The following is a 56357-nucleotide window of genomic DNA, read 5'->3' as shown; positions in this document are numbered from 1 at the left end:
GGGCCAGGGCGTACATTTTTTCTTCCAGTTGACGAATACGTTTGCTGATTTCGCTCGGCGAGCGCAATTCGTTTTCGTACTTGGCGTTTTCTTCGGCGGCCTTGGCCATGCCTTTGCGCTTCTTGCTGCGTGAACCCGGTACCACCGCGCCTTCCATGATGTCGGCGACGTCCTTGAATACGCCTTTAGGGGTGATGCCGTTGGCCAGGTTGAACGCGATCTGTTTGTCGCGACGGCGTTCGGTTTCGCCAATCGCCCGTTCCATCGACCCGGTGATGCGGTCGGCGTATAGAATCGCCCGGCCATTGAGGTTACGGGCTGCGCGGCCAATGGTCTGGATCAACGAACGCTCTGAGCGCAGGAAGCCTTCCTTGTCGGCGTCGAGAATCGCCACCAGCGACACTTCAGGCATGTCCAGGCCTTCACGCAGCAAGTTGATACCCACCAGTACATCAAACACCCCGAGGCGCAGGTCGCGGATGATCTCGACCCGCTCCACGGTGTCGATGTCCGAGTGCAGGTAACGCACACGCACGCCGTGATCGGCCAGGTAATCGGTGAGGTCTTCGGACATGCGTTTGGTCAAGGTAGTCACCAGCACCCGCTCTTCCAGCGCCACGCGCTTGGAGATCTCGGAGAGCAGGTCATCAACCTGAGTCAGTGCCGGGCGAATCTCGATTTGCGGGTCGACCAGGCCGGTCGGCCGCACCACTTGCTCAATGGTCCGGCCTGCATGCTCGGCCTCGTAGTTGCCGGGGGTGGCCGAGACGAAAATCGTTTGCGGGCTGATGCGCTCCCATTCATCAAAGCGCATCGGACGGTTGTCCAGCGCCGACGGCAAGCGGAAGCCGTACTCCACCAGGGTTTCCTTGCGTGAACGGTCGCCTTTATACATGGCCCCGACTTGCGGCACGCTGACGTGTGACTCGTCGATCACCAGCAGCGCGTCGGCCGGCAAGTAATCAAACAGGGTGGGCGGCGGGGCACCGGACTCCCGACCCGAGAGGTAGCGCGAGTAGTTTTCGATGCCGTTGCAATAACCCAGCTCCATGATCATTTCCAGATCGAAGCGGGTGCGCTGTTCCAGACGCTGCGCTTCTACCAGCTTGTTGTTGGCGCGCAAGTAATCGAGGCGTTCTTTGAGTTCTTCCTTGATCCCTTCTACCGCGTCGAGCAAGGTTTCGCGCGGGGTTACATAGTGGCTTTTAGGGTAGAAGGTAAAACGCGGCATCTTGCGGATGACTTCGCCGGTCAACGGGTCAAACGCGCTGATGCTTTCGACTTCGTCATCGAACAGCTCAATGCGAATCGCCTCAAGGTCAGATTCGGCCGGGTAGATGTCGATCACATCGCCGCGCACCCGGAAGGTGGCGCGGGCAAAATCCATGTCGTTGCGGGTGTATTGCAGATCAGCCAGGCGGCGTAACAGTTCGCGTTGATCGAGTTTGTCGCCGCGATCGACGTGCAGCACCATCTTTAAATAGGTTTCCGGGCTGCCCAAGCCGTAGATGCACGAGACCGTGGTCACGATAATTGCGTCTTTGCGCTCCAGCAGTGCCTTGGTCGCCGACAGCCGCATCTGCTCGATGTGGTCATTGATCGAGGCGTCTTTCTCGATAAACGTATCGGAGGAGGGGACATAGGCTTCGGGCTGGTAGTAGTCGTAGTACGAGACAAAGTACTCCACCGCGTTATTCGGGAAGAACGACTTGAACTCGCCGTACAACTGCGCGGCCAAGGTTTTGTTCGGCGCCAACACCAGGGTCGGCCGATTTACATGGGCGATCACGTTGGCAATGCTGAAGGTCTTGCCCGAACCGGTTACCCCGAGCAGGGTCTGGTGCGACAGACCGGCCTCAATGCCTTCGATCATCTGGCGAATGGCTTCGGGCTGGTCGCCTGCAGGCTGAAAGCGGGTAACAAGTTGGAAATCAGACATAACGGACCTCTGGATTCGCTTCTTTAGCGGTATGGACCCTGTAAAAGCGAGAAAGACTGCATACGACGCATGCCGCAGGACAATCAGGATACGGCTAAATATGGAGGTCGTGACCGACTGTTTCAAGGCGCAATGCTGGCACGGTCATTTAGACGAGTATTGCAATTAGACCAGTGGGCCGAAAATAAACGCAAATACTTACCCAAAACCGGGAATCGCCTGTTGCCCCAATCGCGATCAGCTTTATACTTGCTCCCCGTTTGTGCACCGCTCTAGTGCAATCGGCTGGAGCGTTGTCACCCCCTCCATTCTCCATTCAGAGCCGCCGTAATAATGAGCCTGTTCTCCGCTGTCGAAATGGCACCACGCGATCCAATCCTGGGCCTCAACGAAGCATTTAACGCCGATACTCGTACCAGCAAAGTCAATCTGGGGGTCGGTGTTTACTGCAACGAGGAGGGACGAATTCCACTCTTGCGTGCCGTTGTCGAAGCCGAAACGATCCGGGTTGCTCAACATGCGTCGCGCGGCTACCTGCCGATCGATGGCATTGCAGCCTATGACCAAGCGGTGCAGAAGCTGCTGTTCGGCGCAGAGTCGCCACTGCTGGCGGCTGGCCGTGTGATCACCACCCAAGCCGTTGGCGGTACAGGTGCGCTGAAAATTGGTGCTGACTTCCTCAAGCAACTGCAGCCCAATGCTGTGGTCGCGATCAGCGATCCAAGCTGGGAAAACCACCGCGCGCTGTTCGAAACCGCTGGTTTCCCGGTGCACAACTATCGCTACTACGACGCCGCCACCCATGACGTAAACCGTGTCGGCATGCTCGAAGACCTCAACGCCTTGCCAGCCGGTTCGATCGTTGTCCTGCACGCTTGCTGCCATAACCCGACCGGCGTCGACTTGACCCCGGCTGACTGGCAGAACGTGCTGGACGTGGTTAAAGCCAAAGGCCTGATTCCGTTCCTCGACATGGCTTACCAGGGCTTTGGCGACGGCATTGCTGAAGACGCCGCTGCTGTACGCCTGTTCGCCGAATCGGGCCTGAACTTCTTCGTTTCCAGCTCGTTCTCCAAATCGTTCTCGATTTACGGCGAGCGCGTCGGTGCACTGTCGATCGTCACCGATTCCAAGGAAGAGAGCGCGCGCGTTCTGTCCCAGGTCAAACGTGTCATCCGCACCAACTACTCCAACCCGCCGACCCACGGCGCAACCATTGTTGCCGCGGTGCTCAACAGCCCAGAGCTGCGTGCCCAGTGGGAAGAAGAACTTGCCGAAATGCGCCTGCGCATTCGCGGCATGCGTTTGCAGATGGTTGAGTTGCTGGCGAAAAAAGCCCCAGGTCACGATTTCAGCTTTGTTGCGCGTCAGCGTGGCATGTTCTCGTACTCGGGTCTGACCGTTGAACAAGTGGCGCGCCTGCGTACCGAGTTCGGCATCTACGCGCTCGACACCGGTCGAATCTGTGTCGCTTCACTGAATCAGAGCAATATTGAAGCGGTAACCGATGCCATTGTTCAGGTCATCTGAATAATGCTGTGAGAAGTCATCGAAAGTGTTGACTTCTCTTTTTATATCAGTAAGATAGACGCCATTCCGCGATAGCTCAGTTGGTAGAGCAAATGACTGTTAATCATTGGGTCCCTGGTTCGAGTCCAGGTCGTGGAGCCAGACACAGTTTCAGAGAAGGTTTACAGCCCCTTTGAAGCTTTAGAAAAAACCGCCTTCGGGCGGTTTTTTCGTTTCTGCGATCTCTGTCGGATGCCGCACCGCCATTTCTGGAGTTGCTGCGTGCTTGGCACAAGAACAGATCCCAATCGCAGGTGCGGGCTAGCCGTCGATTCCTTGCGTCAGGGTCTGAAGTTCTCCCCGCGAATCCATCCAGTCAAGGAACGTGCTCACGGGCACCCGATGAATGTGTTCAACCCATTGCACGCCATCAAGGCTGTACTGCTCGATGTAGCGACTGAGCACGATGTGATCCCGGTCATCTGACAGGCGCAGGCTGGTTTCGCTGCAATGCAGGGTACTGTTGTCAGGTTTTATCAGGCGCTGCTCCAGGAGCAGGGGCGCGTTTTCGGCAGGCATGGCACACATTCTTGGCGACGGGGGGCAGATGCTCGCACTTGCGTTTTGCTTGTGTATGTCTGCTTTATTGCGAAGTTGAAATATATGACGGACCGCGCCGAATAGTTTTAGATATGAATTCTTACAGAACTTAAGTGACACGCCGGTGAGCAGCTTGTTGATCGTAGACGATGACCTTGAGGTCCTTGCGCTACTGAAGAAATTTTTTGAACAACACGGGTATTCGGTGGAAGTCGCTGTCGATGGCGCGGCACTGTGGGCGGCGATAACACTCCAGCCCCCGGATTTGATCATTCTCGACCTGATGCTGCCGGGAGAAAACGGTCTGGCTCTGTGCCAGCGTCTGCGCCAGCAATACCCAACGCCGGTGATCATGCTGACCGCCATGGGCGAGTTGAGTGATCGGGTTGTTGGCCTGGAAATGGGCGCTGACGATTATCTGAGCAAACCTTTCGATGCCCGTGAGCTTTTGGCTCGGGTGCGGGCGGTGCTGCGTCGCGCGGGAGAGAGCCGGCCGTTGACCGCAGAAGTGCCGCGGCCATTGCTGAAGTTTGCGGGTTGGCAACTGGACCTGACTCGCCGCGAGTTGCGTTCGCCGGATCAGGTGATGATTCCGTTGTCAGCCGGGGAGTTCGACTTGCTGCTGGTTTTTCTCGAGCACCCGCAGCGCATTCTGACGCGGGAGGTCTTGCTGGACTTGGCGCGTGGCCCTGCCCATGAGGCGTTTGATCGCAGCATCGACGTGCAGGTCAGCCGTCTGCGCCGCAAGCTGGAGTTCGACAGCAAAGGGGTCGAGATGATTCGCACCGTGCGCAATGTGGGCTACCTGTTTACGCCCGGCGTGGTCCGCCAGTGAAGGGCTGGTTTGCAGGTGGGTGCCTGCGTTCGCGTGACACGATCACGCGCTGGATTGCCCTGACCACTCTGGCTGCGATGCTCACAGCACTGGGCTTCAATGCCTTGTTTACGAAGTTGGCGGGCGTCTGGGCATACCCCCCTTTAAGCGAAATCGGCTTGCTGGATAAAACGGCGTTAACCACCAAATTGATCGAAGCCTCGCCCAGAGAAATGCGCGAACATTTGGCGGCTGTGGCCAGTGACAGCAACTCGAACATCACTTGGCACGCCACCTATGAGGAAATGCACTTACCGTCGATTCCTGACGATGCCCAGCGCACGGCCACCCTTCAGGCGCAGCGTCTGTTAAACAAATCCGAGCAGCAACTTGAGGTCTTCCAGCCCAGCGACTGGCCCCAGGGAAATGGCCATTACGCATTAGTGGTGCAATTGACCGATGGCTCCTGGCTGATGTTCAGCGCTGTGTCACGCAGTTGGGGGCTGAGCGAATGGCCGCGCACGCTGATCTTGATCGTTCTGGTGCTGTTGTCCACCATGCTGGTCGCGCTGGTTGCCACTCGTCATCTGGCCCGGCCTTTGCGGCACTTTGCCGAGGGCGCCCGGCGTTTCGGTGTCGACTTTAGAGCGCCCCCCATTGAACTGGTAGGTCCTCGAGAAATCCGTCAGGCGATCCTTGCCTTTAACGCCATGCAGGCGCAATTGCAGCACTTCATCAAAGACCGAACGCAGATGCTCGCGGCCATCTCCCATGACTTGCGCACCCCGTTGACGCGTATGCGCCTGCGCGGTGAGTTCATTGACGATCCCGAGCAGCAGCAGCGGCTGTTTCGCGATGTCGACGAGATGCAGGCCATGATCAATTCCAGCCTTGAGTTCTTTCGTGATGACGCCCGGCTTGAACCAGCCACGGCATTCGATTTGGCTGAACTGCTGCAGACCCTGATCGACGATTTTCGCGACCAATCCATCGACATCGCCTACAGCGGCCCGCCTAATCTGGTTTATTTCGGCCGTCCGATGGGGCTCAAGCGTGTCATCAGCAACTTGCTGGAGAACGCGGTGAAGTATGCCTGTGAGCCGGCCATAGAACTGAGCCGAGATGCTCAAAAGGTGACCATTCTGGTGCGTGATCAGGGGCCGGGTATTCCCCCTGAAAGCTACGAGCAGGTGTTTGTTCCGTTCTATCGGCTTGAAGGCTCACGCAACAAAAATACGGGTGGAGTCGGGCTGGGATTGTCAGCTGCCAGAGCGATTGTGCTGGAACAAGGTGGCGCACTGACACTGAGTAATCGCAAAAGCGGGGGCTTGGAAGTGAGGGTCGTATTACCGGTATTGAAAGGAGAAAACAGGGGGTAACACGTATCTCCTGTGTGAGTGGGCTTGCCGGCAGGTGCTTGCCAGCCCCAATGACTGACGGTGGCAGAGGCCGCGATCGGGATGAGAAACTGCCCAAGGAAACCCCCACTGTTGCCCATCGACAGAGCCGTGCCTGAGCGTTGTGCGCCTGCCAACGGTGCCAGTTCGGCGTACGCCACGCCGTGCCGGATCGACACCACAATACCCGTCAGAATCACGGCGATGGGCAGCGCAAGGCTGGCCAGAGCAGACTTTTATCAGCGGGGTATTTGGGGGGGCTATCGAACTCCCGAACCACAATGTGATTTAAAAGCCATCGAACAATAACCTTAATCTGTGTTCGCAGTATTTTAAGTGGGTTGATCAGGCATTGGACGGCCGCTTATGTATTCGTGGGCAACACCTGTCATTGGCCGATATAACAGTGGGCATTCATCTGTACCGTTATTTCTCTCTGGATATAAGTCGCCCTGACTTACCGCCTGTTTAAGCCTGGTATGAACGTCTGCAACTACGGGCGGTGTTTCGCGAACGTGTCATGATGCCTTTTGACGAACTTTGAGGGCGTCTTGAGTATTAAACGATCCGCGGGTGAACCCCGCAATCGGGCTAATCCGCTCTCATGAGCTTTAGTTGTTCACCCTGACATGTAGGCTCTGGCACTACTGCCGCTGTCATGTCTGCATTTATGTGTGCCGCAGAATCACAGGAGGTGTGAATCCACGTCACAGCCAATTGATAGACGCTGTGGGGGCACAAGAGTATGTTTTACACATCACGTCTCTGACGTAATCAGTCATTGCACTTTCGGTATTCAAGTTGCCTATAAAGCCTGGCGTGACCGTTCATGGTCAAAGTGGTCGGCTGTGTTCGACAGGCTGAATACAACTAGAGCGTTCGATGCCCAGCCTACCTGGGAAAAATTAACAGCAGAGCAACGCAGTGACGCCCTGGACCTTATAGATACAGAGATTTTGGCGCGTCGCGAAGAGTGGGGGCATTTGCGCTCGCGGGAGGAAGGCAAAACCCTGGCCGAAGGTGTGGGTGAAGTGGCTCGCGCTGGGCGGGTTTTCAAATATTACGGCTCGCGGGAGCAGGGCAGCAATGCCCGCGAATTTTATACAGGCGTTAAAACCGCCTACACCTTGGCCTGATTTTATGACTGATATAACGCAAATAAGCGGCACCACACGGGTGTACGCCATCATTGCCGACCCGATTCACCATGTGCAGACACCGCAGGCGATGAATAAGCTTTTCTCAACGCTTGGGCAGGACCGTGTGCTGGTGCCTTTTCATGTGTCGCCTGCTGACCTTGCCGTCGTGGTTACGGGGTTGCGTGGTATTCAGAGCCTCGATGGGTTTATTGTCACAGTGCCGCATAAAACCGCCATTTTAGAACTTTGCGACACCGTCTCTGATGCTGCTCGGCTGGTCGGTGCGGCCAACGTTGTCACCCGCTCAAGCGATGGCAAATTGCACGGCGAAATTCTCGATGGCGACGGATTTGTGACCGGGCTGCGCCAGGCGGGTATCGAGCTGGAAGGGCGTGCGGTGTATCTGGCCGGGGCTGGCGGTGCTGCAAATGCCATTGCTTTTGCCCTGGCAGCCTCCGGCATTGGCTGGCTGACGATTGCCAATCGCAGTCAAGACAAAGCCCAGGCACTGGTTGATCGGTTGTCACGGGCGTTTCCTGATCTGGAGGTCTCGGTCGGCACTTCGGACCCCTCGGGTTATGACTTGGTTGTCAATGGCACGTCTCTGGGACTGAAAGAGGGTGATGCACTTCCCTGCGACGTGACACGGTTGTCTGCCGAGCAGGTCGTGGCAGAAATCATCATGCAGCCCGTCATAACCCCCTTGCTGGCGGCCGCGCAAAAAGTTGGCTGCCGGACACACGAAGGACTGCCTATGTTGCTCTGCCAGATTGAATTGATGGCAGCGGCGATGGCCTCTAAAAAGAACGAGTCGAGACATGAGTGCGTTTGATTACATTATTGTCGGCGGTGGCACCGCGGGCTGTATTCTTGCCAATCGTTTGACCGCCTCCGGCAAGTACCGGGTATTGATGCTTGAAGCGGGTGGCGAACCCAAAGGTTTCTGGATCCCGATTCCGGCAGGCTTCAGCAAGCTATTGGTCGACAAGCGCTACAACTGGCGTTTCAAGACCCAAGCCGAAGAGAACACCCGTGGCCGTGAAATTGCAGTGCCGCGTGGCAAAGGGCTGGGCGGTTCGACCCTGATCAACGGCATGATCTACGTGCGCGGTCAGCCGGGTGATTACGACGCTTGGGAACACAGCGGTGCCAAAGGGTGGAATTTCGCCACGCTCAAACCGTATTTCAAGAAGATCGAAAATTACCCGCAAGGCGATCACCGCCGGGGTCATGATGGCCCGATGCACCTTGAGCAAGTCAAAGAGCGCTACCCCATCTGCGATGCGTTTATGCTCGCGGCCAAGCAGGATGGTCAGCCGTTCAATGGCGATTACAACAACGATGATGAGCAAACCGGTTTCGGTTATTACCAGGTTGCTCAACGTTTTGGGCGACGCTGGAGCGTAGTCGACGGCTATCTGAATCCTGCGCGGCGTCGGCCCAATCTGACGATCGAGACCCATGCGCATGTGCTGCGTCTGGAGCTCAAGGGCGCTCGTTGCACGGGGATTACCTACCGCCAGCACGGCAAGGAAATTACCGTAAACGCCACTCAAAATGTGATCTTGTGCGCGGGTGCGATTCAATCGCCGCAGATTCTCGAGTTGTCGGGTATTGGTCGTCCCGACGTACTTGAAAAAGTAGGCATCACCGTCAAGCATCGTTTGGACGGGGTAGGTGAGAACTACATCGACCATTTTGCGACGCGCATGAACTGGAAGTTGAAAAACACCATCACGCTCAATGAAATGGCGCGCGGTTGGCGTTTGGGCATGGCGGCGGTCGAGTATTTCACCAAACGCACCGGCATTCTGACCCTGGGCACCGGGTTGGTGCATGGCTTTGTGAAAACTCAGCCGAGCCTGCCCACCCCTGACGTGCAGTATTTTGTCGTGCATGCCAGCTATGCCAACGCAGCAGAGCGGATTCTCGACAAACATCCCGGGTTTACCATCGGGGTCAGCCAGTTGCGGCCCACATCCACCGGGAGCATCCATATCCAGTCTGCCGACCCGGCGGTCATGCCGGCGATCAGGCCTAACTTTCTGAGCGTGGAACAAGACCGGACCAGCTTGATCGAAGGCATGAAAATCGCCCGTCGGATCATGCAACAGCCCGCCATGCGTGCCTTTGTAGAGATGGAAACCGGCCCAGGGATCGACGTGCAAACTGACGAACAATGGCGTGAGTTTGCTCAGACCAATGGGCAAACCATCTATCACCCGATTGCGACCTGCCGCATGGGTGAAGACGCTGGCGCGGTGGTTGACTCCTCGCTTCGGGTGCGTGGATTGACGGGTTTGAGAGTCGTGGATGCGTCGGTCATACCCTCGATGATCTCCGGCAACATCCAATGTGCAGTCATGGCGGTGGCAGAACGGGGTGCCGACTTGATTCTGGGCGATGCTTCGTTGCTGTGACGCAGTAGTCGCTGAGGACCGCTGCGGTGTATCAGGTACACCGCAGCGCCCGGATTTACGAGGACTGCGTCCTCGATCGCAGCCTCGCTTCGCTCATCAGCGGGTACAGCGTGTGCCTCCCATCAGGCATTGGCAAAAGTGCCGCTCAGCGCATCCGCCGCCTGCTCAAAAGCGGTCTTTATTTCCTCGATCACCCGGTTGTTGTGCTCAAAGGAAATATACAGCCGACCATAAGGCGACGGCATGATCAGCACACCCGCTTCGCGCAATGCCAGATGCAGCGCCTGGGTGAAGGCTGGATTGGCAATCTTCTCGGCTTGCTCGTAGGTCATCGGCGCTACAGCGCCTAACCAGATACCAAACACATTGCCATAACCGCTGGTGGTCACGATCAGGTCGTGGGCTTTGAAAATCGCCTCAATCGCTTCACGCAAGGTATTGCCACGTGAAATCAAGTGCTCGTAGTCGCTGTTATCCAGCTGCGACAACGTGCTGGTCACCGCCGCGCAAGCCATCGGGTTACCGCTGAATGTCCCGCCGCGAATCACTCGGCCTTCTTCAAAGCCCGCCAGGATGTGAGGCTTGGCGACGACCGCAGACACCGGAACACCATTGCCGATGGCTTTGCCCACGCTGGCAATGTCCGGGTTCAGGCCTTCGCGCAACCCCGCCAGCCCTGGATACAGGCGAAAGCCCATCAGCACTTCGTCACAGATCACCAGAGCGCCATGCTGGTGGGCGATGGCTTGCACGTGCTTGAGGTAGCCGGGCAGGGCCATGATGCAGCCCGCATTAGCAAGCATGGGTTCCAGCACCACCGCGGCAATGTCGTTGTCTTCGGCGAACAGCCGCTCGACATCGTCGAAGTCGTTGAAACGCAGCAGGGTCGTGCGCTCAGTCGACGGGCGCTGGCCGTCCTGGAAAGTCGCTTCTTTGGAAGTGACGTTGCCATAGCTCACATCATCGAACCAGCCATCGAAGCCCGCCGCCATTTTCGCAATCTTGCCGCGGCCGGTATACGCGCGGGCAGCGCGGCAGGCGAGGTGAACCGCCTCGCTGCCCGAGTTGGTGAAGATCACCTTGGACAGCTCGCCGGTGTGCTTGGCCAGGTCAGTTGCAGCGCCATGCTCGCGAACATGCGCCCAGGACGGCGCAGCACTGTCGCTCAAGGCCTGGCTGACGGCGGCGTTGACCGCGTCATTGGAGTGGCCTAGCAACACTGCCCCAAAGCCCAGCGCGGTATCGATGTATCGACGTCCTTTGTCATCCCACAAGTAGGCGCCCTTGCCGTTGCGAATAAACAGTTTTTCACCTTTTAGATCAGGCAGGATGCGGGCAGCACTGGAAACATCACCCACTAGGTTAGGCATAAAAACCTCTGAATTGTGACAGTAGTTAACCGTCCCGGGCTTTTAAGCCCAGGAGGGTTTCACGGCGTTGGTTAGCGAGCCAGAAAAGGCGGCGGTTGTTTTCTTAGTGTTGTTTTATTTTCAGTTTTTCGTTACGACGTCGAAGTACTTCAAGGGTCAAGAGCATCAAGACCGATAGGATGACCATGATGGTGGCGACCGCAGCGATATTGGGGCTGATGTTTTCCCGAATGCCCGAGAACATTTGCAGTGGCAGGGTTCGCTGTGAGGGGCTGGACAGAAACAGTGTGACCACCACTTCATCAAACGACGTGGCAAAGGCAAACAAACCGCCTGAGATCACGCCGGGCGCAATCAGTGGCAAGACCACCTTGAAAAACACTGTCAGCGGCGGTGCGCCCAAGCTGGCGGCAGCTCGGCTCAAGTCGGTGTTAAAACCCTGCAAGGTCGCGTTGACCGTAATGACCACGAATGGAACCCCAAGCATTGCATGGGCCAGTACCAGGCCCATGTAGCTGTTAAGCAATTGCAGCTTGGCAAAGAAGAAGTACAGGCCCACTGCGACGATCACCAGCGGCACGATCATCGGCGAGATCAGAAAGGCCATGATCACGCCCTTGAAACGGAAGTTGCCCCGGCTCAAGCCCACCGAAGCCAGGGTGCCGAAGATCATCGCCAGGGCAGTAGCCGCTGGGGCAATGAGGAAGCTGTTTTTGAAGGCCTGACGCCATTCTTCGGACGACATCAGTTCTTCGTACCAACGCAAGGAGAAACCGTCCATTGGGTAGGTGAGGAACGATGACGAATTGAATGACAGGGGAATAATCACCAGTACTGGAATGATCAAAAACAGCAATACCAGCAATGAGACTGTGACCAATCCAAATCGGGCGAGTTTTTCGGCCGTAGAAGCATAAGGCTGCATCATCGTCATGACCTCGCCTGGTTTGGATTGGTGAGTTTGCCGTACACCCCATACAGCAGCAGGGTGGCAATCAGCAGCAGGCTGCCGAGTGCCGAGGCCATGCCCCAGTTAACGGTTTTGTTGGTGTAGAAGGCGACGAAGTAGCTGACCATTTGATCGGCCGCACCGCCGACGAGCGCCGGAGTCACGTAGTAACCAATGGCGAGAATAAATGTCAGCAGCGCGCCTGCGGCCAGGCCGGCGAAGGTTTGCGGAACGTACACCCGCCAGAACGCAACGAAAGGGTGGGCGCCGAGTGATATGGCCGCCCGCACGTAGTTTGTCGGGATGCTTTTCATCACGCTGTAAAGCGGCAGGATCATGAACGGCAATAACACATGGGTCATCGCGATGATCACGCCCGTACGGTTGAAGACCAGTTGCACCGGCGCATCAATAACGCCCAGAAACAGGAGGGAACGGTTGATCAGGCCATCAGACTGCAACAGCACGACCCAGGCGGCGGTGCGCACAATCAGCGACGTCCAGAAAGGCAGCAGCACGCAGATCATCAGCAGGTTGCTTTTGCCTTCTGGCAATGTGGCCAGCCAGTAAGCGACCGGGAACCCCAGCAGCAGGCAGAGAATCGTGACCACGCCCCCGATGTAGAAGGTGCGGGCGAAAATATCGACATAGATCGACTGATTGGGGTCGGCCTTGACGATGCTGCCAGTGGCGGAGTCGATCCGGTGGTCGAGCGCGGCCAACAGGAAGTACGGGGTGAAGGTTGACGATGCCTGCTTCAACGCTTTCCAGTAGTTAAGCTCACCCCAGGCGCTGTCGACAGCAATCAACGCGTCACGTTTGGAGACCGTGCTGCTGTCCGGAAGGTTGCGCAGGGTTTTGTTGATGACGGTCCTATACGCGGGGATTTCATAGCTCAAACGCTTGGAAAGCGCACCGATCTGACCCTTTTCTTTGGCATTGGCCAAGTCGGTGACCAATGCCGCGTAAGCCAGTTCGCCCGGCAACGTTTTGCCTTTCCAGGTTGCCAGCGCTTGTGTGGTAGCCGGCAGTGCCGTGTTGACATCGGGGTTGTCGACGCTGCGCGTCAGCAGGGTGCCGATGGGGAAGGCAAAGCACACCAGTACAAACAGAAACAGCGGTGCGATCAGCATCAATGATTTGAACTTATAGGCACGCTCGGATTTTCTGAGCCTGGACCTCAGGTCGAGCGTGTGCAGATGGGCTGTGCCGGGGCGGATGACTGCGGACTGACTCATAATCGACGACTCAGTGTGTGGTCACATCCAGCGCACGAATGTGCTCTGGTGCCCAGGAAAGGGAGATCGAACTGCCGACAGTCCAGCGAGTGTTCATTTGCGATGCAGGCAGCTTGATCATGAAGTCCGCTTGTCCGGCTATTTCAGTGATCATGCGAACGTGGTCGCCCAAGTAAATGTATTCCTGAATTCGAGCGGTCAACGGGGTGCTGCCCGCGGGGCCGACAATCACGCGTTCCGGTCGGATGCACAGCGCCACTTGATCGCCCGGCTGAGCCTCGACCACCGAGATGGCACGGATCAGACTGCCGTCAGCCAGACGGGCCACGGCGTGATGCTCGTCGCGGTAAACGAACGTACCGATCAGGGTGTTGTTTTCACCGATGAACTGCGCCACGAAGCTTTTATTCGGTGCCTCGTAGATAGCGGTCGGGGTGTCGATCTGCTGAATGACGCCGTCATTAAAGACGGCCACGCGATCAGACATGGTCAGCGCTTCGCTTTGGTCGTGTGTCACATAGACCACCGTCAGGCCGAGTTGCTGGTGCAGGTGTTTGATTTCCAGCTGCATGTGCTCGCGCAGTTGCTTGTCGAGCGCGCCGAGGGGTTCGTCCATCAGTACCAGCTTGGGTTCAAACACGAGCGCGCGTGCCAGTGCGACACGTTGCTGCTGGCCACCCGAGAGTTGCGCAGGGTAGCGTTTTGCGAAATCGGTTAGTTTCACCATGTCCAGGGCGCGGCGTACTTTTTCTTTTCTGTCGACGCTGTTCATTTTGCGGACAGAGAGAGGGAAGGCCAGGTTTTGCTCAATGGTCATGTGCGGAAACAGCGCATAGTTTTGAAACACCATCCCGATATCGCGCTTGTGCGGCGGGAGGTTGTGCAGCGGTTTGTCTTTGAGATAAATCTCGCCGTGAGTCGGCGTTTCGAACCCGGCCAGCATCATCAGGCTGGTGGTTTTGCCCGAGCCGGATGGGCCGAGCAGGGTTACAAATTCTCCCTCTTTGATATCAAGGTTCAAATCTTTAACAACGGGACGCAAACCGTCGTAGGTTTTCTGGATATTTTTAAAGCTGACCAAGTGTTTCACGGGGTAATCCTCACTCGAGAGCAGGCACACATCCTCTTCGCGACTCGTCTGCATCGGCATGCACAATGAACAAGCCATGGTTAATCGCTAAAGTCGCGTGACCTGCCACCTGGAACCAGGTGGCAGGGTGACCAAAAGAAGAGGTGGGGATTTACTTTTGAGCGACCCAGGCGTTGAAGCGTTCGGTCAGAGGCTCAATGTTTTCAACCCAGAACTCGACATCGATCGGGATCGATTGCGCCAGGTTTTCCGGTGTGGTTGGCAGCGTGTGTTTCAGGTCTTGCGGTACAAAGTCGTTCGCCTTTTTGTTGGTCAGGCCGTAGGCGATGTACTTGGGCAGCTTGGCTTGTTCTTCAGGTTTGCTGGAGAAGGCGATGAAATCCATGGCGGCAGCCTTGTTCTCGCTGCCTTTGAGCACGGCCCACGAGTCGATCGCTGATACGCTACCGTTCCACAGGAACTTGAAGTTTTTGCCTTCGTTGTTGTTGAAGCCGGTGATACGTCCGTTGTACGAAGAGCTCAACGCGATGTCACCGGATGACAGCATTTGCAGCGGTTGTGCACCCGCTTCCCACCACACGATGCTTGACTTGATGGTGTCCAGCTTTTTGAACGCACGGTCAACGCCTTCAGAAGTGCGCAATACGTTGTAAACCTCGGAAGGTTTTACGCCGTCGGCAATCAGAGCGAACTCAAGCGCGTATTTAGGGCCTTTGCGCAGGCCGCGTTTGCCAGGGATTTTTTCCAGGTCAAAGAAGTCGGCCCAAGAGGTCGGGGCGGTCTTGAGCTTGTCGCCGTCCCAGGACAGGCCGGTATTCCAGACGATGTTGCCGACGCCGCACTCGTTCACGGCTTCTGGAATGAAATCAGACTTGTTGCCAACCTTGGTCCAGTCTATCTTTTCAAACAGGCCTTGTTCACAGCCGAGCGCGAGGTCTTCAGCTTCAACTTCGACGACGTCCCAGTTAGGGTTGCCGGCTTTGACCTTGGTATCGAGAACACCTACACCGCCGTCCCAGGTCTGATCAAGAACCTTTTGGCCAGTTTGCTGACCGAAGGGTGCGAAAAACAGCTCGCGCTGAGCGTCCTGAAAATTTCCTCCCCAGGAAACAATCGTAAGATCACGGGCGCTCGCAGTTTGGGAAACTGCAAGTCCAATGAGGGCAAGTCCATATGCTGCAACAGCGTGGCGTGATTTATGCATTTTTTAGCCTTTACGCAGATGTTGTTTTATTGGGCGGTAAAAATTTTTACCACTCGTGAGTTGGCTAGGCAAGCTTTATTTCTGGCCTGGCCGACAAAACCCACAATTGCTCAGTTAACGGCAATTGATTGTTTTTTTTGCCTTAAATTTGATAAGACAGGTACAAATTAATCTCATCGGTGTTTTTTTAGCTAGAGTGTTGAACGCTTTCTCCATGGATGAGCCTTTTTGAAACCGTGATACTTTGCTTCACTTGGCGTGTGTTGAAAGGGTGTGGAACCACCCAGCCTGGTGCGTTTGAGTTGTCTTTTACCGCAGAAAAGAACTCGGCAGTTCAAGGTTCGAATTAACTTTTGGCCCACTCGGGTGCCGTTTATCCAAGGAATCAAACGTGATAGAAACATCGGCGACAGACCGAAGCCCACATGTTCAAGAGGCGCCGGCTGAAAGCTTGTCAGAAGCTGTGGAGACGGCTTCAGTAGGTGCAAGGCTCAAGGCTTTACGACAAAGCCGTGGGCTCTCGATTCGAGGGTTGGCTGAGCAGGCCGGAGTGCCGCATGCCACGCTTTCAATTATCGAACGGGACAAATCCAGCCCGTCGGTCAGTGTCTTGAAACGCTTGCTTCGGCCCTTGAACGTCACCCTCAGCGTGTTTTTTTCAGACTCTGCTGTTGTCGACCGCGCAGTATTTTATAAAGCCAGTGATCTGGTCGAGCTGGCTGATGGCAAAAAGCTATCATATCGTCAGGTCGGTGCAAATCTGCAAAACAGTTCGATGATGATTCTTCATGAGCGTTACGAGCCAGGCGCGGATACTGGGGAAGAAGGCGAGGAGCTGTATTCTCATGATGCCGAAGAGGGGGGAATCATCATCGAAGGTCGACTGGAAATGACCGTAGGTGACGAGATTCGAGTGCTGGAAGTGGGCGATGCCTATTACTTTGACAGCCGACTCCCACACCGAATGCGCAATCCGTTTGACGAAGTGTGCATTGTGGTGAGCGCGGTTTCACCCCCTACGTTCTGAGTCCGCGTGCCGAACACTGTGATCTTTGAGGCGCAAAGAATCGCAGCCTTCGGCAACGCCCAACGCTCAATCCCACGGATTTTCCAGCAGCTTGTTTTCCAGAAAATCCCGGAATACCCGAATGCGCGGGCTCAAGTGTTTTCGATTGGTGTAGATCAGGTAGATGGGCTCCTTGGACGCTATGTCGAAGCTTTGCAGCAGCGGTACCAGCCTGCCTTTCTTGAGATCTGCACCGATGTGGAACTGAGCGAGTTTGACGATTCCGCCGCCGCCCAAGGCAATGTCTCGCTGTAAATCCCCTTGGGCGAAGACCGCTTTGGGCTTGATCGCCACCGTGACCTTCTCGCCACCCACCCTAAACTGCCAGTTATTCCACACACTGTTGAACCCGAAGTTGTAGCAGTCGTGCGCCATCAACTCTTCAGGGTGGTTCGGCGTGCCTCTGCGTGCCAGGTACTCGGGGGATGCGCAGATTATCCAGGCGCTTTCGCCTATTTTTCTCGCAACTCTCGAAGAGTCGGGCAGTACGCCGCTGTGAATCGCAATGTCGAGCCCTTGGTCGAAATGATCGACATATTGGGCGCCAACCTGGAGGTCGACAGTCAGGCCGGGGTAAGCCGAGAGGAATTCAGGCAGCCACGGCACGATTTGGTGTTTGGCGAAGGTGGTCATGGTGTGAATGCGTAACGCGCCACTGATCCGGTTCGGAAAGGCTTCTGCCAGCGAGTCCGCTTCGGCCATGGCGTTCATCACTTCGCGCGCGCTGACCAGATAGGCCGAGCCTTCTTCAGTGAGGGTCAAATTACGCGCGCCGCGCTGAAACAGACGCACGTGAAGCCGGTTTTCCAGGCGGGTAATCAACTTGCTGATGGTGGACGGGGTTAACCCATTCGCCCTGGCCGCCGCAGAAAAGTTGCCATGCTCGTGGGCCCACAGAAAGGCTTGCATTTGGGAAAAATTATCCATTTTGATTCCTTGCTTCCTGCGGTGATGGCGCCAGAGCGGTAGCCTGCCATCATTGAGCAACCCAAACAACACGCTAGCCCGCACGCAATTGGCTGAGCAGTGCCTGCAAGGGATGCTGCAACGCTTGCCCTGCGTGGCGTTTCACTTGGCTGCGGCATGAATAGCCATCGGCAATCAGCCTGCCGCTCGACTGGTGGCGTTCAACCAACGGGTGCCAGGCAGCCGGCCATCGCGTCATAGACTTGGTGCGACAAATCCTGTTCACGGCATTGGGTTGGTGCCGCGTATTCTGGTGCAGGGCGAGATCCAGGCTGGCACATTGATGGCGTTGTTCGAACCCACGCAGAGTGGCAGGAATGACTGCCTGGCGTATGCCAATCGGTATCAGAACCTGCCCGCCTTGATGGCGTTTAGCGAGTGGCTGTTGAGTTTGTCTTTTCCGGCCAATTAAGACGGGCGTGCGCGCAGTTCTACAGGCTTGAACCGGCCTTGCGATCCATTGATTGTCTATGAGATCGCACGGCACGTTCGTTGCGACTGAGCGCTGGAGTTTTACTGAGCCGGCAACTTTTCCAGTGCTGCACGCAGTTCATCGGCATTGGCAAACTCTTGCTGTGACACCAGGATGCCGTTGTCCAGTTGCAGCCACAGTACCTTGTCTTCAGCACCGGGATACTGTTCGGCAATTTTGCCGTCTCGGTCAAGCACGACGCGGTAGGTGTAATCACGCATTTTCGGAATGGCAATGAACTTGCCGATCAATGCAGGCATGCCTTTCACGTCTGCGAGGAAGGCAACATGACGTGCTTCCAGATACCCTTTTGGTTGATTCTGGAGTGCGGCTTTTACCAGTTTGGAGCCGTCCATGTTGCGGGCGACCAATAACACGTGGGTGTCGTTGTTCAGGGTATAAGGCTGGTCATGCTGATCCTGTAGGGTCCAGGGTGTCAGGTGGTCACCCGGGTTGGCAGCTACCGCTTGCATCGACAGCGCGCTCAACAGCAGTAAAAGTGCAATTCTCACTGTTTAATCTCCTCTTTCGGATTGTTTGCTTACCGGCATGCCGCGCATGGTAGCTCATGGACGGGCTTAAAAAGCCGGATACTCATTTAGTCACAACTTGCTCTATGGTTAAGCAGGCACCCAACACCGCCCCGGAGGAAATGCTTGATGAGCCGTCTGACTGCGAAAGACTTTGCGCCCGAGTTGCTTGAGCTCTACGACTACTACGCCCATGGCAAAATCAACCGCCGCGAGTTTTTGGACCGTGCGGCCGTGTTTACCGCGGGTGTCTCGGCGCTGACAGTGCTCAGCGCGCTAAGCCCCGATTACGCTCTGGCCGAGCAGGTGTCCTTTACTGATCCTGATATTAAGGCTGAGTACATCACCTACCCTTCGCCCAAAGGCAACGGTGAGGTTCGCGGGTATCTGGTGCGCCCGGCAAAGGCTCAAGGCAAGCTGCCAGCGGTGGTGGTGGTGCATGAAAATCGCGGTCTCAACCCCTACATCGAGGACGTTGCCCGGCGTTTGGCCAAAGAGGGCTTTATTGCCCTTGCTCCAGACGGTCTGACCTCTGTGGGCGGTTATCCCGGTAATGACGAAAAAGGCCTGGCTCTGCAACAAACAGTCGACCCCCAAAAGCTGATGAATGATTTTTTCGCCGGTATTGAGTGGTTGATGCAGCATGATGCGGGCACCGGCAAAGTCGGCATCACCGGTTTCTGTTATGGCGGGGGCGTGGCGAATGCGGCGGCGGTGGCTTACCCGGAGTTAGGGGCTGCGGTGTCGTTTTACGGGCGTCAGCCGAGTGCCGATGATGTACGGCGCATTCAGGCGCCGGTCATGTTGCACTACGCCGGGCTGGACACCCGCATCAATGAAGGCTGGCTCGCCTATGAACAGGCTTTGAAGGCCAATAACAAGACCTATCAGGCCTACGTCTACCCAGGCGTTAACCACGGCTTTCATAACGATTCCACACCGCGTTACGACGAGGCTGCCGCTGATTTGGCATGGAAAAGAAGCCTTGAGTGGTTTCGCAAATACCTGGCATAACGCGCGCGGTAGCCAGAGCCGGTGTACGCGCGATTGTCTCGCGATCGCTTAAACGGTCAAAAAATCGCACGCACGCTCGCGCCTACAGGAGCCGCTCTTTGATCAGGCGCGGCCCGGATTCTTTTGTGCCAGGCGCTTGGGCCAGTCACCGCCACAGGCGCGCTGGCATTCTTCTTCTGAATCATAAAACACGTGATTTGCCACCTGGCGCACGTTCACATTGGCATCCGCCAGGGCCTGAGTGGTCAATTCGACCATAAACCGGGCCTCGCCATCGGCCAGCGCAAAGTCCTTGTTGACTTGGGTATCGAAGACCCAGACCACCTTCAGGCTTGCCGGGAAGGCTGCAAAATCGACCGCGTGAGTCAGCCAGACAAATCCCGGGATCTGCCCTTTAGCCGTTTCGCAGGCATCGGTCAGGTTTTTAATCAGTCGACGTTCAATTTGCGCCTGATTGCGTTTGTTCAAAGACATGGGTGAATCCTGTGGGCTGCGATGGCAAAAGGCGGATTGTACGTGACTTGAGCTTTTTGTTTTGGGCCGAGTTGGACAAATGCTGCAACAGACCCTAGGCCATTTGGACGATGTGCCTCTGACTGACCAGTCCGATGATCAAAGTCAGGTTCTAGGCACCTCGCCGCCGAGGTTGTCAGAGCATCCACGATAATAAAAAGAGGACTGGCTGCATGAACTCTGCCCAGCAACTGAATCGTGCAGCGAGGCATCGCCCATGCGTGCATTGATCGGCTATCTGGTTTGCCTGATTGTGGCGGCAACCATCGCGTTTACTTTCTCTGCTCATAAACCCGTTAGCGAAGAGACTGCTCAACTGCGTCCCGATCGCCTGCAAATCAACGGCATGTTGTACTTGGATCACCGCGTTGTCGCGGTAGGCGAGCGCGGCAATATTCTGCTCAGTGATGATCAGGGGGGCACCTGGCAGTCAGCCACGGTCAAGCCGCAGCGGGATTTGACCCTGACTGCGCTGGTGGCGCTGGACGATAAGAGCCTGTTGGCGGTCGGCCATGACGGCTGGATTCTGCGCTCGGTCGATGAGGGCGCGAATTGGGAGGAGGTGCGCTACGACGCCGATGTCGCCGAGCCTTTGCTGGGTATCTGGAATGCTGGCGGTAAGCAGGTGTTGGCGTTTGGCAGTTTTGGCAAGTTTTACCAATCCAATGACGACGGCCGTACTTGGCAAGCCTCGGCGCTGGAGGTCGACAGCGCTCACCTCAATGGCATGGATGGCGGCGCCGATGGTCGGCGGATGCTGGTGGGTGAGCAAGGGCTCGTGATGCGCAGTGATGATGCAGGGCGTACCTGGCACAAGCTGCCGGCGTTTTATAACGGCTCTTTATTCGGTGTGGTGCGTCTGAGCCCTGATCGCTGGGTGACGTACGGCATGCGCGGTCATGTGTTTGTCAGCCAGAACTTTGGTCAGACCTGGGACCCGGTCGATGTGGGCAATCAGTTGCCACTCTATGGGCATGTGCTCCTGCCCAACGGCGGCGGCCTGCTGATTGTCGGGGCCGGCAGCTCCATGGTGCGTCTCGACGGCAACGGCCATTTGGTCAATGCCACTCGTTTGTCAGGTCTGGGGACTTTGACCTCGGCCGTGCTGGTCGGTGCACGACGCCTGCTTGTGGGGGGGGAGCGCGGTGTGTTCCAAGGTACAGACGGCAGCGTTGCTGCGCTTGGACAATAAGAGGCGCTATATGAACGCTGAAAAAAACGCAGTAAATCGTATGGTCGAGCGTGTTGCTGATCTGTTGATCGCCTGGCGCAAGGGCTTGCTGGCGCTCTTTGTGTTGTTGACCCTGGCGTTGGGCTACAGCGCGACGCATACACAGCTGGATCCGGGCTTTAACAAGCAGATCCCGGTGCGTAACGAGTTCATGGTCAACTTTCTTAACTTCAGCCAGTACTTCACGGGTGCCAACCGTTTTTTAGTCAGCGTGAAGTGGAAAGGCGAGGGCGACATTTACAACCCCGAGTTTCTCGACACCTTGAGAAAGGTCACGGACGACGTGTTCTTTATCAATGGTGTCAGCCGCGCCAGCGTCACCTCGTTGTTTACGGCTAACGTGCGCTATATCGAAATCACCGAGGATGGCTTTTTTGGCGACGTGGTGGTCCCGCCGCGCTTCACCGGCTCGACTGAAGACCTGGCGCAAGTGCGCAGCAATATTGCCCGTTCGGGGCAGATCGGACGCCTGGTGGCCAACGACTTGAAGTCCTCCATGGTGCGTGCCGATTTGCAGGACCTGGACCCTCAGACCGGCAAGTCAGTGTCCTATGCCGAGGTCGCCAAGCACCTTGAGGACATTCGCGCCAAGTACAGCAATGACGACATCGAAATCAATATCGTCGGTTTCGCCAAGTTGGTGGGCGATGTGATCGACGGCTTGACCATGGTCATCGGCTTCTTTGTGATCGCCTTCGTGATTACCGGTGTATTGCTGTGGCTGTATTCACGTTCGTGGCGCTTGACCGTGGTCGCCCTGCTGGTGGCGTTGCTGCCGGTGGTGTGGTTGTTGGGCCTGTTGCCGCTGTTTGGGCTGGGGATCGATCCAATGTCGATTCTGGTGCCGTTTTTAATCTTTTCGATTGGCGTGTCGCACGCGGTGCAGATGACCAACGCCTGGAAACAGGACGTGTTGTCCGGCAGTTCGTCGATACAGGCGGCACACAGTGCCTTTTGCAAGATCTTCATTCCCGGTTCGCTGGCGTTGCTGATGAACGCGCTGGGCTTCGGCGTGATCATGCTGATCGACATTCCGATTGTCCACGAGCTTGGCGTGACCGCGTGCATTGGCGTGATGCTGATGATCATCACCAACAAGCTGATGCTGCCGATTGTCTTGTCGTATCTCACCCTCGAACCGCGCGCTTTGGCTCAGGGGCTCAAGGCTCAGGGCAAGCATCAATTGTGGTGGCGCCTGTCGGCCTTGGCCGAACCCAAGCCGGCTTTGGCGGTGTTTGTCATCAGCCTGTTGCTGCTGGGAGTGGGTGCCTACAAAGCCCGTCAACTGGCCGTGGGCGATATTGGTGTGGGCGCGCCTGAACTGCGCGCTGATTCGCGTTACAACCAGGACAACCAAAAGATCATTAACAGTTACTCCATCGGTCTGGACGTGATGTCCGTGTTCGTGCAAGTCAAAGGTATTGAAGAAGGTTGCCTGGCTCCCAAAGTGATGCGCGCCATTGAGTCGTTCGACTTCCAGATTCGCAGTGTGCCGGGTGTGCAGTCAGTGCAGAGTGTGGCGGGCATGGGCAAAAACGTGATTGCCGGCAACAACGAGGGCAATCCGCGTTGGTCGGCCATTCCGGGCTCGGCACAGGGTTTGAGCCAGGGTTCGCGAGCCTATCTGCCGGATGACGGGCTGGTGACTGAAGGTTGCCAGCGCATGCAGATGCTGGTGTTCCTCACCGATCATGAAGGGCCGACGGTGAGCCATGTGGTTAAGGAAACCCAGCGCATCATCGCCGGTCTGCAAAGCCCTGACGTGCAGTTCTTGATGGCCGGTGGCAACGTCGGTGTGATGGCGGCCTCCAACGAGGCGGTCAAGCAGGCCGAAGTGGTCATGCTCGCGGCCCTGTTCAGTTCGGTGGCGCTGTTTTGCTGGCTGACCTTTGGCTCGTTCCGCGCCGTGCTGTGCATCCTGGTGCCGTTGGCAATTGTGGCTATTCTGTGCAATGCCCTGATGGCAACCCTGGGTATCGGCCTCAAAGTCGCGACCCTGCCAGTGATGGCGTTGGGCGTCGGGGTGGGGATCGACTACGGGATTTACCTGTATGAGCGAATTCAACACGAGATGGCCGATGGTAAAGACCTGCGCAACGCGTTTTACCTGGCCATGTGCCAACGCGGTACGGCAGCCGTATTCACTGCGTTGACCATGTCCATAGGGGTGTGCACCTGGGCATTTGCGCCGCTTAAATTCCAGGCCGACATGGGCGTGCTGTTGTCCTTTATGTTTCTGGTCAACGTACTTGGGGCGATCTTCCTGCTGCCGGCATTGGCTGCCTGGTTCAATCTGGGGCGACCGCTGGTCAAGGTCAAGGCACCGACCGGCGCAGCGTCTGCCGGGCATTACCCACTCAAACAGAGCGTCGCTGCCAAGGATCCGTCAAACCGTTGAAATAGAGCATTTACAGGGCTTGAATGGCGTTAAACATAAAGACACACTGAGGCGTTCTTACGCAGATACCAACACGTTGGCCGGTGCTGCGTAAAAACAACCGCTGCTTATAAGAACAATAAAAAGGGTCGGTCATTGAACCTGACCCATGCGAGGAAATGTCTGTGGACACAGTGACCCTGAATCACCAAACCCTGGCCAGCCTGGGGCTCGAATTGTCCGATTATGATCGAATGATCGGCAGCTTCTACGACGGCGCGCTTGATCCCAAGGTCATGGGCAAAACCCTGTGTGCCGTGCGCACCCTGTTCCAGGCCAACTACGCGACCCTGATCTTACGAGTGCCGGACCAACCGGACCTGGGGTTGATGATTGTCGCGGGCGATATCGAAGGCGAGGGTGAACTTTGCTACCAGACCTATCCGCAAACCAACACACCGTTTGTGGGGCAGGCGCTGGACCAGGTGTTCACCGTCGAAGATCTGATGAGTGAAAGTGATTGGGTACATTCGGCTTACTTCAAAGCCTTTTGCAGCCCGCAGAACGTGTACCGCGTAATGGGCGCCGACATCTCTACGCCAGACGGCGGCAAGTTGCGCTTTCGCATCACCCGGCCTAAATCGGCACCGAAATTCTCCAACGCCGAACGCGCATTGTGCGCGATGTTTCTTCCGCATCTGCGTCGGGCCTTGCATCTGCATAACCTGCTTGATCGTAGCGAGTCCATGAGTGAGCTTTATGCGCAAGCCATCAGCCGCCTGTCGGTGGCGACCATCGTGCTGGATGAAACCGGCAAAGTATTGCGCCTTAACCCGGTTGCTGAAGAAATCCTCAAAAGCGCCGATGGTTTGAAGTTGGTGGGGGGCCGGTTGGAAGCCACCTACCCCAGCGACAACCGTGAATTGCAGCGTCTGGTCAAGCACGCTTTTAGCCAGGAAGTGCGCGAGGGCGGGGTGACCGCTGACGCCATGTCCGTGACCCGACCATCGGGTCAAGTCAGCCTCGGGTTGGTGGTCGAGGCGATTCCTTCGCTGGAGTGGGCCGAGGGCAAAAGCAAACCTGCGGCGGTCATTTACATCCGCGACTCGGTCGGCAAGTCGATGGCCAGCGAGGTAGTCACCAAGCAATTGTTCAACCTGACCAAGGCTGAAACGGCGCTGGCGATGGAGTTGGCCAACGGCTTGTCGCTGGAAGAAGCAGCCGAGAACCTAAATATTCGCCGTAATACCGCCCGGGCTCACCTGCGTTCGATCTTTTCCAAGACCGGTGTGCGTCGGCAAACCGAACTGGTAAGGATTCTGCTGAACAGCGTGGTCGCGCTGGGAAAGCCCAAGTGCGTCTTGCGAGCGGCTGACGCGGTGGTGGTGCCAGCGCCGCAACTGGCGCGCCCGTTTCGCAAAAGCGCTTAACGTTTGCGCAGGGACGGGGCTGTTGAGCGCCCGCGTCCCTTCATTGTCAGTCAGGCCAGTGTGAGCCTGCATCATCAGGGAAACTCTTATGCCAGTTACAGCTGTCAGCGGTTCCGCTTCGGGAATCGGCGCCGCGGTATGTGCGGTTTTACGGGCTGCGGGGCACCGCATCATCGGGATCGACCGGGCTAACGCCGAAGTCGTGGCCGATTTATCGACCCGTGACGGGCGTCAGGCGGCAGTTGCGCAAGTGCTTGAACAGTCGGGCGGTGTACTCGACGGTCTGGTGTGCTGCGCCGGGCTGGGTGTGACAGCGCCGTCGAGCAGCGTGCTGCTGGCGGTGAACTATTTTGGCGTCAGCGACCTGCTCGATGGCCTGGCCGACGCCTTGGCCAAAGGTCAAAACCCGGCGGCGCTGGTCATCGGTTCCGTGGCGGCGACTCATCCGGGGGCTGATCAGCAGCCGATGGTTGAAGCCATGCTTGCGGGTGATGAAGTGCAAGCGCTGGCAATGGCCAACGCGCTGGGCCTTTCGCACGTGGCTTATGCCTGCTCCAAATATGCGGTGACCTGTGAAGCCCGGCGCAAGTCGGTGAAATGGGCAGCCCAGGGTATTCGCTTGAACGTGGTTGCGCCTGGCGCCGTTGAGACACCGCTGCATCAGGCGGCCAAAGACGATGCGCGCTATGGCAAGGCCGTCAGCGAATTTGTCGCGCCCTTGGGGCGTGCCGGTCATCCCGAAGAAATCGCTCGGGTGGTGGCATTTTTACAGTCCGAAAACGCCAGCTTTGTGACCGGCAGCATCGTGTTTGTCGATGGCGGCATGGACGCCATGACCCGGCCTCAGCGTTTCTGACTTAAGGAATTGGCATGAATAAAGTGGCTTTTATCACCGGTGCCAGTCGAGGTATCGGGCGTGAAACTGCCTTGGCGTTTGCGCGCGCAGGCTTTGATCTGGCTATCAGCGCGCGCAGCCTGGACGAGGGTGAAAACCACACCCATGGTTTGCGTAACCCTGACGGCACTGCGTTACCGGGTAGCCTGAACGGCACAGCAGCGGCCATCCGCGAATTGGGGCGCAAAGCTTTCGTGGTACGCATGGACTTGCTCGACAGTGAATCAGTGCTGGCGGCCAGCCAGGCAGTCTTTGCCGAGTATGGCCGGGTTGACGTGCTGATCAACAATGCGATCTATCAGGGCAGCGACCTCAATGCACCCTTTATGGAGTTGCAGCCCGAGACCCTGGAACGGGTGTTCCAGGGCTATATGATGACCCCGGTGTTACTGACTCAGGCCGTCGTCAGACACATGCTGGAACAGGGGGGTGGAGTGGTGATTAACGTCACCTCCGGTGCGGGCGAAACCGACCCTCCGGTGGCGGCGGGCAAGGGCGGCTGGGGATATGCCTACGGCGCAGGCAAGGCCGCGGTTTCGCGTTTATCGGGGATCTTGTCGGTCGAATTTGGCGAACAAGGCATCCGTGCCTACACCCTCAACCCGGGCGTTGTCACCACCGACGCCTTGCGCGCCACCATTGGCGACAAAGGCGTGATAGCCCTGCGCGCCGGCTCCGCACCGCCAGAAGTCCCGGCGGCCGTCATGCTGTGGTTGGCGACGAACGAAGCGGCCGTGCAGCACCAGCGCAAAACCATCCAATGCCAGCCGTTTGCGCGCGAGCATGCAATCGTTGCCGATTGGCGCTGAACTGCCGCAGGCTGTGATGTTTTGACCTTGAAATCAAAAGATCGCTGCCTGCGGCAGCTCCCATAAAAGCCACCGGTCCAGGCTGTTGATCTGGCTGGTGATCTTGACCGGTGCGCCCCTATCGGGAAGCCGAATGCCGGGATCGGCCCATAACAGCACCTGCGTTCAGCCTCTTGCAAGGAGGCTTTGAGTCGCTCATGCCATCGCGTGGCGGCAGGGCTGATGTTTGGATCAGTCACAAAGTCACTTCGCCTGCGCGCCCATCTCCCCTCGCACCCGATGACCTCAGGCCTAGTCCATCTGAACGATGAACCTGGCGCATACCTCGGTGAAGATCACTTAAGCAGGCGCCCTGGCCCTTAACCTGAGGAATAATAAAAATGACTAAGCTCGCAGAAATCCACGTCGAGAACGCTTTGTCACCGCGCTTTGGTCGTGGTTGGCATTGTCTGGGCGATGCGGATGAGTACCGTGATGGCAAGCTGCATACCTTGAACATATTTGGTACCCGGCTGCTGGCGTTCGCCACATCGAAGGGCGAAATCAGCGTTCTCGACGCGTATTGCCCACACATGGGCGCGGACCTGTCGCAAGGCACTATCGAGAACGACCGTGTGGTCTGCGCGTTCCACCACTGGCAATACGACGCCAGCGGCAAGTGCGTTGAAATCCCGTATTGCAAGCGCATTCCGCCAAAGGCCAAAACCCGCGCCTGGCAGACGTGCGAAGTGAATAAGCTGCTGTTTGTCTGGAACAACCCTGAAGGCAAGCCACCCGCTGAAGGCGTGGTCATTCCGCACCTGCCGGAAATGGACAGCGACGAGTGGCTGCACAGCTGGCACATGGACAAGCTGGTGATCAATACTAATCCGCGCGAGCTGGTTGACAACCTGGTCGATGCCCAGCATTTCGGTCCGGTACACGGCACGCCCACCAAGTATTTCCACAATATTTTTGAAGGCCACATTGCCCATCAAATCTTCCATGGCGACTCCGAACGGCTGGGTGGCGATCTGGTGGCAGAGTCGGCTTATTTCGGCCCTGCGACTCACTTTACCCGCATGAGTGCGATGTTCGATGGTCAGGAAATCAAGTCGATCCTGCTCAACTGTCACGTGCCGATTGGCCCTAACAGTTTCGAACTGCGCTTTGGCTGCATGGTGAAAAAAGTGCCGGGTTGGAGCGATGAACAGAACGAAGCACTGGCTATTGATTACGTACAGCGCAACCGTGATTCGTTCTATCAGGACGTCGACATCTGGACCCACAAAGTACGGGTCAACAACCCGGTACTGGCTGAAGGCGATGGCCCGGTGTATCAACTGCGCGAGTGGTATCAGCAGTTCTTCACCGACGAGGCAAGCGTACCGGCAAGCATGGCCGAGCGTCGTGAAATCACTACGGTTGATAAACGCTGACCGGTGAGCTGAGCGAAGGGCACTGCTGATGACGCTGAATCAACGTAGAACGCTGATCTTTATGCTGGCCGCGAGTTTGGCGTCGACGATTGGCGGGTTGCCCTTCAATACATTACCGATCTTGCTCGGCGCGCTGGCCGACAGCTTTGGCTTCGCGCCGTCGCAAATCGGTCTGTTGGGCTCTGTGTGTTTCACGGGCTATTTAGTGGGTACGCTGGTGGCGGTGGGCTTTATCGACCGTTGCAACTGGCGGCTTTTGACGTTCGGTTGTGCGTCGGGGGCAGCGCTGGCGCTGCTGGCGTCATCACAATTACCGGCCACGGCGCAGTTGCCGTTGTGGGCCTTGATCGGTTTTTTTGCCGCGCTGATGACGTGCCTCGGCATGCGCATCATGGCCGAAATGCCGAACAAGGAGCGTGCCTTTGGCCTGCGCCAAGGCATTGAATTGGGCTTGGTGGCGTTGGTGCTGTTTGTGCTGCCGTCGGTGGTGATTGCGCATTATCACTATGCCGGCGCCGCGCGGGTGCTGGCAGTCATGATTGTGTTGTTGAGCCTGAGTGCCTTTGGATTACCTCGGCGCAGCGACTTTGCGGTAAAGGTTGATCGGGCGAAAGACAGTTCCCTTCAAGGCCGTTTTCGCTTCCCGGTGCCCGCGTACTGGGCACTGGGGTTTTTCTTTGTGTTTGGTGCCGGGCAGATTGGTCTGTGGGCGTTCCTTGAGCGGCTGGGGCACGGGCTGGACGTTGAGCCTGCACAAATGGGTGTGGTGTTTGCCGTGCTCAAACTGTTGGGGGGCGGCGCGGCGCTGATGTTGGCGCTGGTCGGTGATCGCCTGGGTTCGCGTTGGCCGCATGTACTGGTATTGGCCGTGATCGGCTGTGGCTTGTTGCTATTGGCTTATGCACAAGGCTTTGTGATGTACGCTCTGGGGGCCTGGATCTGGGAAGTCGGTTTTTGCTGGGGCTGTATCTACCAGACCGCAGCCGTTGCGCGTCTGGACCCAAGTGGTCGCGCGATCATGCTGATTCCGGCAGCCTTTGCTCTGAGCTCCATGGTCGGTCCAGCGGTGGCCGGGCAATGGGTGGCAGACGGTTTTACGGGATTGTTATGGCTGGCACTGGCCACGGCTGTCGTGCCGGTAGTGGCGTTTGGCGGGGTGTTGGCGAACCGCCTCAGGTCAATGCCTGGGGTGATACCCGTCTAGGCAAAGGTACTACTGGCTTTTTGATCTGCTCTGCTTAAGATGACCGACACCTAACCGTCATCGGGCTTGGATCATGGCCAATGTTGAATAAAGACACTATCTCCATTCAGTTGGTGCGTGAAGCGCTGTTGCAGAGCTGCGCCTCGGCCAGCGGCATGCACGAAGTGCTGCAGAAGGTCGGGATTGATCCGGCGTTGCTGGAACAGCCGGATGCCCGCGTGCCAGCCCTGGCCTATGCGCGGATGTGGCGGCTTGTGGCGCGGCGCCTCGATGACGAGTTTTTTGGCATGGATCCGCGCAAGCTGCGTGCCGGGAGCCTGGAGTTCATGTGCCGCTCGGCCATGGCTCAGCCCACTCTGGCGCAGGGCCTGGAGTTGGTGCTGGGGTATTTGTCCTTAACGCTTGAGCGTTTGCCTGCTCGCTTGGTACGTCAGCAGAGCGTGGCAGAAATTGTCCTGCACGAGCCGCAGGCGCAGCCGAGCCGCGCCTTCACCTACTTTGCCTATTGGATGATTGTGCATGGCGTGGCCTGTTGGCTGGCCGGGCGAAGGATTCCGATTCTGGCTATTGAATTGCGTTGCGCGCAGCCTGATTACTGCGGCGACTACGAAGTGATGTTTTCCGAAAACCTGCGCTTTGATCGCTCGCGGACGCGCATGATATTTGCGGCTGACTGCCTGGACGCACCGATCAAGCGCAGCACCGAAGAGCTGCTGCGGTTTTTGGCCCAGGCGCCGGCCAATATCCTGGTCAAATACCGCGACCCGCAGAGCTTGGCCAGCCAAATCAAGCAAGACCTGCGGCAACTGCCAGCAGAACACTGGCCAGAAACCCAAGGCATGGCCCAAAGCCTGTGCATGTCGGCCTCGACCTTGCGTCGGCGATTGGCCGAAGAAGGCCAGACCTTTCAGGGGCTCAAGGACGGCGTGCGCAAAGAGTTGGCCATCGGCTGGTTAGCCGAGCCGGACCACAGTTTTGCCGACATCGCCCTGCGCTTGGGCTTTGCCGACACCAGCTCGTTTTACAAGGCGTTCCGCAAGTGGTCCGGCACCAACCCAGGGCACTACCGCAGTTTGATTTTGGGCGGGGGTTGACGCCGCGTCAGAGCAACCACATGCCGACCAGCCCGCTGAGCACTCCAACGAGCATGGTCATCAGCGCCACGCTGGCAAGCACGCGGGTGTCAAAGTCTTTGCGCAGCATCAGCAGTGAGGGCAGGCTGACGCTGGGCAGCGTCATTAGCAAGGCCACGGCTGGAGCGGTACCCATGCCGAGTGCCAGCAGGGTTTGCACAATCGGGATTTCAGCTGCCGTAGGGATGACAAACATTGTTCCGATCACGGCCACCGGCAGCAGCCACAGCAGGTTGTCGCTCATGCCACCGTCAACATGCGGGAACAGCCACACGCGGGCTGCGCCCAGCAGTAAGACGGCCAGCAAATACACCGGGATGGTGTTCCAGAACAATTGCCACAACGTCCGGCCCCAGCGGCTGAAGAAATGTTGCTGATCGTTGATGCCAGCGTCCGACACGGCTTCGAGCGCCGCCTCGGGGATGCTTTCAGGGCGTGAGAGGCGTTGCGCAATCAGCGACACGCCAATCACCAGTACCAGGCCTGCGGCCAGGCGTAGCGCGGTAAAGCCCCAGCCCAGCACAAACCCCATAAACACCAACGTGGCCGGGTTGAGCACCGGGTTGGCGATCCAGAAGGCCAGCGCAGCCCCCACCGAAACCTTTTGCCGACGCATGCCCGCTGCGACTGGGGCTGCGCAGCAGGTGCACATCATGCCCGGTAAGGCGAACAACCCACCGCGCAGGATCGATCCCAAACCGGCTTTGCCAAACAGGCGCAGCAGCCAGTCGCGAGGGATCAATACTTGAATCAGCGAGCCGAGAATGACCGCCAGCACGGCGGCTTTCCAGATGGCCAGGAAGTACACCTTGGCGTAAGCCAGGGCCGCAGCGATGGGGTCGCCCTGATTGTCGTTGAGAATCGAAGCGCCAATGCTGTGGTTATCGGCTGCCACAAAGGCCTTGAAGTAGTAGGGCGACCACTTGACGTAGTACAGCCCCACAATGGCGACCAGAAGGAATAGCAGCGGCTTCCACCAGAATGACCAGCCGCGCGCTGGAGTGGGGGTGGAGTTACCGGACATAAAGAGTTACCAAGTAGAGAGAAGTAGCGCGGCATCATACTTAATAAGGTTCAAGCTTCAAGCCGGGCGTAGCCTCAATTATCAGCCTTGATAGTCGCCACATCGTCTGCCTTGACCTTGATGTGCTTGCCGGCAATGTCCACGAACTCGTAAAAGCCGCTGGCATTTTTACTGGTTGGCACGTCCTTGGTCAGGTACTGCGTGCCGTTTTGTAATGTCACGACCGTGGGTGTAGCGCAGCCAGCCAGTGCCAAAACCGCCACCATGACCAGAGGCAAACCGATAATGTTGATCTTCATACATGTACCTTGAACTGTGCAAATTAAGGATGATTACGCTGAGCGTGCCGATGGGCTACTGATGCCGCGTTTTATACCAACTATATGTTTGGTGTTGAATAGGACGTGTCACGTTGGACAGACCTGGGTGCCATTGTTCAGACCTTGCTGGTCGACGCGGGTGTTCAACGTGGCCTCGCCGTCCTTCCAGGTCAGGGTTAATACATACAGGGAGTCAAAATCATTGCCTGACCAATCTTCAGTCAGTGTGGTTTTTTTGCCCAGTGCCTTGCCTGCCACGCTGTTGATCAGCTCAGGCAAATAGCCGTGCGACCACGCAGTGTAGACAGTCGCGTTGTGATACTTGTCACGGGTCAACTCACTTGCCAGCTCGCGAGTGTCATTGGCCGAATATTCAAGATTGATCGGCAACCCCAGCTTGATTGCACTCGGGTTAATGGTCATCAGCGGTCGTACATAGCTGTAGGCGTCATCGTTCGCGCCTTCTTCTACTTGGCGTGACGGGTCGGCGGCAAATATGTAGTCAGCTTTGCCATAGCGTTGCGGCAGCAAGGTGGCCAAATCGATTGCGCGGTTCAGCCCCTGGCAGTTGAGTTGCCCAAGGCCATCAGCAGGTTTTTCGGCGTGGCGAATAAAGATCAGGGTTTGCACGCCATCCACCGGCTGGGCAAATGCGAATTCCACATGGGCGGCCAACGTTGCAGCAGCCGTGATCAGTAACAGCGGGATAACTGCCAGTGCATAGGGTTTGAATTGAGGTTTTATCCAACCGGACAAGGTCATGAGGTTCTTCTGTATAAAGCCATTGAGGCTGATTTGCCTGATCACTCGTGAGTGTTTGTCCTTGTCAGCGCAATTTTGTGCGTCTCTTCCTTGAGTGAGGTGTTTATTAGACGCCTTTTTTGAAGTTGGTTCGCTTATACCTATGATTAATGCGGAATTTTCATACTTTGTAACGGGTATTTTTCTCTCTTTCCTGCCTACATTTAAGCCTGCACCTCTTTACAAGGACTTAATCCGATGCTGCCAGTGCCATTTTCAAAGTCAAACAATCCGTTGTATGTACGCGCACGTGCCTGGCGCGGTCGCGTGGGGTTGGGGCTCGTGGCGAGTTTGTCGGTACTGGCTGGCATGACCGACGCCATCGGTTTTTTAGCCACAGGTGATTTCGTTTCATTCATGAGTGGTAACACCACGCGCCTGGCAGTGGCCATCGGCGAGGGCGATCTGCGGGCAATCGCGCGCCTGGGGGCTGCGGTAATGGCATTCATTGCCGGTAACGCGTTGGGTATTTTGCTCGCACGCCTGGGCGGCCGACGGTCTCTGCCGCTGATGTTGATCATCGCGGGGCTGTTATCGACCTCGGCGCTGCTGCCGTTTGAGTCGCAGGTGCCTGCGCTGTTGGCGGCGGTGCTGGCGATGGGCATGTTAAATGCGGCAGTGGAGCAGGTGAACGGCCTGCCGGTTGGGCTGACCTATGTCACCGGCGCCTTGTCGCGCTTTGGCCGTGGTTTGGGCCGCTGGCTGCTGGGCGAGCGGCGTACTGGCTGGCGCGTGCAGTTGGTGCCTTGGACCGGCATGCTGATCGGCGCTGTCCTGGGGGCGATGCTGGAGGCCCGGTTCGGGGTCAAGGCGATGCTTTTTAGTGCCGGGCTTGCGGTGGTGTTGGGGCTGATTTCACTGAAAATCCCGCGCCGTTGGCAACGTGATTACATGCCGCGATAACCGGCATTAGTTACTCGATCTAACCCATATGGTCGATACGTGTGGGCCGACCCGCGGGCTAAGCTGGCGCATCTATACCCATCGAGGGAGAAGCAATGAAGGTGCTGGCTTGTATCAAACGCGTGGTCGATTACAACGTTAAAGTGCGGGTCAAGGCCGATCACTCCGGCGTTGATCTGGCCAACGTCAAAATGTCGATGAATCCCTTCTGCGAAATCGCTGTGGAAGAGGCCGTACGCCTGAAAGAGAAGGGCATTGCGACTGAAATCGTTGTGGTCTGCGTCGGCCCGAGTACCGCTCAAGAGCAGTTGCGCACCGCGCTGGCACTGGGGGCAGATCGCGCCATTCTGGTTGAATCCGCTGAAGATCTGACCTCGCTGGCTGTGGCCAAGCTGCTCAAGGCTGTGGTTGACAAGGAGCAGCCTCGGTTGGTGATCCTGGGCAAACAGGCCATCGACAGCGACAACAACCAGACCGGGCAGATGTTGGCGGCATTGAGCGGTTATGCGCAGGGTACTTTTGCTTCGCGTATAGACGTCAGCAGCGAAAACGTGGTGGTGACCCGTGAAATCGACAGCGGTGCGCAAACGGTTTCGCTGAACCTGCCGGCGATCATCACCACTGACCTGCGTTTGAATGAGCCGCGCTATGCGTCTTTGCCAAACATCATGAAAGCCAAGAAGAAGCCGCTTGAAGTGCTGACGCCAGACGCGCTGGGCGTGTCGACTGCTTCGACCAACAAAACCTTGAAAGTTGAAGCACCGGCTGCTCGCAGCGCGGGTATCAAGGTCAAGTCGGTGGCTGAACTGGTCGAGAAACTGAAAAACGAAGCGAAGGTGATCAGAGCATGACGGTCCTCGTAATTGCAGAACATGACGGTGCAGCCATTGCGTCGGCAACCCTGAACACGCTGGCAGCAGCCGCGAAAATCGGTGGCGATGTGCACTTGCTCGTCGCTGGGCAGGGCCTTGGTGCAGTAGCTGACGCTGCCGCGAAAATCGCTTTCGTGGCTAAAGTGTTGGTGGCCGACAACGCCGCTTACGCGCATCAGTTGCCAGAAAACGTTGCTTCGCTGGTCGCAGCACTGGGTCAAGGGGCCGAGGGCAAGGGCTACAGCCACATCTTGGCTGCCGCCACCTCCAACGGCAAAAACATCCTGCCGCGTGTTGCTGCCCAGTTGGATGTTGATCAGATCTCCGAGATTATTTCGGTGCTCAGCGCTGACACGTTCACCCGCCCAATCTACGCCGGTAACGCCATTGCTACCGTGCAGTCGACTGCGTCGGTCAAAGTGATCACTGTGCGCGCCACCGGTTTCGATCCGGTGGCTGCTGAAGGGGGGATGGCTGAGATTGAAGCGATCGCAGCGGTTCACGATGCAGGGACTTCCTCGTTTGTCAGCCAAGCGCTGGCCAAACTGGATCGCCCTGAACTGACCGCAGCCAAAATCGTCGTGTCCGGCGGTCGTGGGATGCAGAACGGTGACAACTTCAAATACCTGTACGCACTGGCTGACAAGCTGGGCGCCGGGGTGGGTGCATCGCGCGCCGCCGTAGATGCAGGCTTTGTGCCGAACGACATGCAAGTCGGCCAGACTGGCAAAATCGTTGCGCCACAGCTGTATATCGCAGTGGGTATTTCCGGGGCGATCCAGCACTTGGCAGGCATGAAAGATTCGAAAGTGATCGTCGCGATCAACAAGGACGAAGAAGCGCCTATCTTCCAAGTGGCTGATTATGGCCTGGTGGCGGACCTGTTTGAGGCGGTGCCCGAGCTGGAGAGCGCGGTCTGAGGTGGCCGTGCGATTGCGGCGATAAAAAAATCCCCGGAGGTCATCCGGGGATTTTTTTCGGGCGGGGAGTTATCAGCTGTAGCTGTTAACTTTGACCAGGGATGGCTCGGTTTGCGCCTTTTCCCATGTCAGGGTCAGTGTTTGTAGCACTCGCGCCATAAAGTCTTTATCGGCGGCGGCCTTCTTGCCCACGTAGCCTTGGCCACGGCGGTACATTTTGAGATGAGCTCGCATGTGTGGGCGCTCTTTCTCGAATTGGGTTTCTTCTTTGCAGGCAACCACTGGTTCAATGCGTACATCACCAGCATCGCTGATCCAAAGGATGTGGTCGTTCAGCGAGTCTTTCTGGGCAGCGAAGAGTCGAGCCAGTTCGTTAACACTCGGTTGATTATTCAGGTTCATAGCTAACTCCTTGACCACTCGTTGATCTGTCTAATTGATTCGCGCAACTGCTTATGCAGCGCTACGTAGTGTCCATCTAAAGAAGATCCGGTCTTGAGTCCTTCATATGTAGTAGTGAAATAAAACACTACAACATACTGCGTAAAGCGAGGGAGGCAACGTGAACCAGGATGCTTGGGTGATATGAAGCATCAACCACAAGCCTCTTGAAGACGTTTCGCCAGCTCCTTGTGCCCTTTGCGAGGACGATCAAGCCAGGTCCGCTTCATCAATTCTGCCTTGTGGGCAGTACCTATCCCGGAACAGCCCGACAGCTCGTCGAGCATGCTTGCAACAACCCTTTCCAGCGCTTCCGGTGGGGAAGACGTCTGCATAATGCGTTGAGAAAATCATGTCGTCAACAGTTGTGTAGTGTTTATTTTTAAGCACTACATATGTGACTGCTAGGTCGCTTTTCAGCATGCCGGTCATCCCCGGCAAGACGCTGTAGCCGCTGGCGGAGGCTGCGCTAAGGCCCGCAGAATCTTTGCTTTAATGCCTGAAAATCAGGGCTGCCAAGCACCCCATCGCAGCCTGCGGCAGCGGCTACAAAGTTCCCAGGTGTAGGACGAATGCCTGCGCATCCGGCCGCTCTGCTAGTATCTGCGGCTTTGATCGCTATCTAAGAGGTGCCCAATGAGCGAGCCAATTCGCCTGACGCAGTACAGCCACGGAGCAGGATGCGGCTGCAAGATTTCGCCTCAGGTACTGGAAGTGATCCTTGCGGGCAGTGGCGCACAAAATCTTGATCCCAAGCTGTGGGTGGGTAATGCATCGCGTGACGACGCGGCGGTATATGCGCTGGATGATGAGCGTGGTGTGGTGTCGACCACTGATTTCTTTATGCCGATTGTCGATGACCCTTACGATTTCGGCCGGATTGCGGCGACCAATGCCATCAGTGATATCTACGCCATGGGCGGTGATCCGCTGATGGCCATTGCGATTTTGGGCTGGCCGGTGCACTTGCTGGCGCCAGAAGTGGCCCGTGAAGTGATTCGTGGTGGCCGCGCAGTCTGCGATGAGGCCGGCATTCCTCTGGCCGGGGGGCATTCGATTGACACCCCGGAGCCAATTTTCGGTCTGGCCGTGACGGGTGTGGTCAACAAGCGCCAGATGAAGCGCAACGACACGGCCACAGCAGGTTGCCTGTTGTACCTGACCAAGCCCTTGGGCATCGGTATCCTGACCACCGCTGAAAAGAAGGGCAAGCTGCGCAGCGAAGACGTCGGCGTGGCGCGAGACTGGATGTGCACGTTGAACAAAGTCGGCAGCCAGTTTGCCAAGCTTGAAGGTGTCATGGCGATGACTGACGTAACCGGTTTTGGCCTGCTCGGGCACCTGGTGGAAATGGCGGACGGCAGTGGCCTGACGGCGCAGATCGAGTACGCCAAAGTGCCGCTTCTGGATTCGGTTGAGTACTACCTGGAGCAAGGCTGTGTGCCAGGCGGCACGCTGCGTAATTTTGAGAGTTACTCAAGCAAGCTGTCGCCGCTGCAAGAGCTGCACAAGCGGGTGCTGTGCGATCCGCAAACCAGTGGCGGGTTGCTGGTTGCCGTCAGCCCGCAGGGCAATGCAGCCTTCCTCGCTATGGCCAGCGAACAGGGGCTGAGCCTTGCGCCCATCGGTCAACTGGTTGAGCGACAGACGTACGCAGTTGAGGTTTCATGATGGCGGATGACATCACCGACCTGCGCGAGCTGTTGCTCAATGACCGACCGATGATGGATACCCGCGCGCCGATTGAATTTCACAAGGGGGCCTTCCCCGGCGTGGTTAACCTGCCGTTGATGACGGATCGCGAACGCGAGCGGGTCGGTACGTGCTACAAACAGCAAGGTCAGCAGGCTGCGGTCATGCTGGGGCATCAGTTGGTGTCGGGCCAGATCAGGGCTGAACGTCTCCATGCCTGGGCTGACTTTGCCCGCGCCAACCCTGATGGCTGCCTGTATTGCTTTCGCGGGGGGATGCGCTCGCAAATCGTCCAACAGTGGCTTAAGCAGGACGCCGGGATTGACTATCCTCGTGTCGCCGGTGGCTACAAGGCGTTGCGTACCTTTTTGATTAAAACACTCGAAGATGCCGTCGCGCAGTGCGGCCTGATCGTACTCGGCGGGATGACCGGCACCGGCAAAACGGATGTGCTGGTGCAACTCGACAATGCCCTGGATCTTGAAGGGCATGCCAACCACCGCGGCTCCAGTTTCGGCAAACGCGCCACTGGACAGCCGAGCAACATCGACTTCGAAAATCGATTGGCGATTGATCTGCTGAAAAAGCGCAATCAGGGTCACGAGCGCTTTGTAATCGAAGATGAAAGCCGCACCGTGGGCAGTTGTGCCTTGCCATTGCCGTTGTACCAGCGCATGCAAGGCGCGCCCATGATCTGGCTGCAAGACAGTCTTGAAAGTCGGGTTGAACGCATCCTGCGGGACTACGTCGTAGGGTTGAGTGCCGAATTCACTGCCAAAAACGGCGAGCACGGCTTTACCCTGTTTTCTCAGCGCTTGCTGGAAAGTCTGTCGAACATTCAGCGTCGTTTAGGGGGGGAGCGGCATCAACGTTTACGCGCGGTCATGCAAGCGGCGCTGCAGGAGCAGGCAAGCTGCGGCTCGGTCGACGTGCACCGTGTCTGGATCGAAGCGTTGTTGCGCGAATATTACGACCCGATGTACGCCTTTGAGCGCGAGAAAAAAAACGCGCGCATCGTCTTTGCCGGTGATCAGGCCGAAGTCGCGGAGTTTTTGCGCCAGTAACGCGCAGTAGCTGCCCCACGACACGATCTGTTGTTTTTTCTGGATCAACAGATCGCCTCCTGCCGCAACTCCCATGACCCGTTCGGGTCATGCCCCTCATTGGCTAAAACAGTCAACCCGTTTGCGCGGTTTGACCATTGTTGCAGAGCTCTCACAAGGCGATTATCAGCAGGACTTTTCACGGTTCCCACTCCTAAAAATAAAGACCGAGGGATTCTGCTGATGCGCAACTATCAGGCAGCAATGAATGACTTTGACTACCAACGGACGGTAGCCGGTGCGCTGAGCGGCCATTTGGCAGCACTCAATGCCTGTGTGGAGTGTTGCGATCGACATGCCTTGCCAGGGCATATTGCGTTGTTTTGGGAAGGTCGTGACGCCAGCAGCGCTGCTTACACCTTCACCCAGTTGCAGGACTACGCCGCACGCTTTGCCAATTTTTTGCGGGCTCAAGGTGTAAAACCAGGCGACAAGGTCGCGGGTTTGCTGCCGCGTAATGTCGAGTTGCTGGTCGTAGTGTTTGCCACTTGGCGCATTGGCGCTATCTACCAGCCTTTGTTCACTGCGTTTGGCCCTAAAGCCATCGAGCACCGTCTCAACACGTCGGGTGCTGCGTTAGTGGTCACCGATGCAGTGAATCGCCCCAAACTCAATGACGTCAATGACTGCCCGGCCATCGTCACGGTGGCCGGTGCTAAAGGCCAGGGCCTGGTGCGTGGCGATTTCAGTTTTTGGGCAGAGCTGGACAATTACCCGGCGGTCTGTGAACCCGTGATGTTGAGCGGTGAAGACCCGTTTCTGCTGATGTTTACGTCGGGCACCACGGGGCCAGCCAAACCGCTGCTGGTGCCGCTCAAGGCGATTGTCGCGTTCCAGAGTTACACCCGCGATGCAGTCGATTTGCGCCCTGAGGATTCATTCTGGAACCTGGCCGACCCGGGCTGGGCGTACGGGATTTATTTCGGAATTACCGGACCGTTGTCGATGGGCCATCCGATCACCTTTTACGATGGCCCGTTCACTGTTGAAAGCACCTGCAGGGTGATCAAAAAGTACGGTATTACCAATCTCACGGGCTCTCCGACGGCTTATCGCATGCTGATTGCGGCCGCAGAGGCCTTCTCCAGCAAAGTCAAAGGTCAACTGCGGGCCGTCAGCAGTGCGGGCGAGCCGCTCAATCCAGAAGTCATTCGCTGGTTCGCTGAAGAACTCAACGTCACAATTCACGACCATTACGGGCAAACCGAAGTCGGCATGGTGCTGTGCAACCACCACGGTTTAGATCACCCGGTGCATAGGGGGGCTGCAGGCTTTGCTTCGCCAGGGCATCGCATTGTAGTGCTGGATGACAACCACCAAGAGCTGCCGGTGGGGCAGCCGGGGATTTTAGCGGTCGACCGCAGTCAATCACCCATGTGCTGGTTTGGCGGTTACGAGGGTTTTAAGACCAAGGCGTTTGTTGGTAATTACTACTTGAGCGGCGACACCGTGGAGTTGAATCCGGACGGCAGCATCAGCTTTGTCGGCCGCAGCGATGACGTGATCACGACCTCGGGCTACCGCGTGGGGCCTTTCGATGTCGAAAGCGCGTTGGTTGAACACCCGGCGGTGGTTGAAGCAGCAGTGGTTGGCAAGCCTTGCCCGGAGCGCACTGAGGTGGTTAAAGCATTTGTGGTGCTGAGAGCGCAGTATCTGGGCGATGCACAACTGGCCGAAACCCTGCGCTTGCATGTACGCCAACGGCTTGCGGCGCATGCGTACCCTCGTGAAATCGAATTTGTCAGCGAGTTGCCGAAGACCCCAAGTGGCAAGTTGCAGCGCTTTATTTTACGCAATCAAGAAATCGCCAAGGCTGAACTGGCTCAAAGCGCCAAGGTTACAGCCTGATCTTTTATTCGTCAGGAACGCTCATGCAAATCGAAAACAAGGTTTTTATCGTCACTGGTGGTGCATCAGGTCTGGGGGCGGCCACCGCTCAAATGCTGGTCAAGGCGGGCGCCAAGGTGATGCTGGTTGACCTGAACGCAGACGCCGTTGCGGCACAAGCGGCCACGTTGGGTGCCAAGAGCACAGTGGCCGATATCAGTCAGGCGGATGCAGCGCAGGCGGCAGTGGCTGCCACCGTCGCAGCGTTCGGTACCGTCAATGGTCTGGTCAATTGCGCGGGGATCGTGCGCGGTGAAAAGATCCTCGGCAAAAATGGACCTCATGCGCTGGAGAGTTTCAGCCAGGTGATTAACGTTAACCTGATTGGCAGCTTTAACATGCTGCGTCTGGCGTCAGCGGCGATTGCCGAAGGCGCTGCCGATGCTGACGGCGAGCGCGGGGTGATCATCAACACGGCGTCGGTCGCTGCCTTTGATGGTCAGATCGGACAAGCCGCGTATGCGGCCTCCAAAGGCGCGATTGCCAGCCTGACCTTGCCCGCCGCACGTGAATTGGCGCGTTTCGGGATTCGGGTGATGACCATCGCGCCTGGTATTTTTGAAACGCCAATGATGGCGGGCATGACCCCAGAGGTGCGCGATTCACTGGCTGCCGGGGTGCCGTTTCCTCCGCGTCTGGGCAAGCCTGCCGAGTATGCTTCGCTGGTACGGCACATCATCGAAAACAGCATGCTCAATGGCGAGGTAATCCGTCTCGACGGCGCCTTGCGCATGGCCGCGAAATAAGAGGTGTGAAATGACCATAGCTAATGATCCGGTTGTTATCGTCAGTGTTGCACGTACGCCCATGGGCGGTTTTCAGGGCGACTTCAAAGGCCTGACCGCGCCGCAATTGGGGGCAGCAGCCATTAGCGCTGCCGTTGAACGGGCAGGCATTGCGCCGAACCGTGTGGATGAAGTGCTGTTTGGTTGCGTGTTGTCGGCCGGGCTTGGCCAGGCCCCTGCGCGTCAAGCCGCTTTGGGGGCGGGGCTGGACAAGGGCACACGTTGCACCACGCTGAACAAGATGTGTGGCTCAGGTATGCAAGCAACGATTCTGGCCCACGATCAACTGCTGGCCGGGAGCGCGGATGTGATTGTGGCGGGCGGCATGGAGAGCATGTCCAATGCGCCTTACTTACTCGACCGGGCGCGCAGCGGTTACCGCATGGGCCATGGCCGAGTGCTGGATCACATGTTCCTTGACGGTCTGGAAGACGCTTACGACCGTGGGCGCTTGATGGGTACCTTTGCCGAAGATTGTGCGCAGGCTCATGGCTTTACCCGCGAGGCCCAGGATGATTTTGCCGTGGCATCGCTGACCCGTGCACAACAGGCGATAAAGGCCGGCAGTTTCAGCGCCGAGATCGTACCGGTGCAGGTCACCGCCGGCAAAGAACAGCGTTTGATCAGCGATGACGAGCAGCCACCCAAGGCTAATCTGGCAAAAATACCGACCCTCAAGCCGGCGTTCCGTGAGGGCGGGACCGTGACGGCGGCCAACTCCAGCTCTATTTCGGATGGCGCGGCGGCACTGGTGTTAATGCGTCGCAGCGAGGCGCACAAACGCGGGCTTAAGCCGTTGGCGGTGATCCACGGGCACGCGGCGTTTGCCGCTGAACCGGGGCTGTTTCCGACTGCACCCATCGGGGCAATCAAACGCTTGATGAACAAGACCGGCTGGGACTTGGCCGAGGTTGATCTGTTTGAGATCAACGAGGCGTTTGCCGTGGTGACGCTGGTGACCATGAGCGAGCTGGATATCCCTCATGCCAAGGTCAATGTCTATGGCGGGGCTTGTGCGTTGGGCCATCCGATTGGTGCTTCAGGGGCGCGCATTCTGGTCACCCTGCTGTCAGCCTTGCGTCAGCACAATCTCAAACACGGTGTTGCAGCCATCTGCATTGGCGGCGGTGAAGCCACGGCGATTGCCGTGGAATGTCTGTATTAAGGATTTTTATGCTTCCCACATCCGAACAACTACAAATTCGCGAAGCGGCCCGCCAGTTTGCCCAGGGGCGTTTAAAGCCCTTTGCGGCTGAGTGGGACAAGCAGCATCGCTTTCCGCGCGAGGCCATTAGCGAGATGGCTGAACTGGGCTTTTTTGGCATGTTGGTGCCGCAAGAGTGGGGCGGTTGCGACACGGGTTATCAAGCGTACGCAATGGCCCTGGAAGAAATCGCCGCTGGGGATGGCGCCTGCTCCACGATTATGAGCGTGCACAACTCGGTGGGGTGCGTGCCGATTCTCAAGTACGGCAGTGATGAGCAAAAACGTGAGTTTTTGACGCCGTTGGCCAGCGGCGCGATGTTGGGCGCGTTTGCGTTGACTGAGCCGCAAGCCGGTTCTGACGCAAGCGACCTGAAAACCCGTGCTCGGCGTGAAGGCGAGTATTACGTGCTCAATGGCTGCAAACAGTTCATCACGTCGGGGCAAAACGCCGGGGTGGTGATTGTGTTTGCGGTAACGGATCCGGCTGCGGGCAAGCGCGGGATCACGGCGTTTATTGTGCCCACCGATTCACCGGGCTACAGCGTGGCCCGAGTGGAGGACAAACTGGGGCAGCACGCCTCGGACACCTGCCAGATTCTGTTCAGCGATCTTAAAGTGCCCGTGGCCAATCGGTTGGGCGAGGAAGGGCAGGGCTACAAAATCGCCCTGGGCAACCTGGAGGGCGGGCGCATTGGTATAGCTTCACAAGCAGTGGGTATGGCCCGCGCTGCGTTTGAGGCGGCTCGCGATTACGCGCGTGAGCGTGTGACTTTTGGCCAGCCTTTGATTGAACATCAGGCGGTCGCGTTCCGTTTGGCGGACATGTCGACGGAAATCGCCGTGGCTCGGCAAATGGTCCAATACGCCGCAGCGTTGCGTGATAACGGGCAATCGGCGTTGGTCGAGGCGTCACAGGCCAAGTTGTTTGCCTCGGAAATGGCCGAGCGGGTTTGTTCCAAAGCGTTGCAAACCCTGGGCGGTTATGGCTATTTGAGCGACTTCCCGCTGGAGCGAATCTATCGCGATGTGCGGGTGTGTCAGATTTATGAAGGCACCAGCGATATTCAGCGCATGGTCATTTCGCGCAATCTTTGAATTGAGGACGTTATCGATGAGCTACGAAACCATTTTGTTGGACATCCATGGGCAAGTGGGCCTGATTACACTGAATCGGCCGCAGGCGCTAAATGCCTTGAATGCGCAGTTGGTGAGCGAAGTGAATCACGCGCTGGACACCCTGGAGTCCGATAACTCGATTGGCTGCATCGTCATTACGGGCTCGAAAAAGGCCTTTGCTGCCGGTGCGGATATCAAGGAAATGGCGGAGCTGACATACCCGCAGATTTACCTGGAAGACTTGTTTTCGGACAGCGATCGGGTATCGACCCGACGCAAACCTATTATTGCTGCGGTTGCCGGTTTTGCCTTGGGCGGCGGCTGTGAGTTGGCGATGATGTGCGACTTTATTCTGGCCGGTGACAACGCCAAATTCGGCCAGCCTGAAATCAATCTGGGCGTGCTGCCGGGCATGGGCGGCACCCAGCGCCTGACCCGTGCGGTAGGCAAGGCCAAGGCCATGGAAATGTGCCTGAGCGGGCGCTTGATGGATGCTGTCGAAGCTGAGCGCTCGGGACTGGTCGCGCGCGTGATTCCAGCGGATGAGTTGTTGGAAGAAGCGTTGAAAGTGGCAGCAACCATTGCCAAAAAATCCCTTCCGGTGCTGATGCTGACTAAAGAAAGTGTGAACCGCGCGTTTGAAGTCAGCTTGTCAGAAGGCGTGCGCTTTGAGCGTCGAGTGTTCCACTCGCTGTTTGCTACCCAGGATCAGAAAGAAGGCATGGCGGCATTTGTGGGCAAGCGTGAGGCACAGTTTAAAAACAATTAAGCAGTGCCTGAGACCTCTGCAGGAGCGAGCTGCTCGCGATCTTTTGATCTTTAAAAGATCGCGAGCAAGCGCGCTACAGGTGCCCGGTTTTAAACAAGATAGTTCTTCAGCTCTCGAGCAATCACCATGCGTTGAATCTCACTGGTGCCTTCATAGATCTGGGTGATTCGCGCGTCGCGGTAGTAACGCTCCACCGGGTAGTCTTCAAGGTAGCCATAGCCGCCATGAATCTGGATCGCTTTGGAGCACACAAACTCGGCTATTTCTGACGCAAACAATTTGGCTTGCGAGGCTTCCGACAAGCACGGCTTGCCCGCGCTGCGCAGGCGCGCGGCGTGCAAGATCAGCAGGCGGGCAGCATTGAGGCGGGTTTGCATGTCGGCCAGCATATTGGCCACGCTTTGGTGCTCGATGATGGCTTCGTCGAACTGAACGCGGTCGCGAGCGTATCCCAGCGCTGCCTCAAAAGCTGCACGGGCAATACCCAAGGCTTGGGCGGCAATGCCGATGCGTCCGCCTTCCAGGTTAGACAGGGCGATGGCCAAGCCTTTACCGCGCTCACCTAGCAGGTTGGCTTCTGGCACGCTGCAGTTGTTGAGCGTTACGGCGCAGGTGTCCGAAGCGCGAATACCCATTTTGTGTTCGGTCCGGTCAACGATAAAACCAGACGTCGCGGTAGGGACTAGAAACGCCGAAAGGCCTTTTTTGCCTAGTTCCGGATCCGTCACCGCGAAGACAATGGCCAGCTTGGCGCGTTTGCCATTACTGACAAACTGCTTGGCACCGTTGATGACCCATTGGCCGTCACGCAATTCGGCGCGCGTACGCAGGTTGTGCGCTTCGGAGCCTGCCTGCGGCTCGGTCAGGCAAAAACAGCCGATGGATTGGCCGCTGGCCAATTCTGCGAGCCAGGTTTCTTTTTGCGCCTGGCTGCCGTATTTGAGGATCGGGCCGCAGCCTACCGAGTTGTGAATGCTCATCAGCGCGCCAGTGGCGCCGTCACCGGCAGAGATTTCCTCCACGGCCAGCGCATACGCCACGTAGTCGACATAGGTGCCGCCCCATTCTTCAGGGACGATCATCCCAAGCAGGCCGAGCTCACCCATCTTGGCGATCAGTGCGTCGTCGATCCAGCCAGCCTTTTCCCAGGCTTGGGCATGGGGCGCAATTTCGCCACGGGCAAAATCACGGGCCATATCGCGGATCATCACTTGTTCTTCAGTCAGTTCGAGGTCTTGCATGGCTCAAACTCCGCTGTGTTTGAAGTCGGTGAAGAAGCTTGCGACATGCGCCGAATCAAGTTCGTGCAGGGTCGGCGGATTCCAGTGTGGCGTTTTGTCCTTATCGATGATCAGCGCGCGTACGCCTTCGATCAGGTCGCCGCGATCAAACCACTGGCGGTCCAGGTGCAGTTCGAGGGCGAAGCACTGTTCCAGGTCAAGTTTATGGCCGTGACGAAGCATTTCGAGAGTGACGGCCATGCCCAGCGGCGAGCGGGTCTCCAGCAGGTTGGCGGTCTCAGTGGCCCATTCGCAGTGTTCAGATGCCGTGACGGCGCGCAAGTGGGCGACGATGTCGGGGACGCTGTTAAGTGCGAACGCCTCATCAATTAAGGGTCGCAGTTTGGCCAGCGGTGCATCGGGCAAGGTTTGTACGGCGAAGGTGGCCAGCAGGGACTTGAGGTCTTCGAGCGGCGATTGCTGCCACTTGAGGTTATCGAGGCTTTGATCCAGTTCAGCCAGTTTACTGCTGTCGGTGTACCAGTCAGCCAGCCCGCAATACAACGCATCACTGGCGCGAATCTGTACGCCGCTGACGCCCAGGTAAGTGCCTGTTTGGCCGGGAGTGCGAGTCAGAAAGTAACTGCCGCCCACGTCCGGAAAATAACCAATTGCGACTTCTGGCATGGCCAGGCGACTGCGTTCGGTCACCAGGCGTAGGGTTGAGCCTTGAGCCAACCCCATGCCGCCGCCCAGTACGTAGCCATCCATCAGTGCGAGCACCGGCTTGGCGTAGTGATGGAGGGTCAGGTCGAGGGCGTATTCCTCTTCAAAGAAGATTTTGTGCAGGGTGTCATTGCTTTTATAGCTGTCGTACAACGAACGAATGTCGCCGCCTGCGCAAAAGGCTTTTTCGCCTGCGCCACGCAATACGACTGCTTTTATATGGGGATCTTGTGCCCAGGCATCGAGATGCTGTTGCAGGCTGCGGACCATTGGCAGGTCTATCGCATTAAGGCCGCTGGGACGGTTCAGGGTCAGGTGGCCAATGTGGTTGCGGACCTCGGCCAGTACCGTACTTTGGGTCGGCTCGACATGCTGTGTCGGTGAGGATGAAACCTGAGCAGTCATCACTAACTCCCTGCTGTGCATTATTTTTAGAATGTATTCGCGTGCGAACGATGGCCGATGCTAACAGTGCAAATTTGCCAATTACAACCCGGATAAGTGCAGGGTCGGTGTGCATTTTTGCATGGCAAAAAAGCCGTAATGTGGGGCACTTATTGCGCCAGCCATCCGCCATCGACGTTCCAGGCTGCGCCGCGCACCTGGCTGCCAGCTTCACTGCACAAGAACAGCACCAGCTCGCCCAACTGCGGTGGGGTCACGAACTCAAGCGAAGGTTGTTTCTCGGCCAGCAGGTCGTGCTGCGCCTGATACGGATCAATACCTTGGCTGATGCGCTGGTCAATTTGCTTTTGGACCAGAGGGGTCAATACCCAGCCGGGGCAAATGGCGTTACAGGTGATGTTGCTGGTGGCGGTTTCGAGGCCCACGACCTTGGTCAAACCGATCACACCGTGTTTGGCGGCGACGTAGGCGGCTTTGCCGACCGACCCGACAAGGCCGTGTACCGAGGCGATATTGACGATGCGGCCCCAGCCGCGTTTGCGCATGCCGGGCAGGGCGAGGCGGGTGCTGTGGAAGACTGAAGAAAGGTTGATGGCAATGATTGAGTCCCAGCGCTCTACCGGGAATTCTTCGACGCTGGCCACGTGTTGAATACCGGCGTTATTGACCAGAATGTCGAGGCCGCCAAACTCGCGTTCGGCATAACTGATCATGTCGGCGATTTGCGCGGGGTCGCTGACATCTGCCGGGTGGTGGCCAACCTTGCCGCCGAATTGTTGCAGTTCGGCAATGACTTTGCTGGCGTCGCCAAAACCGTTGAGTATCAGGTCGGCGCCAGCCTTAGCCAGGCTTTGGGCGATGCCCAGGCCAATGCCGCTGGTGGAACCGGTAACCAAGGCAGTTTTACCCTTAAGGCTCATGATCAATTCCTCAGGTGAGACACGGTAGATTCATCAATCAGGAAACGTAGCACGAGGTTCGCCACTCGGATACGAAACGGCCCACCAAAAGGTGGGCCGTTTTCACACAGAGCCGGAGTGGTTAGTCCTGGCGGCTGGTGACTTCCAGCAGGTGGTAACCGAACTGGGTTTTAACCGGACCTTGTACGACGTTGATTGGCGCGCTGAAAACCACGGTGTCAAATTCTTTAACCATCTGGCCTGGACCGAAAGAACCCAGGTCGCCGCCTTGACGGCTGGATGGGCAAGTGGAATTCGCCTTGGCAACTTCGGCGAAATCAGCGCCGCCTTCGATTTGTGCTTTCAGTTCGTTGCACTTGGCTTCGCTGGCAACGAGGATGTGACGGGCAGTGGCTTTGGCCATGAGAGAGTACTCCTTTCAAGAAAGTGGTGAGCCTACCGGATTCAGTGGCTTTTTTCTCGGCAAAGTTCCCTTGGGCTTTACAGGCCTTGCTTGGTCAAACGTTGCGCGTGCTCCACATACAGTTCGACGGGGTTGGCCCTCTTGCGCGTCATACTGGCCAGGTGGTTGATGGTGTCTAGGTGATCCATCGCGTAGTCCGACCGAATCACTGTGCCCAAGTGTGAGCTGAAACGGCCGACCATCCCGTCATTAGCGTTGGACTCAGTGGTGAAAAAACTGGCAAATACCCGGCAGGCGTTGTGCGTCGGATCGAGCAGGTTTATTGATTCCGAGAGTAAAGAGCCTTTGATGATGCCGCTCCAGGAGTAATAAAAGACGCCATTGACCTCGGCTGCGCCCATGCCTCCCCAGGTTTTTGGCAGGCCTTGGGGGTATTTTAAATTAAAGGCGGTCACGCCTTCAGAGGTCAGCGCATTGAGGGCCTCAAGTGCATGCTGGGGTAGTTGGGGCTTGCTACTGATCGTCGTCATGAAGGTGCTGAAAGCGGTAATCAGCGACGCCGCGACCTTTTCAGGCAGCTTGCCGGGGATGAAGGCCTGGCGCAGACGGTCGGCCAGTTCAGAGCCATGATTAGGCCCGCTGACCGATGTGACCGAGGCCACAGACTCCGGAGCCCTGGCAGCCGCATAGCGGGCGGTCAGTGCGCCTTGGCTGTGGCCGATCAAGTTGACCCGTCTGGCGCCTGTTTGTTGAAGAATCTCGGCAATTTGCACAAGCAGCTGTTCGCCGCGAGTCTCATTGCTGTGGGCTGCCGAGATTGAGGCGACAAAGACCTTGGCTCCTGCGCGTTGCAAAGCTTCTTTAATGCCGTTGAAGTAGCTGAATGGGCCAATTCGGTCGAAACCGAAGAGCCCATGCACTAATAAAATCGGGTATTGGGTGTTTGCTGTGTCTGTCATGTGGGTTCTCTAGTGGGTGTTTCAGGTCATAAAAAAACCTTAGTTGAGAACACAGGGTGGGAGTCCGGGTTGCAAGATGTGTCTTCAGACAAGGTCGGGCGGTGGATCCCTGCCCAAAGCGTTTGGTCGATAATTCTTATCGGGAGCAGGTGGCGTTCTCTTGTCGCGCGGTACTTTTCAGGCAGTTCTTATCGGCTTTGCTGTCAGTCACAATCGACTTCGCGCAACCGTGGGCAGTGCCCGCCGGTGCGCAATGGTCAATGTTGGTGAGTCTTTTAGTGGGTAGCCTTCGCCGAACGTCGTTGCTGTTGCAACTGGTTTGCGCCATTGCGCAGCAACTGTTCGGTGGCCTCCCAGCCCAGGCAGCCGTCGGTGACGGAGACGCCGTACCGCAGGTTGCTGCTCAAGGGTTGGCACCCCTGGAAAAGATGGCTTTCAAGCATCACGCCAATCAATGAGCGATCACCTTCCAGGCGTTGCGCCAGAACTTCATTGAATACGTCTGGTTGACGCAATGGGTCTTTACCGCTGTTGGCGTGGCTGCAATCGACCATCAGGCGCGCAGGGATGGCGTTTTTTTCAAGACCGGCGCGGGCCTTGGCGATGCTCTCGCGGTCATAGTTCGGGCCGCTGTGACCGCCGCGCAATACCAGATGGGTGTCTGGGTTGCCTGCAGTCATGATAATCGCCGGATGACCTTGGTTATCCACCCCGAAGTGGCGGTGCCCATGGGCTGCTGAACGCATGGCGTCACAGGCAATTGCAACGCCGCCATCGGTACCATTTTTGAAACCGACAGGTAAATCAAGGCCGCTGACCATCTCGCGATGGATTTGTGATTCGGTGGTGCGTGCGCCAATCGCGGCCCAGCCCAGTAGGTCGTCGAAATAGCCAGCGGCCATGGGTTGCAGCAACTCCGTGGCAATGGGCAGGCCCATGCGCAGCATTTCGATCATCAACTCGCGTGACAGGGTCAGGCCGTGGGTCATGTCGTCGCTGCCGTCCAGATGCGGATCGTAAGCCAGGCCCTTCCAGCCAATGGTGGTGCGGGGTTTTTCGACGTACGCGCGCATCACCAGCAACATGTCATCGCTCAGGTCGTGAGACAAGGCGGCCAAATGGCTGGCGTATTCCAGCGCGCAAATCGGGTCATGGATCGAGCAGGGGCCGACAACGACCAGCAGGCGGGTGTCTTCGCCATTAAGAATGGCGCGAATGGCGTGACGCTGATGACTCACCAACTGACTCAGCTCTGTATTGAGCGGCAGTTGTCGCTTGAGCTCAGAAGAGCTGGGCAGACGCTGGGTCAATACCGTTTTAGTGGCGGTGCGAGCAGTGTTTGGCAGAGCTGGGATGGGTGCGTTCATGGTAGTTGCTTCCTGGGCAGCGGCGGGTTCTCCCGCGCGCTCAGCCCTATTGGGGTGTTCGACAATTGGCCAGACTGGCTATGAGTGCGTGCGTGCCACCGGTGCGTGTCCGTTCGGAGGCGGCAGACTGTCCCGAACGGCGGCTGATAAATCGCCATGCAGTGCAAAGGTCGAAGCGGTAATAAGTGGTGTAGTTCATGAGTTCATTCCTTAAAGTCAGTAATTTGTCAGGGCCTGAAAAAACAAAACCCCCGGTCGGGAAGCCGACCGGGGGTGAGAAATCTTTGGTAGGCGACCCGTTCAAAATGGGCGCCGGAGGGGTATCAGGCGCGCCAGTGGCTAAACCAATACCCAAAATAAAATCGTGCAGTCAAGGGAGCGTTTTTCGCGCGCACAGCAGCGTCATGGAGCTTGTTAGCTACCGATTGACTGATGTCTGTGTGTGCGTGAATCAACATGTGCCATCTCCATTGAGTGGTCTGGAGCTTACAAGAGAGAGCAGGCCGGGTTCAATCTAAAATTTCTATCAGGGCCATGCTCAATTGTCAGCCGCCGGATAACCACCCTTGTAAACAGTACGTGGTGTGGTCAGGTGCATTTCTCGCCCTGTTTTCTCTGCGTGCAAGACGTGCTGGCAGATAATCTTGCGCCGGTCAGCAGTTAATCGAGTATTAAACTCAATTGAGCTCATACTCAACATCGGTCACCGTCCCCTTCTATTGGGGAGTGTCGGGAGGAATGACGCCATCCTTCATTCCTAGAAGGACCGCCACCTTATGGGCTTCTCCGCGCCTTCCTTTTTTTCGACCGGCGAGTACCTGATAGGTAGTTGCCGGGTCTACGCCATGTTCGCGAGCGAACTCTTGAACAGACTTACCCTGATGTTCCAGCCAAGCCTTGGCTTGTGCGGCAGTACGGATTGCGGTCATAGTTTAAAACCGTTCAATATTGTTCAACAGTTGCTGATTGTACCATTCGTATGGGTGTTTAACATGGGATCAAGAATTCAATTGAGTGGAATTGGCTCGCGTTTGAGGCAAGAAAGAGAACGACTTGGCCTATCACAGAAAGTTTTTGGTGAGGTAGGCGGTGTCGAGGCCAATGCTCAAGGTAAATATGAAAACGGTGAGCGCGCACCGAAAGCCGATTATTTGTCTCGCGTTGCAGAGCGCGGAGTGGATGTCCTGTATGTGCTAACTGGAAAGCCGACGCCAATATTGCTCGATAATCTGAGCCAAGTAGAAGAAAAGATTTTGGTCAATTATCGCGTTCTGCAAAAAGAAGATCAGGACGCCATCAGGCAATTGACTACGGCTTTGGCGGAAATGTCTGCTAATCACGCCTTAAAGAAACGTCAAGAGCCCAATGATGTCTGATTCGACCACGTCATCTATTCGTGATACTGAGCCATTTGGTCTAAGCAGATAACGCATGATAGGTAGGTTGCCTCAATTTTTTTTTGCTAAGGTAGCGGCAACCAACTAAGACGCAATTTGCGAGGTGTCGACTTGATTCGGGTTCTTGTGGTCGATGATCATGATCTTGTGCGTACGGGCATTACACGAATGCTGGCTGATATCGAAGGCTTGCAAGTGGTCGGTCAGGCCGAATCTGGCGAAGAGTCACTGATCAAAGCGCGCGAGCTGAAGCCGGATGTGGTCTTGATGGATGTGAAAATGCCGGGCATTGGAGGTCTGGAAGCGACTCGCAAAATGATGCGCAGCCACCCCGACATTAAAGTGGTGGCCGTCACTGTGTGTGAAGAGGACCCGTTCCCCACGCGTTTGTTACAAGCTGGAGCTGCAGGCTACATGACCAAAGGCGCCTGCCTTGCAGAGATGGTCCAGGCCATTCGCCTTGTGTTTGCGGGGCAGCGGTATATCAGTCCGCAAGTGGCTCAGCAACTGGCACTTAAATCTTTCCAGCCTGCCAGTGATTCCCCTTTTGATGCCCTGTCTGAACGAGAAATTCAGATTGCATTGATGATTGTCGGCTGCCAAAAGGTTCAAGTCATTTCCGACAAGCTGTGCTTGTCCCCCAAGACCGTCAACACTTACCGCTATCGTATTTTCGAGAAGCTTTCAGTTAAGAGTGATGTTGAACTGGCCTTGCTGGCTGTTCGTCATGGCATGGTTGATGCTGGTTAAAAATGACTGACGTGTTTGACTCAAGTGCATTTCTTTCGACCTGCAGCGGCAGGCCCGGCGTGTATCGCATGTTTGACAGCGATGCTCGTCTGCTTTATGTGGGCAAAGCCAAGAACCTGAAAAAACGTCTGGCCAGTTACTTCCGCAAAACCGGGCTCGCGCCGAAAACAGCCGCGCTGGTAGCTCGCATTGCGCAAATCGAAACCACCATCACTGCCAATGAAACCGAAGCGTTGTTGCTTGAGCAGACGCTGATCAAGGAATGGCGGCCGCCCTACAATATTCTGCTGCGCGACGATAAATCCTATCCGTACGTTTTTCTGTCGGATGGCCAATACCCGCGCCTGAGCATTCATCGCGGAGCCAAGAAGCAGAAGGGCAAATATTTCGGACCTTATCCCAGCGCAGGCGCGATTCGTGAAAGCCTAAGCCTTTTACAGAAAACCTTTCTGGTTCGTCAGTGCGAAGACAGCTACTTCAAAAACCGCACCCGTCCTTGTTTGCAGTATCAGATCAAACGCTGCAAGGGACCGTGTGTCGGATTGGTTGACCCGCAGGTCTATGCCGAAGATGTGCGCCACTCGGTGATGTTTCTTGAGGGGCGCAGCAGTGCGCTGACCGATGAACTCAACAGCTCAATGGAAAAAGCTGCCAGTACCCTGGATTTTGAGCGTGCTGCAGAACTGCGTGATCAGATCTCATTGCTGCGCCGGGTACAGGCTCAGCAAAGTATGGAAGGCGGGACGGGGGATGTGGACATCATCGCGGCCTTTGTGAACCCGGGTGGCGCCTGCGTGCATTTAATCAACGTACGCGGCGGGCGAGTACTGGGCAGCAAGAATTTCTTCCCGCAGGTGGGGATTGAAGAGGAAGTGGCCGAGGTTATGGCCGCTTTCCTCGGGCAGTACTACATCAGCAGCCCTGAGCGCGACCTGCCAAGTGAACTGATTGTTAACGTCGAACACGAGAGTTTCGATGCCATCAGAGATGCAATCGAAGCGCTGCGCGGGCGTGAAATGGCGATCAGTTACCGTGTGCGTGGCACTCGGGCTCGGTGGCAGCAATTGGCTGTCACCAATGCCGAGCAAGCGCTGAGCGCACGCCTGGCCAACCGCTTGCATGTGGCTGCGCGCTTTGAAGCGCTGGCCCAAGTATTGAAGCTGGATGAAATACCACAACGCCTTGAGTGCTATGACATCAGCCACTCAAGCGGTGAAGCCACGGTTGCTTCCTGTGTGGTATTTGGCCCTGAAGGGCCCATCAAGTCGGATTACCGACGCTTCAACATTGAAGGCGTGACCCCTGGCGATGACTATGCCGCCATGCACCAGGCGTTGTTGCGCCGCTTTAGCCGTCTGAAAGAAGGAGAGGGTAAACTGCCCGACATCCTGTTGGTCGACGGCGGCAAGGGCCAACTCTCCATGGCCCGTGACGTACTTAATGAATTGGCGATTCCAGACCTGATTTTGCTCGGTGTGGCCAAAGGTGCAACCCGTAAGGCCGGTTTTGAAACGCTCTACCTGAATGATGCTGCCCATGAATTCACCTTAAAAGGTGATTCCCCTGCATTGCACTTGATCCAGCAGATTCGTGACGAGGCCCACCGTTTTGCAATTACCGGGCACCGTGCGCGACGCGGAAAAACCCGGCGAACGTCAACCCTGGAAGGGATTGCGGGAGTCGGGCCGACCCGTCGCCGTGACTTGTTGAAACATTTTGGTGGATTGCAGGAGCTGTCTCGTGCCAGCATCGAAGAAATCGCCAAAGCACCGGGTATCAGTAAAAAGCTCGCTGAGTTGATTTATGCAAATCTACACAGCGAGTAGAATGCCCCCTCACCTCGTAGCCAGTTGTGCCGATGAATATCCCTAATTTGATCACCGTTCTACGCGTTCTTCTGATTCCGTTCTTTATTTTGCTGTTTTATCTCCCTTACAGCTGGAGTTATGCAGCTGCCAGCTCAGTCTTCGCATTTGCGGCCGCAACCGATTGGCTGGATGGTTACTTGGCTCGACGACTGGAGCAGAGCACGCCGTTTGGCGCCTTTCTGGATCCAGTGGCTGACAAATTGATGGTGGCAGTAGCGCTGGTGTTACTGGTGCAAGAGCATCACAACTTCTGGCTGACCTTGCCGGCCGCGGTGATTATTGGCCGTGAAATTGTCATCTCCGCCTTGCGCGAATGGATGGCCGAACTGGGCGCGCGTGCACAGGTTGCGGTCTCGAACATGGGCAAATGGAAAACCGCTGCGCAAATGCTGGCTTTGATCATCTTATTGGCTAATCCGTCCGATTTCAGCTTCTGGGTCTTGGTCGGTTATGCGTTGCTGTTAGTGGCTGCGGGGCTGACTTTGTGGTCGATGGTTCAATATTTGCGAGCGGCCTGGCCGCATTTGAAGACCACCTCTACAAAATAAATAAAACTTTTCGAATCAAAGGGTTGACGCACTCTTTGATTTCTATAGAATGCGCACCACCAAGACGCGGGAATAGCTCAGTTGGTAGAGCACGACCTTGCCAAGGTCGGGGTCGCGAGTTCGAGTCTCGTTTCCCGCTCCACATATAGATCTACAGAGTTCCATGGAACTCTGTAAGTCATTGAAAACAGAGGCTTCGGCCTCTTTTTTCGTTCAAGCGCCATCCACTGAAATCCAGTACCAGCCACGAATTTTAAGTACATTTTTAAGTACATGAAATCCGGGTAGCAGGTACTGCGGTTTGTTGGTGGAGCCCAATGGGCTGGAATAGGTACACATCTCCTCAACCCTACGAGACGGGAGATGTACTCATGGCCTTGACCGATACCGCCGTTCGCCAGGCGAAACCTTCCGGTAAAAATTACACCCTCAAAGACTCAGGTGGCCTCGCGCTGTTCGTGGGCCCCAAAGGCGCTAAGCAATGGCACTTCCGGTGCTACTGGGTGGGCAAGCAGGCGCGCATTTCACTGGGGCTGTACCCCGCTGTCAGTCTCAAAGAGGCGCGCGCGGCGAGGGATGAGGCGCGTGCGCTGGTCGCCCAAGGTGTTGCCCCGCGCTCCAACCGACGCGAAGCCCGATTGGCGGCTAGCGCCTCGACGGAGAACTCCTTTCGCTGCGTGTTTACGGACTGGCGTGCGTTCAGGGCCTTGAGCCTGAAGGTCGGACGCCAAAGCACCTTGTCGCAGATTGATCATCACTTCGCCAAAGACATCCTGCCTTGGCTGGGTGATCTGCCTATCCTTGAGGTGTCGCGTCAGCATGTGCTGGAAGTGCTGCGCAAGATCGAGCGGCGAAGGGCGACGACGACGGCAGAAAAGTGCCGTACTTGGCTCAACCAGTTATTTCGCTATGCATGGTCGAGAAGGGGTTGGCGGCGAACCCGTCCGCTGACCTCGACATCGTAGCGCTGCCCAAACCCAAGGTGCGGCACAACCCGCATCTGAGAATGGACGAACATATCGCGCTTGTAGCGGCCGGGATAGTCGAAGCGCTCGTAGTCGCGGCCCTGGTGCTCCAGCTGGGTGCCGGTGGCGATGTGTTCCTGGTCGTAGCGCGGGTGGGTAAAGGTGTAATCGCGCTGCACCTGGCGGGCGGTGCGAACCTGTTCGGTGTAATGGAAGCGGTGCAGCGCCGGTTCCGGCTGATCGCCGCCAGCCATGGCCTGGTA

At 56.9% G+C, this 56357-nt stretch carries 53 protein-coding genes, 2 tRNA genes and 2 pseudogenes (1 of these 57 running past the window's edge); 34 read left to right on the top strand and 23 right to left on the bottom strand.

Annotated elements, in window-relative coordinates; genetic code table 11:
• A protein-coding gene (gene uvrB / locus ACIQYF_RS21360; protein WP_402865781.1) for an excinuclease ABC subunit UvrB crosses the window boundary here: on the bottom strand, positions 1-1939 show its 5' portion. The gene continues 77 nt to the left of window position 1, outside the view; 1939 of the gene's 2016 nt are visible here — the first part of the coding sequence; the start codon lies at positions 1937-1939; its stop codon lies beyond the left edge, outside the window.
• A 333-nt stretch (positions 1940-2272) separates the two neighbouring features.
• Here uvrB and ACIQYF_RS21355 point away from each other — a divergent pair, with 333 nt between their 5' ends.
• Positions 2273-3469: an amino acid aminotransferase gene (locus ACIQYF_RS21355; RefSeq protein ID WP_402865779.1), complete on the top strand. Its 1197-nt coding sequence runs from the start codon at positions 2273-2275 to the stop codon at positions 3467-3469.
• Between the two features lie 65 nt (positions 3470-3534).
• A tRNA-Asn gene (locus ACIQYF_RS21350) sits at positions 3535-3610 on the top strand.
• 159 nt (positions 3611-3769) lie between these two features.
• On the opposite strand, the gene ACIQYF_RS21345 is transcribed toward ACIQYF_RS21350, so the two are convergent.
• A complete protein-coding gene (locus tag ACIQYF_RS21345) occupies positions 3770-4027 on the bottom strand; it encodes a hypothetical protein (RefSeq protein ID WP_402865777.1) in 258 nt (85 codons plus the stop codon).
• A gap of 145 nt (positions 4028-4172) precedes the next feature.
• Here ACIQYF_RS21345 and ACIQYF_RS21340 point away from each other — a divergent pair, with 145 nt between their 5' ends.
• The 5 genes from ACIQYF_RS21340 (at position 4173) to ACIQYF_RS21320 (ending at position 9818) form a co-directional block, all read left to right on the top strand.
• Positions 4173-4883, top strand: coding sequence for a response regulator (locus ACIQYF_RS21340; RefSeq protein ID WP_402865775.1), 711 nt, complete (start codon positions 4173-4175; stop codon positions 4881-4883).
• The gene (locus tag ACIQYF_RS21335) at positions 4880-6241 is read left to right on the top strand and encodes a sensor histidine kinase (RefSeq protein WP_402865773.1); all 1362 of its coding nucleotides are present in this window, start codon (positions 4880-4882) and stop codon (positions 6239-6241) included. Before ACIQYF_RS21340 ends, ACIQYF_RS21335 begins: the two co-directional genes overlap by 4 nt.
• Positions 6242-7107: 866 nt before the next feature.
• On the top strand, positions 7108-7395 hold the full coding sequence (locus ACIQYF_RS21330) for an aldehyde dehydrogenase family protein (protein ID WP_402865771.1): 288 nt from the start codon (positions 7108-7110) through the stop codon (positions 7393-7395).
• A gap of 4 nt (positions 7396-7399) precedes the next feature.
• Positions 7400-8230 (top strand): shikimate dehydrogenase family protein, encoded by an 831-nt coding sequence (locus ACIQYF_RS21325; protein ID WP_402865769.1) that lies wholly within the window; start codon positions 7400-7402, stop codon positions 8228-8230.
• Positions 8217-9818, top strand: a complete 1602-nt coding sequence (locus tag ACIQYF_RS21320) for a GMC family oxidoreductase (RefSeq protein ID WP_402865767.1) — start codon at positions 8217-8219, stop codon at positions 9816-9818. The genes ACIQYF_RS21325 and ACIQYF_RS21320 overlap by 14 nt, the downstream gene beginning before the upstream one ends.
• Before the next feature lie 122 nt (positions 9819-9940).
• Here ACIQYF_RS21320 and ACIQYF_RS21315 read toward each other — a convergent pair whose 3' ends face one another.
• The 5 genes from ACIQYF_RS21315 to ACIQYF_RS21295 form a co-directional block, all read right to left on the bottom strand.
• On the bottom strand, positions 9941-11188 hold the full coding sequence (locus ACIQYF_RS21315) for an aspartate aminotransferase family protein (RefSeq protein WP_402865765.1): 1248 nt from the start codon (positions 11186-11188) through the stop codon (positions 9941-9943).
• 103 nt (positions 11189-11291) lie between these two features.
• Entirely contained in the window at positions 11292-12116 is an 825-nt protein-coding gene (locus ACIQYF_RS21310; protein WP_402865803.1) for an ABC transporter permease, read from the bottom strand.
• Between the two features lie 2 nt (positions 12117-12118).
• Positions 12119-13375 carry an ABC transporter permease gene (locus ACIQYF_RS21305; protein ID WP_402865763.1) on the bottom strand — a complete coding sequence of 419 codons (1257 nt, stop codon included), beginning with the start codon at positions 13373-13375 and terminating at the stop codon, positions 12119-12121.
• 10 nt (positions 13376-13385) lie between these two features.
• Positions 13386-14465, bottom strand: a complete 1080-nt coding sequence (locus ACIQYF_RS21300) for an ABC transporter ATP-binding protein (protein ID WP_402865761.1) — start codon at positions 14463-14465, stop codon at positions 13386-13388.
• A gap of 151 nt (positions 14466-14616) precedes the next feature.
• Positions 14617-15669 (bottom strand): ABC transporter substrate-binding protein, encoded by a 1053-nt coding sequence (locus ACIQYF_RS21295; protein WP_402865759.1) that lies wholly within the window; start codon positions 15667-15669, stop codon positions 14617-14619.
• Positions 15670-16060: 391 nt separating this feature from the next.
• On the opposite strand from ACIQYF_RS21295, the gene ACIQYF_RS21290 reads away from it, so the two are divergent.
• On the top strand, positions 16061-16696 hold the full coding sequence (locus ACIQYF_RS21290; protein ID WP_402865757.1) for a cupin domain-containing protein: 636 nt from the start codon (positions 16061-16063) through the stop codon (positions 16694-16696).
• A 66-nt stretch (positions 16697-16762) separates the two neighbouring features.
• Here the strand turns inward: ACIQYF_RS21290 and ACIQYF_RS21285 are convergent, their stop codons facing one another.
• Together ACIQYF_RS21285 and ACIQYF_RS21280 are read right to left on the bottom strand one after the other, a co-directional pair.
• Positions 16763-17662: a LysR family transcriptional regulator gene (locus ACIQYF_RS21285; protein WP_402865755.1), complete on the bottom strand. Its 900-nt coding sequence runs from the start codon at positions 17660-17662 to the stop codon at positions 16763-16765.
• Positions 17663-17735: 73 nt separating this feature from the next.
• Positions 17736-17900: a hypothetical protein gene (locus tag ACIQYF_RS21280; RefSeq protein WP_402865809.1), complete on the bottom strand. Its 165-nt coding sequence runs from the start codon at positions 17898-17900 to the stop codon at positions 17736-17738.
• Between the two features lie 27 nt (positions 17901-17927).
• Here ACIQYF_RS21280 and ACIQYF_RS21275 point away from each other — a divergent pair.
• Positions 17928-18113: pseudogene (locus ACIQYF_RS21275) on the top strand (LysR family transcriptional regulator); the annotation flags it as partial.
• Between the two features lie 101 nt (positions 18114-18214).
• Here ACIQYF_RS21275 and ACIQYF_RS21270 read toward each other — a convergent pair.
• Positions 18215-18685, bottom strand: coding sequence for an FAD/FMN-containing dehydrogenase (locus ACIQYF_RS21270; protein ID WP_402865752.1), 471 nt, complete (start codon positions 18683-18685; stop codon positions 18215-18217).
• 147 nt (positions 18686-18832) lie between these two features.
• Between ACIQYF_RS21270 and yghX the strand changes: the two genes are divergently transcribed.
• Positions 18833-19717, top strand: coding sequence for a YghX family hydrolase (gene yghX / locus ACIQYF_RS21265; protein ID WP_402865750.1), 885 nt, complete (start codon positions 18833-18835; stop codon positions 19715-19717).
• Positions 19718-19819: 102 nt separating this feature from the next.
• Here yghX and ACIQYF_RS21260 read toward each other — a convergent pair whose 3' ends face one another.
• Entirely contained in the window at positions 19820-20191 is a 372-nt protein-coding gene (locus tag ACIQYF_RS21260) for a hypothetical protein (protein WP_402865748.1), read from the bottom strand.
• 256 nt (positions 20192-20447) lie between these two features.
• On the opposite strand from ACIQYF_RS21260, the gene ACIQYF_RS21255 reads away from it, so the two are divergent.
• The 8 genes from ACIQYF_RS21255 (at position 20448) to ACIQYF_RS21220 (ending at position 30688) form a co-directional block, all read left to right on the top strand.
• The gene (locus ACIQYF_RS21255; protein ID WP_402865746.1) at positions 20448-21422 is read left to right on the top strand and encodes a WD40/YVTN/BNR-like repeat-containing protein; all 975 of its coding nucleotides are present in this window, start codon (positions 20448-20450) and stop codon (positions 21420-21422) included.
• A gap of 10 nt (positions 21423-21432) precedes the next feature.
• Positions 21433-23859 (top strand): RND family transporter, encoded by a 2427-nt coding sequence (locus ACIQYF_RS21250; RefSeq protein ID WP_402865744.1) that lies wholly within the window; start codon positions 21433-21435, stop codon positions 23857-23859.
• Between the two features lie 164 nt (positions 23860-24023).
• On the top strand, positions 24024-25268 hold the full coding sequence (locus ACIQYF_RS21245; RefSeq protein ID WP_402865742.1) for a helix-turn-helix transcriptional regulator: 1245 nt from the start codon (positions 24024-24026) through the stop codon (positions 25266-25268).
• An 88-nt stretch (positions 25269-25356) separates the two neighbouring features.
• Entirely contained in the window at positions 25357-26124 is a 768-nt protein-coding gene (locus tag ACIQYF_RS21240; protein ID WP_402865740.1) for an SDR family oxidoreductase, read from the top strand.
• A gap of 14 nt (positions 26125-26138) precedes the next feature.
• Positions 26139-26972, top strand: coding sequence for an SDR family NAD(P)-dependent oxidoreductase (locus tag ACIQYF_RS21235; RefSeq protein WP_402865738.1), 834 nt, complete (start codon positions 26139-26141; stop codon positions 26970-26972).
• A gap of 380 nt (positions 26973-27352) precedes the next feature.
• The gene (locus ACIQYF_RS21230) at positions 27353-28390 is read left to right on the top strand and encodes a Rieske 2Fe-2S domain-containing protein (RefSeq protein WP_402865736.1); all 1038 of its coding nucleotides are present in this window, start codon (positions 27353-27355) and stop codon (positions 28388-28390) included.
• Between the two features lie 28 nt (positions 28391-28418).
• Positions 28419-29594 (top strand): MFS transporter, encoded by a 1176-nt coding sequence (locus ACIQYF_RS21225; protein ID WP_402865734.1) that lies wholly within the window; start codon positions 28419-28421, stop codon positions 29592-29594.
• Between the two features lie 80 nt (positions 29595-29674).
• Positions 29675-30688, top strand: coding sequence for an AraC family transcriptional regulator (locus tag ACIQYF_RS21220; RefSeq protein WP_402865732.1), 1014 nt, complete (start codon positions 29675-29677; stop codon positions 30686-30688).
• A gap of 7 nt (positions 30689-30695) precedes the next feature.
• Here ACIQYF_RS21220 and ACIQYF_RS21215 read toward each other — a convergent pair whose 3' ends face one another.
• The 3 genes from ACIQYF_RS21215 to ACIQYF_RS21205 all read right to left on the bottom strand — a co-directional run bounded on the left by ACIQYF_RS21215 (position 30696) and on the right by ACIQYF_RS21205 (position 32833).
• Entirely contained in the window at positions 30696-31751 is a 1056-nt protein-coding gene (locus ACIQYF_RS21215; protein ID WP_402865730.1) for a permease, read from the bottom strand.
• Positions 31752-31825: 74 nt separating this feature from the next.
• The gene (locus ACIQYF_RS21210; protein WP_402865728.1) at positions 31826-32050 is read right to left on the bottom strand and encodes a YgdI/YgdR family lipoprotein; all 225 of its coding nucleotides are present in this window, start codon (positions 32048-32050) and stop codon (positions 31826-31828) included.
• Positions 32051-32158: 108 nt separating this feature from the next.
• Positions 32159-32833: a histidine phosphatase family protein gene (locus tag ACIQYF_RS21205; RefSeq protein ID WP_402865726.1), complete on the bottom strand. Its 675-nt coding sequence runs from the start codon at positions 32831-32833 to the stop codon at positions 32159-32161.
• A 237-nt stretch (positions 32834-33070) separates the two neighbouring features.
• Between ACIQYF_RS21205 and ACIQYF_RS21200 the strand changes: the two genes are divergently transcribed.
• From ACIQYF_RS21200 to ACIQYF_RS21190, 3 genes are all read left to right on the top strand, one after another.
• On the top strand, positions 33071-33775 hold the full coding sequence (locus ACIQYF_RS21200) for a YoaK family protein (RefSeq protein ID WP_402865724.1): 705 nt from the start codon (positions 33071-33073) through the stop codon (positions 33773-33775).
• Positions 33776-33870: 95 nt separating this feature from the next.
• The gene (locus tag ACIQYF_RS21195) at positions 33871-34626 is read left to right on the top strand and encodes an electron transfer flavoprotein subunit beta/FixA family protein (RefSeq protein ID WP_402865722.1); all 756 of its coding nucleotides are present in this window, start codon (positions 33871-33873) and stop codon (positions 34624-34626) included.
• Positions 34623-35567, top strand: coding sequence for an electron transfer flavoprotein subunit alpha/FixB family protein (locus tag ACIQYF_RS21190; protein ID WP_402865720.1), 945 nt, complete (start codon positions 34623-34625; stop codon positions 35565-35567). The genes ACIQYF_RS21195 and ACIQYF_RS21190 overlap by 4 nt, the downstream gene beginning before the upstream one ends.
• 72 nt (positions 35568-35639) lie before the next feature.
• On the opposite strand, the gene ACIQYF_RS21185 is transcribed toward ACIQYF_RS21190, so the two are convergent.
• Entirely contained in the window at positions 35640-35969 is a 330-nt protein-coding gene (locus ACIQYF_RS21185; protein ID WP_402865718.1) for a hypothetical protein, read from the bottom strand.
• A gap of 675 nt (positions 35970-36644) precedes the next feature.
• On the opposite strand from ACIQYF_RS21185, the gene selD reads away from it, so the two are divergent.
• The 7 genes from selD (at position 36645) to ACIQYF_RS21150 (ending at position 44566) form a co-directional block, all read left to right on the top strand.
• Positions 36645-37679: a selenide, water dikinase SelD gene (selD, locus tag ACIQYF_RS21180; protein WP_402865716.1), complete on the top strand. Its 1035-nt coding sequence runs from the start codon at positions 36645-36647 to the stop codon at positions 37677-37679.
• On the top strand, positions 37679-38764 hold the full coding sequence (gene mnmH / locus ACIQYF_RS21175; RefSeq protein ID WP_402865801.1) for a tRNA 2-selenouridine(34) synthase MnmH: 1086 nt from the start codon (positions 37679-37681) through the stop codon (positions 38762-38764). The genes selD and mnmH overlap by 1 nt, the downstream gene beginning before the upstream one ends.
• A 222-nt stretch (positions 38765-38986) precedes the next feature.
• Positions 38987-40651 carry an AMP-binding protein gene (locus ACIQYF_RS21170; protein WP_402865714.1) on the top strand — a complete coding sequence of 555 codons (1665 nt, stop codon included), beginning with the start codon at positions 38987-38989 and terminating at the stop codon, positions 40649-40651.
• A gap of 23 nt (positions 40652-40674) precedes the next feature.
• Positions 40675-41436 (top strand): SDR family NAD(P)-dependent oxidoreductase, encoded by a 762-nt coding sequence (locus ACIQYF_RS21165; protein ID WP_402865712.1) that lies wholly within the window; start codon positions 40675-40677, stop codon positions 41434-41436.
• A 10-nt stretch (positions 41437-41446) separates the two neighbouring features.
• Positions 41447-42640, top strand: a complete 1194-nt coding sequence (locus tag ACIQYF_RS21160; RefSeq protein ID WP_402865710.1) for an acetyl-CoA C-acyltransferase — start codon at positions 41447-41449, stop codon at positions 42638-42640.
• Between the two features lie 8 nt (positions 42641-42648).
• On the top strand, positions 42649-43776 hold the full coding sequence (locus ACIQYF_RS21155; protein ID WP_402865708.1) for an acyl-CoA dehydrogenase: 1128 nt from the start codon (positions 42649-42651) through the stop codon (positions 43774-43776).
• A 16-nt stretch (positions 43777-43792) separates the two neighbouring features.
• Positions 43793-44566: an enoyl-CoA hydratase gene (locus ACIQYF_RS21150; RefSeq protein ID WP_402865706.1), complete on the top strand. Its 774-nt coding sequence runs from the start codon at positions 43793-43795 to the stop codon at positions 44564-44566.
• A gap of 89 nt (positions 44567-44655) precedes the next feature.
• Here ACIQYF_RS21150 and ACIQYF_RS21145 read toward each other — a convergent pair whose 3' ends face one another.
• The 7 genes from ACIQYF_RS21145 to ACIQYF_RS21115 form a co-directional block, all read right to left on the bottom strand.
• Positions 44656-45807, bottom strand: coding sequence for an acyl-CoA dehydrogenase family protein (locus tag ACIQYF_RS21145; RefSeq protein ID WP_402865704.1), 1152 nt, complete (start codon positions 45805-45807; stop codon positions 44656-44658).
• A 3-nt stretch (positions 45808-45810) separates the two neighbouring features.
• On the bottom strand, positions 45811-46917 hold the full coding sequence (locus ACIQYF_RS21140; RefSeq protein WP_402865702.1) for an enoyl-CoA hydratase/isomerase family protein: 1107 nt from the start codon (positions 46915-46917) through the stop codon (positions 45811-45813).
• Between the two features lie 149 nt (positions 46918-47066).
• Entirely contained in the window at positions 47067-47837 is a 771-nt protein-coding gene (locus ACIQYF_RS21135; protein ID WP_402865700.1) for a 3-hydroxybutyrate dehydrogenase, read from the bottom strand.
• Positions 47838-47958: 121 nt separating this feature from the next.
• Entirely contained in the window at positions 47959-48240 is a 282-nt protein-coding gene (locus ACIQYF_RS21130) for a peptidylprolyl isomerase (protein WP_008150918.1), read from the bottom strand.
• A gap of 77 nt (positions 48241-48317) precedes the next feature.
• Positions 48318-49199, bottom strand: a complete 882-nt coding sequence (locus ACIQYF_RS21125) for an esterase/lipase family protein (protein WP_402865698.1) — start codon at positions 49197-49199, stop codon at positions 48318-48320.
• 275 nt (positions 49200-49474) lie between these two features.
• Entirely contained in the window at positions 49475-50566 is a 1092-nt protein-coding gene (locus tag ACIQYF_RS21120; protein ID WP_402865696.1) for a 3-deoxy-7-phosphoheptulonate synthase, read from the bottom strand.
• 716 nt (positions 50567-51282) lie between these two features.
• Positions 51283-51495 carry a DNA-binding protein gene (locus ACIQYF_RS21115; protein ID WP_402865694.1) on the bottom strand — a complete coding sequence of 71 codons (213 nt, stop codon included), beginning with the start codon at positions 51493-51495 and terminating at the stop codon, positions 51283-51285.
• Between the two features lie 81 nt (positions 51496-51576).
• On the opposite strand from ACIQYF_RS21115, the gene ACIQYF_RS21110 reads away from it, so the two are divergent.
• The 6 genes from ACIQYF_RS21110 (at position 51577) to ACIQYF_RS21085 (ending at position 56094) form a co-directional block, all read left to right on the top strand.
• Positions 51577-51942, top strand: a complete 366-nt coding sequence (locus ACIQYF_RS21110) for a helix-turn-helix domain-containing protein (RefSeq protein WP_402865799.1) — start codon at positions 51577-51579, stop codon at positions 51940-51942.
• 132 nt (positions 51943-52074) lie between these two features.
• Entirely contained in the window at positions 52075-52713 is a 639-nt protein-coding gene (gene uvrY, locus ACIQYF_RS21105; protein ID WP_402865692.1) for a UvrY/SirA/GacA family response regulator transcription factor, read from the top strand.
• A 2-nt stretch (positions 52714-52715) separates the two neighbouring features.
• On the top strand, positions 52716-54539 hold the full coding sequence (gene uvrC / locus ACIQYF_RS21100; RefSeq protein WP_402865690.1) for an excinuclease ABC subunit UvrC: 1824 nt from the start codon (positions 52716-52718) through the stop codon (positions 54537-54539).
• 32 nt (positions 54540-54571) lie between these two features.
• Complete coding sequence (gene pgsA / locus ACIQYF_RS21095; RefSeq protein WP_402865688.1) at positions 54572-55129, top strand: CDP-diacylglycerol--glycerol-3-phosphate 3-phosphatidyltransferase; 558 nt, start codon at positions 54572-54574, stop codon at positions 55127-55129.
• Between the two features lie 66 nt (positions 55130-55195).
• A tRNA-Gly gene (locus ACIQYF_RS21090) sits at positions 55196-55271 on the top strand.
• A 229-nt stretch (positions 55272-55500) separates the two neighbouring features.
• Positions 55501-56094 (top strand): tyrosine-type recombinase/integrase, encoded by a 594-nt coding sequence (locus ACIQYF_RS21085; protein WP_402865686.1) that lies wholly within the window; start codon positions 55501-55503, stop codon positions 56092-56094.
• A 50-nt stretch (positions 56095-56144) separates the two neighbouring features.
• Here the strand turns inward: ACIQYF_RS21085 and ACIQYF_RS21080 are convergent.
• Positions 56145-56357: pseudogene (locus ACIQYF_RS21080) on the bottom strand (contractile injection system protein, VgrG/Pvc8 family); the annotation flags it as partial.

The organism is Pseudomonas sp. NPDC096917 (assembly GCF_044762555.1).
Classification (GTDB): Bacteria; Pseudomonadota; Gammaproteobacteria; order Pseudomonadales; family Pseudomonadaceae; genus Aquipseudomonas.
The sequence above is the reverse complement of the archived record's forward strand: the minus strand, read 5'-3'. Positions and strand labels throughout refer to the sequence as shown.

Bases quoted from the DNA above. Each gene is read 5' to 3' on its own strand.
- ACIQYF_RS21320 (WP_402865767.1), top strand. From the start codon at position 8,217: ATGAGTGCGTTTGATTACATTATTGTCGGCGGTGGCACCGCGGGCTGT.
- ACIQYF_RS21140 (WP_402865702.1), bottom strand. From the start codon at position 46,917: ATGACTGCTCAGGTTTCATCCTCACCGACACAGCATGTCGAGCCGACC.
- pgsA (WP_402865688.1), top strand. From the start codon at position 54,572: ATGAATATCCCTAATTTGATCACCGTTCTACGCGTTCTTCTGATTCCG.
- ACIQYF_RS21255 (WP_402865746.1), top strand. From the start codon at position 20,448: ATGCGTGCATTGATCGGCTATCTGGTTTGCCTGATTGTGGCGGCAACC.
- ACIQYF_RS21235 (WP_402865738.1), top strand. From the start codon at position 26,139: ATGAATAAAGTGGCTTTTATCACCGGTGCCAGTCGAGGTATCGGGCGT.
- ACIQYF_RS21195 (WP_402865722.1), top strand. From the start codon at position 33,871: ATGAAGGTGCTGGCTTGTATCAAACGCGTGGTCGATTACAACGTTAAA.
- ACIQYF_RS21150 (WP_402865706.1), top strand. From the start codon at position 43,793: ATGAGCTACGAAACCATTTTGTTGGACATCCATGGGCAAGTGGGCCTG.
- ACIQYF_RS21240 (WP_402865740.1), top strand. From the start codon at position 25,357: ATGCCAGTTACAGCTGTCAGCGGTTCCGCTTCGGGAATCGGCGCCGCG.
- ACIQYF_RS21145 (WP_402865704.1), bottom strand. From the start codon at position 45,807: ATGCAAGACCTCGAACTGACTGAAGAACAAGTGATGATCCGCGATATG.
- ACIQYF_RS21185 (WP_402865718.1), bottom strand. From the start codon at position 35,969: ATGAACCTGAATAATCAACCGAGTGTTAACGAACTGGCTCGACTCTTC.
- ACIQYF_RS21160 (WP_402865710.1), top strand. From the start codon at position 41,447: ATGACCATAGCTAATGATCCGGTTGTTATCGTCAGTGTTGCACGTACG.
- ACIQYF_RS21230 (WP_402865736.1), top strand. From the start codon at position 27,353: ATGACTAAGCTCGCAGAAATCCACGTCGAGAACGCTTTGTCACCGCGC.
- ACIQYF_RS21115 (WP_402865694.1), bottom strand. From the start codon at position 51,495: ATGACCGCAATCCGTACTGCCGCACAAGCCAAGGCTTGGCTGGAACAT.
- ACIQYF_RS21205 (WP_402865726.1), bottom strand. From the start codon at position 32,833: ATGACCTTGTCCGGTTGGATAAAACCTCAATTCAAACCCTATGCACTG.
- ACIQYF_RS21135 (WP_402865700.1), bottom strand. From the start codon at position 47,837: ATGAGCCTTAAGGGTAAAACTGCCTTGGTTACCGGTTCCACCAGCGGC.
- ACIQYF_RS21155 (WP_402865708.1), top strand. From the start codon at position 42,649: ATGCTTCCCACATCCGAACAACTACAAATTCGCGAAGCGGCCCGCCAG.
- ACIQYF_RS21210 (WP_402865728.1), bottom strand. From the start codon at position 32,050: ATGAAGATCAACATTATCGGTTTGCCTCTGGTCATGGTGGCGGTTTTG.
- uvrC (WP_402865690.1), top strand. From the start codon at position 52,716: ATGACTGACGTGTTTGACTCAAGTGCATTTCTTTCGACCTGCAGCGGC.
- ACIQYF_RS21125 (WP_402865698.1), bottom strand. From the start codon at position 49,199: ATGACAGACACAGCAAACACCCAATACCCGATTTTATTAGTGCATGGG.
- ACIQYF_RS21200 (WP_402865724.1), top strand. From the start codon at position 33,071: ATGCTGCCAGTGCCATTTTCAAAGTCAAACAATCCGTTGTATGTACGC.
- ACIQYF_RS21250 (WP_402865744.1), top strand. From the start codon at position 21,433: ATGAACGCTGAAAAAAACGCAGTAAATCGTATGGTCGAGCGTGTTGCT.
- ACIQYF_RS21355 (WP_402865779.1), top strand. From the start codon at position 2,273: ATGAGCCTGTTCTCCGCTGTCGAAATGGCACCACGCGATCCAATCCTG.
- ACIQYF_RS21345 (WP_402865777.1), bottom strand. From the start codon at position 4,027: ATGCCTGCCGAAAACGCGCCCCTGCTCCTGGAGCAGCGCCTGATAAAA.
- ACIQYF_RS21295 (WP_402865759.1), bottom strand. From the start codon at position 15,669: ATGCATAAATCACGCCACGCTGTTGCAGCATATGGACTTGCCCTCATT.
- ACIQYF_RS21225 (WP_402865734.1), top strand. From the start codon at position 28,419: ATGACGCTGAATCAACGTAGAACGCTGATCTTTATGCTGGCCGCGAGT.
- ACIQYF_RS21280 (WP_402865809.1), bottom strand. From the start codon at position 17,900: ATGACGCGATGGCCGGCTGCCTGGCACCCGTTGGTTGAACGCCACCAG.
- ACIQYF_RS21315 (WP_402865765.1), bottom strand. From the start codon at position 11,188: ATGCCTAACCTAGTGGGTGATGTTTCCAGTGCTGCCCGCATCCTGCCT.
- mnmH (WP_402865801.1), top strand. From the start codon at position 37,679: ATGGCGGATGACATCACCGACCTGCGCGAGCTGTTGCTCAATGACCGA.
- ACIQYF_RS21260 (WP_402865748.1), bottom strand. From the start codon at position 20,191: ATGTCTTTGAACAAACGCAATCAGGCGCAAATTGAACGTCGACTGATT.
- ACIQYF_RS21215 (WP_402865730.1), bottom strand. From the start codon at position 31,751: ATGTCCGGTAACTCCACCCCCACTCCAGCGCGCGGCTGGTCATTCTGG.
- ACIQYF_RS21165 (WP_402865712.1), top strand. From the start codon at position 40,675: ATGCAAATCGAAAACAAGGTTTTTATCGTCACTGGTGGTGCATCAGGT.
- ACIQYF_RS21120 (WP_402865696.1), bottom strand. From the start codon at position 50,566: ATGAACGCACCCATCCCAGCTCTGCCAAACACTGCTCGCACCGCCACT.
- yghX (WP_402865750.1), top strand. From the start codon at position 18,833: ATGAGCCGTCTGACTGCGAAAGACTTTGCGCCCGAGTTGCTTGAGCTC.
- ACIQYF_RS21220 (WP_402865732.1), top strand. From the start codon at position 29,675: ATGTTGAATAAAGACACTATCTCCATTCAGTTGGTGCGTGAAGCGCTG.
- ACIQYF_RS21285 (WP_402865755.1), bottom strand. From the start codon at position 17,662: ATGGATAATTTTTCCCAAATGCAAGCCTTTCTGTGGGCCCACGAGCAT.
- ACIQYF_RS21190 (WP_402865720.1), top strand. From the start codon at position 34,623: ATGACGGTCCTCGTAATTGCAGAACATGACGGTGCAGCCATTGCGTCG.
- selD (WP_402865716.1), top strand. From the start codon at position 36,645: ATGAGCGAGCCAATTCGCCTGACGCAGTACAGCCACGGAGCAGGATGC.
- ACIQYF_RS21085 (WP_402865686.1), top strand. From the start codon at position 55,501: ATGGCCTTGACCGATACCGCCGTTCGCCAGGCGAAACCTTCCGGTAAA.
- ACIQYF_RS21130 (WP_008150918.1), bottom strand. From the start codon at position 48,240: ATGGCCAAAGCCACTGCCCGTCACATCCTCGTTGCCAGCGAAGCCAAG.
- ACIQYF_RS21325 (WP_402865769.1), top strand. From the start codon at position 7,400: ATGACTGATATAACGCAAATAAGCGGCACCACACGGGTGTACGCCATC.
- ACIQYF_RS21305 (WP_402865763.1), bottom strand. From the start codon at position 13,375: ATGAGTCAGTCCGCAGTCATCCGCCCCGGCACAGCCCATCTGCACACG.
- ACIQYF_RS21170 (WP_402865714.1), top strand. From the start codon at position 38,987: ATGCGCAACTATCAGGCAGCAATGAATGACTTTGACTACCAACGGACG.
- ACIQYF_RS21310 (WP_402865803.1), bottom strand. From the start codon at position 12,116: ATGATGCAGCCTTATGCTTCTACGGCCGAAAAACTCGCCCGATTTGGA.